The sequence below is a fragment of the Variovorax sp. GW531-E2 genome (assembly GCF_059423125.1).
In genome coordinates, this window is sequence record NZ_JBWKXQ010000002.1 from 110,699 (window position 1) to 166,252 (window position 55,554).

Here is a 55,554-nt window from a genome sequence, read left to right on the forward strand (position 1 = left end):
TCCAGGCGTTGCAGCGCGGTGATGCCCTCGACCTGCGCGTCGGCAAAGCGCACCGGCATGCCGAAGGCGTTGGCGGCCAGCAGCGCGGTCTTGTGGGCGGCGTCGACGCCCTCGATGTCGAAGGCCGGGTCGGCCTCGGCATAGCCCAGCGCCTGGGCCTGCACGAGCGCGTCGCCGAAGTCCAGGCCCTCGTCGCGCATCTTGCTCAGGATGAAGTTGGTGGTGCCGTTGACGATGCCCGCCACCCACTCGATGCGGTTGGCCGTGAGGCCCTCGCGCAGCGCTTTCACGATGGGGATGCTCACCGCCACCGCGCCCTCGTACATCACGGCCACGCCATGCGCGCTGGCGGCGGCGAAGATCTCGGGGCCGTGCACGGCCAGCAGCGCCTTGTTGGCCGTGACCACGTGCTTGCCGTGCGCAATGGCCGCCAGCACCCAGTCGCGCGCCGGGCCGGTGCCGCCGGCCACCTCGACCACCACATCGACATCGGGGTCGGTGGCGACCTGCATCGGATCGGCCGTGAGCGCCACGCCCTCGCCCACGATGCCCTGGGCCCGCGCGAGGTTGCGCGCCGCCACCACCGTCACCTCGATGCCGCGCCCGGCACGGGCGGCGATAAGGTCCTGGTTGCGGGCCAGCACGCGGAAGGTGCCCGCGCCCACGGTGCCGATGCCGATCATGCCGACGCGCAGGGGGCGAATGGCCGCAGGATGGCTGGGCTGGGGCAGGAAGGACGAGACGGGATCGCGGTACATGGGCTTCTCCAAACAACGAACGAACAGGACAAAAACAAAAAAACCCAGCTGCCAGCTGGGTTTCGTTCATTCGGGAGAAGAGACACCAGGTGGCTGCCGGAGCGGCCACCCTGCGCGTGCTCAGGGGGCCGCGGCGGTCATGGTGGTAATCATTCGTGCATTCACTGCGTCGCTCGTTCGCGCGCAGGCGGCGAACGGCATCGTGCGGCCGACAACGGCGGCGCTGGATGCTGCAACGGGGGAAAGTGAAAGGCACGACATGAGCCGGCGAGTGTACACGCGGTGCTTGCGGCACGCCCCGATCCGGGCAAACTAGGGCATGGACAAGCATTTCCTGACCCCCCTGTTCGCCCCGGCGTCGATCGTGGCCTTCGTCGGCCAGCCCAGCGATCCGGGGGGCCAGACCGCCCTGGGCCGCACGCTGCGCGAAGCCTTCCGGGCCGACCGCTTCGACGGCACGCTGCGCTTTCTGGACGTGCGCACCCAGGGCACGCTCGAAGAGCTGGCGCAGACGCATGCCGACCTGGCGCTGATCGCGCTGGCGCCGCACGACGTGGCGGCCGCCCTCGAGATCGCGGGCCGCATCGGCTGCAAGGCCGCGGTGGTCATCTCCACCGGCATCGCCGCCGAGCAGGCCGCGCAGTGGCGCAAGATCGCGCGCCGCGAAGGCGTGCACCTGCTGGGCCCGAATTCGCTGGGCTTCCAGCGCCCGCCGCTGCACCTGAACGCCAGCGTGGCCGGCCCGCTCGCGCGCACCGGGCCGCTGGCGCTGGTGTCGCAGTCGGGCGCGCTCACGGCCTCGATGCTCGACTGGGCGCGGCAGAACGGCGTGGGCTTTTCGAGCGTGGTGTCGCTCGGGCCGCACACCTCGGTCGACATTCCGCAGGTGCTCGACTTCCTGGCCAACGATTCGAGCACGCACAGCATCATCGTGTACCTCGAAGGCATTGCCGACGCGCGCCGCTTCATGAGCGCGCTGCGCTCGGCCTCGCACGCCAAGCCGGTGGTGGTGCTCAAGGCCGGCCGCAAGCCGGCCGGCAACGAGGCCGCGCAGACGCACAGCGCGGCCATCGTGGGCAGCGACGACGTGTTCGATGCCGCCCTGCGCCGCGCGGGCGCGGTGCGGGTGCGCTCCTTCGTCGAGCTGTTCTCGGCCGCCAAGTGCCTGGCCTCGCGCTACCGACCGGTGGGCAAGCGGCTGGCCGTGGTCACCAACGGCGGCGGCCCCGGCGTGCTCGCGGCCGACTGGATCAACGAGATCGGCCTGGACCTGGGCCGCCTCTCGGCACCCGCGCAGCGGTCGCTGCAGCCCTCGCTGCCGGCGTTGGCTTCGCTCACCGACCTCATCGACCTGTCGGAAGACGCCACGCCCGCGCACTTTCGCGCCGCCATCGACACCGCCTCGGCCGACAGCCAGATCGACGGCGTGCTCGCCATCTTCTCGCCCAAGGCCGGCGTCGACGCGGCCGCCACGGCGCGCGCGCTGGCCGACATTCCGCGCCCCATGCCCAAGCCGCTCTTGTCGTGCTGGATGGGCGACGCCTCGGTGGGCAATGCGCGGGCCGTGCTGGCCGAGGCCACCATCCCGAGCTTTCGCACGCCCGAGGCGGCCGTGGGCGCCTTCGGCAACATCGCGGCCTTCTACCAGAACCAGCAGCTGCTGCAGCAGACGCCGCCGCCGCTGTCGGCGCTGGCCAAGCCCGACATCGACGGCGCGCGCCTGCTCATCGAAAGCGTGCTGGCCGAGCGGCGCAAGGTGCTGACCGAGATGGAGTCGAAGTCGCTGCTGTCGTGCTTCCACATCCCGATCACGCGCACCCTGCTCGCGCGCAGCGCCAACGAAGCCATGATGATCGCCACGCAGCTGGGCTTTCCGGTGGCGCTGAAGATCGACTCGCCCGACATCTCGCACAAGTCCGACGTCGAGGGCGTGGCGCTGAACGTGATGAACGGCACCAGCGCGCGCGACACCTACCTGGAGATGATGGAGCGCGTGGCGCGCCTGGCGCCCGACGCCCGCATCAACGGCGTGACCGTGCAGAAGATGGTGCGCGCGCGGCGCGGGCGCGAAATCTACGTGGGCCTGGTCACCGACCAGCCCTTCGGCCCGGTGATCGTCTTCGGCGCGGGCGGCACCATGATCGAGCTCATGAACGACCGCGCGATGGAGCTGCCGCCGCTGAACCAGTTCCTGGCGCGCCACCTCATCGAGCGCTCGCGCGTGGCCGAGACGCTGGGCGAATGGCGCGGCGCCAACGCCGTGAACATGGAAGCCATCGAAGACGTGCTGCTGCGCGTGTCCGAAATGGTGTGCGAACTGCCCGAGCTGCGCGAGATGGACATCAACCCCATCATCGTGGACGAGCACGGCGCGGTGTCGGTCGATGCGCGCATCGTGGTCGACAGCAGCACGCAGGCCGTGGCGGGCCCGGTGGGCAACGGCTACCAGCACCTGGCCATCATGCCGTACCCCGCGCGCTACCGGCGCGAATGGCCGCTGCCCGGTGGCGGCGCGTACGTGGTGCGGCCGGTGCATCCGAACGACGCGCAGATGCTGCAGGCGCTGGTGCAGGGCCTGTCGCCCGAGAGCCGGTGGTTCCGCTTCGTCTCGCGCTTCCACGAGCTGCCGCCGTCGATGCTGTCGCGCTTCACGCTCATCGACTACGACCGCGAGATGGCGCTGGTCGCCACCGTGATGGAGCGCAGCACCGCGCCGGACGGCAGCATCCTCGAGAGCGAGCGCATCGTGGGCGTGTCGCGCTACATCACCAACCCCGACCAGACCAGCTGCGAGTTCTCGCTCGTGGTGGCCGACGAGTTCAGCGGCAAGGGCATCGGCTCGCGCCTCATGGAAAGCATCATCGACGTGGCGCGCGACCGCGGCCTCTCGGAAATGGACGGGCTGGTGCTGGCCGGCAACCCCGACATGCTCAAGCTGGTGCGGCGGCTGGGCTTCTCGGTGAAGTCCTTCCCCGAGGACCCGGACTTCAAGCTGGTGACCTACCCGCTGTAGCCCGACGGCGGCGGCTGCAACTCGACGAGAATCGGCCGCCCTCCACCTCCGCGTTTCTTCATGCTCCGAATCCTCCTGCGCTCCCTCGGCCGTCTGCTGGTGAGCTTCGCCGTGCTGCTGTCGGCCGCCTGGGCCTGTGCGGCCCTCTGGTATCAGCTGCCTGCGACGCTGCCGGTCAAGGTCGGCGCGATGGTGCTGTGGGGCCTCTTCGGCCTGGCGGCGATCGTGCTGCTGTGGCGCGGCAAGGCCGGCCGCTCGCTGCTGGCCTACGCCATCGGCTTCGTCGTGCTGCTCGAGTGGTGGGGCACCATCGCGCCCTCCCAGCATCGCGAATGGGCCGACGACGTGGCGCGCTACCTGACGCCGCGCGGCGAGGGCAACGTGGTCACGATGGAGAACGTGCGCAACTTCGACTGGCGCAGCGACACCGACTACACCGTGCGCTGGGACACGCGCCGTTACGACCTGGACCGCCTGCGCTCGGTCGACGTGTCGCTGTCGTACTGGACCGGCCCGGCCATCGCCCACACGCTGGTGTCCTTCGGCTTCGACGACGGCCAGTTCGTCACTTTTTCCATCGAGATCCGCAAGGAGCGCGGCGAAAGTTTCTCCTCCGTGGGCGGTTTCTTCAAGCAGTTCGAGAACAGCCTCGTGGCCGCCGACGAGCACGACATCCTGCGCGTGCGCACCAACGTGCGCGGCGAAGACGTCTACATGTACCGCGTGCACCTGCCGCAGGCCGAGATGCGTTCGCTGTTCCTGGGCTACGTGGGCGAGGCCAATGCGCTGGCGCGTGCGCCGAGCTTCTACAACACGCTCACCGCCAACTGCACGACCATCGTCTACAGCCTGGCCAGGCACGTCGTGCCCGGCCTGCCGATGGACTACCGCCTGCTGGCCTCGGGCTACCTGCCCGAGTACCTGCACGACGTGGGCGGCCTGACGCCCGGCCTGAGCATGGAGGCGCTGCGCGCCGGCGGCCGCATCACCGACCGGGCCATCGCCACCGACCAGCAGCCCGGCGTGAACTTCTCGCAGGCGATCCGCAACGGCCTGCCGGGCGTGGCGCCATGAGGCGCATCGGCTTCCCCGCGCTGCTGCTGGCGCTGTCGCTGCTCACCGGCTGCGCCGGCGTCACCGTCGGCACCATCTCGCCGGCCGACTACCTGGCGCAGCGGCGCGGCGACGTGCTCACCACCGGCCAGCTCAGCAGCTCCGCGCAAGAGGTGCTGCGCGTCATCGGCTCCGACGCCGACCAGTGCCGCAAGGACGGCCGCGCCTGCCGCCAGAACCTCGCCACCTCCGCCGGCCTGAGCGACGAGCAACGCATGTCGGCGCTGTCCGAGGTGTGGCTGCAGCTCGCGCTGGCGGGCGGCGACGGCGGCTCGGCTGCGCAGCCCATGGCGCCCGAGGCCATCGAGGCCTGGCTGGAAACCGCGCGCCACGCCTACGCCTACCTGTTCTACACGGCGCGCAAGCCGCGCGACCGCGCCTTCGAAGACCGCCAGACGCAGGTGCGCGACTACTACAACTACGCGGTGCAGCGCGCCATCACCGGCCTGTTCAGTCGCTACCGCAAGAGCGACACATCGGTGGCCGCCATTCCGCAGGTGAGCGGCTGGCGCATCGACGCCGACCTGTCGGCGCTGCAGCTCGCGCCCGACGCGCCCCCGCCGAAAGAGCTGATTCCCGCCGCCTCGCTGACCTTCTCGGGCCTGCGCAACATCTACCGCCGCGACGGCTTCGGTGCCGAGCTGGTCGCCGCGGGCGACGACCGTCCGACCGCGGCGCAGGCCGACGAAGACGCTCCGCCCTTCAGCGAGACGCCCTTCCCCGCCCTCACCGCGCTGCTGCAGTTCGACGGCGCCACCCTGCAGGACGTGCTGGCCACGCGCACGCTGCGCATCGCCGTGTTCGACCCCTACCGCACCAGCACGATCCAGCTGGCCGGCGAAGAGATTCCGCTGGCCGCCAACTTCACCTCGGGCTACGGCCTGTGGCTGGCCCGCTCCGACTTCGCGCTGCAGGCGCTGCGCAGCCTGTTCGGCGGCGCCGAGGGCCTGACCCGGCCGCACATCTACCTGATGCAGCCCTACGACCCGAAGCGGCGCACCATCGTCATGCTGCACGGCCTGGCCAGCAGCCCCGAGGCCTGGATCAACGTCGCGAACGAAGTGCTCGGCGACGAGACGCTGCGCCGCCGCTACCAGATCTGGCAGGTGTACTACCCCACCAACGCGCCGCTGCCGCTGAACAACCTCGCCATCCGCGAAGCCATCACGCAGACCCTGGCGCACTTCGATCCGCAGGGCCGCGCCGAGGCTTCGCGCAACGTCACGCTCATCGGCCACAGCATGGGCGGCGTGCTGTCGCGCCTGCTGGTGTCGTCGTCGGGCGACGTGCTGTGGGACGCGCTGCGCGAGGGCTACCCCATGCCGGCCGCCCAGCGCCGCCGCATCGAGGAAGGGCTGGGGCCCTACCTGCGCTTCGAGCCGCTGCCCCAGGTCAGCGACGCCATCTTCATCGCCTCGCCGCACCGCGGCACCTCGTTCGCCAACAAGCGCATCTCGCGCTGGGTGGCCAACCTCATCACGCTGCCGGTGGCCATGCTGGGCCAGCTCAACGACATCTCGCGCGAGCTGATGCGTGTGGCGCCAAGCTCGCAGGACATGGGCCCGCTGCGCATTCCCAACAGCATCGACAACCTCAGCGACCGCGACGCCTTCGTGCGCCTGTCGTCCGGGTTGCCGCTGAGCCCGAAGGTGCGCTACCACTCGATCATCGGCAACGACACGCCCGGCCTGCCGCTGGCCGAAACGAGCGACGGCATCGTGCCCTACACCAGCGCGCACCTCGACGGCGCGGTGTCGGAGCTGGTGATTCCGTCGGCGCACAGCGTGCAGGAGCACCCGCTGGCGATCCTGGAAATCCGGCGCATCCTGCGCGAGCAGCTGCAGCGCGTGCCCTGAGGGCGCTTCAGGCCGTGGCGAGCACGGCCGCGGCCGGTGCATGCCGCATGTCCGGCACCGCCGCCATCAACGCCCGCGTGTACGCGTGCTTCGGCGCATCGAGCACCTCGCCCGCGCTCCCCTGCTCCACCAGCCGCCCACGCTGCATCACGCCCACGTCGTCGCACATGTGGCGGATCACGGCGAGGTTGTGGCTGATCAGCAGGTAGGTCAGGCCGAACTCGTCCTGCAGGTCGCGCATGAGGTTCAGCACCTGGGCCTGTACCGACACGTCAAGCGACGAGGTCGGTTCGTCGCAGACGATGAACTCGGGCTGGCTGGCCAGCGCTCGCGCGATGGCGATGCGCTGGCGCTGGCCGCCCGAGAACTGGTGCGGATAGCGCCGCCCGTCGTCGGGCGACATGCGCACGCGGCGCAGCGCCTGGGCGACGCGCTCGGCGGTTTCGTCGGCGCTGGCGGCCAGGCCCAGCACTTCCACCGGCTCGGCGATGAGCCGGTCCACGCGCCAGCGCGGGTTGAGGCTGGCATGCGGGTCCTGGAAGATCATCTGGAAGCGCCGGCGTAGCGCGGCCGTCTGCGCGGCGTCGCCCCAGCGGTCGATGCCGTCGAAATGCACGCTGCCGGCCGTGGGCCGCGTGAGGCCGGCGATCATGCGCGCCACGGTCGACTTGCCCGAGCCCGACTCGCCGACCAGGCCGAAGGTGCGGCCGCGCGCGATGTCGAAGCTCACGCCGTCGACCGCGTGCAGCACTTTCTTCGGCTGGCGCGCGAGCGTGCGCACGAGCCAGCCGGCCGAGAGATCGAACTCGCGCGACAGACCCTGCACGCGGATCAGCGGCGGGCTGTCGGCCGGTGCCGGCGGCGCCACGGTCTCGGCCTGCGCGGGCGGCAGCGCGGCAGCCGCGGCGATGTCCGCGCCGATCTCCGGCACCGGCAGCCGATGCAGCCTGTCGTGCACCGAGGGAATCGCGGCCATCAGTGCGCGCGTGTACGGCTCGCGCGGGTGGTCGAGCACCTGGCGCACCGGGCCGGTCTCGAGCACGCGGCCCTGGTACATCACCATCACGCGGTCGGCCGCCTCGGCGATCACGCCCATGTCGTGCGTGATGAGCATCGCGGCCGTGCCGCGCTCGCGGCAGACGCGCCGGAACACACGGATCACCTGCGCCTGCACCGACACGTCGAGCGCGGTGGTGGGCTCGTCGGCAATCAGCAGCTGCGGCTCGGCGCACAGCGCGAGTGCAATTGCCACGCGCTGGCGCATGCCGCCCGAGAACTGGTGCGGGTACTGGTCGATGCGGCTTTCGGGGTCGGGAATCTCCACGTCGGCCAGCAGCGCCAGCGCGCGCCGGCGCGCCTCGGGCTCGCTCACGGGCAGGTGCGTGCGGATGGTCTCGATGAGGTGCCTACCGATCGGGTAGACCGGGTTCAGGCTGGTCAGCGGGTCCTGGAACACGCTGCCGATGCGGCGCCCGCGCACGCGGCGCATGTCTTCGCCGCGCAGCGTGTCGATGCGCTCGCCGTGCAGCTCGACCGTGCCGCCCGCGATGCGCCCCGGCGGCGGCACCAGGCCGATGACGGCCGCGCCGACCATCGACTTGCCCGCGCCCGACTCGCCGACCACGCCCAGGATTTCGCCCGGTGCGATCTCGAACGAGACGCCATCGAGCACCTGCACCGTGCCCCGGTGCGTGTCGAAGGCCACGTCCAGCCCGCGCACCCGCAGCACGGGCGTTTCGCCGCTGGGTGACGGCCATGGCGAGGGGTCGCGCGCGCTCATTGCAGCCTCGGGTTCAGGGCGTCGCGCAGCCAGTCGCCCGCCAGGTTGACCGACAGCGCCAGCGCCAGCAGCACCAGCGCGGGAAACAGCAGGATCCACCACTCGCCCGAGAACAGGAAGCCCTGCCCGATGCGGATCAGCGTGCCCAGCGACGGCTGCGTGGGCGGCAGGCCCACGCCCAGGTACGACAGCGTCGACTCCGCCACGATGGCCAGCGCGAAGCTGATGGTTGCAATCACCAGCACCGGCGCCAGCAGGTTCGGCAGGATGTGCCGCACCAGGATGCCGGTGCGCGAGCGGCCGATGATCTGCGCGGCGGCCACGTAGTCCTTGTGCTTCTCGAGCATCACCGCCCCGCGCACCGTGCGCGCGTACTGCACCCATTCCGACAGCCCGATGGCCGCCACGATCACGTACACCGCCATGTCGTCGCGGTAGCCCTCGGGCAGCAGGCCGCGCGCAATGCCGAAGATCAAGAGCGCCACCAGCAGCACCGGAAAGGTCAGCTGCACATCGGCCACGCGCATCACCAGCGTGTCGAACCAGCCGCCCGCATAGCCGGCCGCCAGCCCGAGTGGCACGCCGATGACCAGCGACAGCCCCACCGCGCTCACGCCCACCAGCAGCGACATGCGCAGCCCGTAGAGGATGGCCGAGAACACGTCGCGCCCCTGGTCGTCGGCGCCCAGCGGGTAGAAGGCGCCCGAGGCGCCCTGCTGCCCCGGCGGCGTGAAGGCGTCGATCAGGTCGAGCACGGCCGGATCGAAGGGGTCTTGCCGCGCGATCCACGGCGCGAACAACGAGGCCAGCGCGACCAGCAGCAGCACGAAGGCCGCCAGCTGCACGGTGCGCGAGCGTGCGAAGGCGCGCAGCACGGGCGACTCGGCGTTACGCCAGCGGCGCGGCGCGGGGGCGCCGGTCGGAGAAGGAAGCGTCATTCGGAAAAAAAAGCAGGAAGGAGTCAGGCGCGTCGCAGGCGCGGATCGACCAGCACGTAGAGCAGGTCGACGATGAAATTGATCGCCACGTACAGCAGCGCAATCAGCAGCAGGTAGGCCGCCACCACCGGCACGTCCACCCCCTGGATAGAGGTGATGAACAGCAGCCCCACGCCCGGCCACTGGAACACCGTCTCGGTGACGATGGCAAAGGCCACCAGCGAGCCGATCTGCAGCCCGGTGATGGTGATGACCGGGATCAGCGTGTTGCGCAGCGCATGGCCGTAGTTCAGGTCGCGCTCGCGCAGCCCGCGCGCGCGGCCGAAGCGGATGTAGTCGGCGCGCAGCACCTCCAGCATCTCGGCGCGCACCAGCCGCATGATCAGCGTCAGCTTGTACAGGCCCAGCGTCAGCGCAGGCATCAGCAGCGAGGCCCAGCCCGAGGCCGTGAGCAGCCCGGTGCTCCAGCCGCCCAGCTGCACCGTGTCGCCACGCCCGAACGAGGGCAACCAGCGCAGCTCGACCGCGAACAGGTAGATGAGCCCGATGCCGATCAGGAAGGTCGGCAGCGACACACCGACCAGCGACACCGCCATGACCGCGCGGCTGGCCACGCTGTCGCGCCGGATCGCGGTGTACACGCCCAGCGCCACGCCGCCCGCCACCGCCAGCACGGCCGCCACCAGCGCCAGCTCCAGCGTGGCCGGCAACCGCTCGGCGATGAGCTCGACCACCGGCCGCTTCAGCCGGTACGACACGCCCAGGTCGCCCTGCAGCGCGTGGCCCACGTAGCGCAGGTACTGCACCGGCACCGGGCGGTCGAAACCCAGCTCGGCCGTCAGCGCGGCGCGCTCTTCGATCGTGGCGTCTTCGCCGAGCAGGCTGATGGTCGGGTCGCCGATGTGGCGGAACACCAGGAAGGACACGAACGACACCGCCAGCAGCACCAGCACGGACTGGCCGAGCCGGCGCAAGAGATGAACCCACATGGTGTGCTCAGGGCTTCGCCACCTTCACGTTCTTGAAGAACACGCTGCCGTCGGGGCTGACCGGAATGTCCAGCTTCGGGGTCGAGGCGAAGTTGAGCACCTGGTCGTGCAGCGCGATGTAGATGCGCTCCTTCTGCACGGTCTGCCAGATGCTTTTGATGGTGGCGTCGCGTTTCGCCTTGTCGCTTTCGGCGGCCAGCGATGCGATCTGCGCGTCGACCTCGGCGTTGCTGTAGCCGGTGGCGTTGGTCGGACCGCGGCCGTCCTTGCCGCGCGTGTGCACCAGATAGTCGAAGATGTAGGCCGAGTCGTAGGTCGGCACGCCCCAGCCGAACAGGTAGAAGTCGGTGTCGGCCGAGTTGATGGCCGTGCTGTGCAGCGCGATCGGGCGCGCCGCCACCGTGGTCTTGATGCCGATGCGCCCGAGGAAGCCCGACACCGCCGTGCTGATGGCCTCGTCGTTCACGTAGCGGTCGTTCGGCGTGTGCAGCGTGATCGCAAAGCCGTTCGGGTAGCCGGCCTCGGCCAGCAGCTTCTTCGCCTGCGCCGCGTTGGCCTTCGGGTAGGCCGCGAAAGCCTTCTCGTAGCCGTGCACGAACGGCGGCGCGATGATGCCCGAGGGATTCGACAGCCCACGCATCACCGCCGCCTTGATCGCGTCGCGGTCGATGGCCAGGCCGATGGCCTCGCGCACCTTCGGGTCGGCCAGCGGGTTCTTGCCCTTCACGTCGGCGTACTTGAGCTCCTTCGCGCCCACGTTCAGGCCCAGGAAGATCGAGCGGTTCTCGGGCCCTTCGGTCACGCGCAGGCGCTTGTCGGCCTTGAGCCGGCCCACGTCCTGCGCCGGCAGGTCCTGCACGAAATCGACCTCGCCCGACAGCAGCGCGGCCACGCGCGTCGCGGGCGACTTGATCGGCACGTAGACCAGCTCGGTCACGTCCAGCGGAAACTGGCCGCGGCCCCAGTACTGCGGAAACTGCTTGAGCACCGTGCGCGCATCGACCTCGCGCGAGGCCAGCACGTAGGGGCCGGTGCCGTTCTCGTTGCGGGTGGCGAAGTTCTCGGTCTTGCTGGCCACGTCCTGCGACTGCTCGGCCTTGTTCGCCTTGGCCCAGGCCTCGTTCAGGATGAAGAGGTTCGTGAGGTTGTTCGGGAAGATCAGGTTCGGGCCCTTGGTGCGTACATGCACCGTGAGCGGATCGACCTTCTTCACCTCGGCCACCGACGACAGCAGCGACTTGAGCGCCGAGCTCGGCGCCTGCGCGCGCTGCAGCGAGAACACCACGTCGTCGGCCGTGAGCAGCGCGCCGTCGTGGAACTTGACGCCGGGGCGCAGCTTGAACTCCCACACCGTCGGATCGGCCGTGAGCTTCCACGAGGTGGCCAACGCGGGCTGCAGCTTGCTGTCGGCACCGCGCAGGATCAGCGGCTCGTAGATCTGGTGCAGCAACCCGAAGTTGGTGCCGGTGTTGACCGCATGCGGGTCGAGCGTGGCGGGGTCGGCGCTGCGTGCCCATCGCACGGTTTCGGCGGCGGCAACAGGCGCCTGCAGCAGGCCGGCGGCCAGCAGGGCCGCGGTCAGGAGTGGTCGGAGCATGGAATCCCTCGGGTGTTCTTTGGAAGAGAAGACAGGCGGACGACCGCGCGGGGCGGCGTTGTCCTGTGCCTGTGCGTGAGGGACTGTGCCCTGCCCCGCGTCGTCCCGAAAGAAGGACTCCGCATATGGAAATGCGGTGCCTGCCGCGCGGCGATGAATGGCGGTCACGCCCTCACAGCAAGACGCTTCAATCGCAGCCCGCCCCACACCGCCAGCAGCACGCTCGCACCGAACACCCAGCCCGACAGCGCGCCGGCCATCGTGCCCGACAGCAGGTTGCCGACCGTGCAGCCCAGCCCGGTCATCGCGCCCCACCCCAGCAGCAGACCCCCGCCGAGGCCACGCACCACCTGCCCTCCGGTCGGCCACGCGGGCCTGAACTGCCCGCTCGCGAGCGCCGCGGCCAGTGCGCCCGCCACGAGGCCGCCGACCAGCAGTGCGTTGGGCGTCTGCCAGAGGCTTTCGACCACCGCCGTCACGCAGCCACCGAAGCCGTCGAGCCCGTCCAGCCGCTGCGGCAGCAGGCCGTGCGCGTTGCCGAGGTCGCGCGCGGCGCTGCCGAGCGCGGCCGTCACGCCCAGCGGGCGCAGCCGCAGCACCACGATCACGGCGATCGCACCGACCGCGAGGCCGCCCCACGCATACGGCCAGCGCCCGTGCAGCAGGCGACGCGCGGCGTCGATGAAGCGGCGCGGCGTAGACGACGCCGCCTCGCCCGCCGGCAGCTTCCGCCAGAGACAGGCGGCGAGCGCCGCGAGCACCGCCAGTTGCAGCGCGGCCGAGCCCGCATAGCCCAGGTGATGCGGCAGCCACACGACGGGCGCGGTGGCGATGGTGGCGCTGTAGAGCCAGTTCCAGCTCGTGAATCCCAACAAGAACCCTACGCCGGCACCGAGCAGCGCGAACGGCGCGGTCGGCGAGCCTTCGCCCAGCCGGTACCAGTGCGCGCTGATGCACGAGCCCGAAACGACCATGCCCGCGCCGAAGGCCAGCCCCGCGAGCACCAAGGCGCCGCTGACCGGCCCGATGTGCGCATCGGGCGGCAGTCGCCCCGACTGCGGCACGGGCAGCCAGCCGGTCATGACGACGTGCATGCCCACGGTGCCGACCGCGAGCGCGGCCACGATGGCCAGCAGGCCGCGTGCATCGCCACCCTCGAAGTAGTCGCGCGCATGGCAGTAGAAGCAGAAGCGCGAGCGCTGCAGCACCACGCCGAGCACCGCGCCCAGCCCGAGCGCGAAGGCCAGCGCACGGCCGCCGCTGCGCTCGCCGAGCAGGTGCACGCTGGCGGCGACCAGCAACAACACGACGACCGCAGCGGCCAGGCCCGTGCGAGAAAGCGGCACAGGCGCCGCATGGATTGACGAAGCGGACATGCCCCGGTTCCTCTTTCTTGGGTCCAAAAAAAAGCGAGCCCGAGGGCTCGCCCAATGTCGCTCATCAGAGAGGCCGCGAGGTCCCTCCAACGCCGACTCACCTCGAACTCATCTCACCTCAACTCATTCATTTGGACGCCCACACCGTGCCGGCCGGGTTGTTGACCGGCACGCCGACGGCGTTGCCGTACTCGGTCCACGAGCCGTCGTAGTTGCGCACGTTCTTGTAGCCCAGGATCTTGTGCAGCGCGAACCAGGTGTGGCTCGAGCGCTCGCCGATGCGGCAGTAGGTGATGGCCGGCTTGCTGCCGTCGATGCCGACGGCCGCGTAGATCGCCTTCAGCTCGGCGGCCGACTTGAAGGTGCCGTCTTCGTTCACCGCGCGGCCCCAGGGCACGTTGGCCGCGCCGGGCACGTGGCCCGCGCGCACCGCCAGTTCGGCGGCGCCGGCCGGCGCGAAGATCTTGCCGCTGTACTCGTCGGCCGAGCGGATGTCGACCAGCTTCGCGTCGGAGCGGCCCTCGGCCACCGCCAGCACGTCGGCCAGCCGCGCGCGCAGCTGCGGGTTGGGCTGCGTCACCTTGAAGCGCGTGGCGACGTGCTCGGGCGCGCGGTTGTCGAGCACGCGGTTCTCGGCCTCCCACTTCTTGCGCCCGCCGTCGAGCAGCTTCACGTTCTGCACGCCGTACTGGTCGAACACCCAGGCGCCCCAGGCGGCGAACCAGTTGTTGGTGTCGCCGTAGAGGATCACGGTGGTGTCCTTGTCGACACCGGCTGTCGACAGCAGCTTCTCGAACTCCGCCTGGCTCACGATGTCGCGGCGCACGCGGTCGTTGAGGTCGTTGTGCCACGAGAAGTTCACCGCGCCCGGGATGTGGCCGCGCTCGTACAGGCCCGGGTTCACGCTGACCTCGATCACGCGCAGCTTCGGGTTGCGCAGATTCTTCTCGAGCCAGTCGGTGGAGACCAGCGGGCCGCTGCCGTCGGCCGAGGCCTGCGCGAAGGCCGACGGTGCGGTGGCCAGGAAGGTCAGCGTAGCGAGGGACGCGGCGCGCCACCATCTGCTGAAGATCGACATGCGGGACTCCTTGTGTTGAATGGAAGACATCTGAAACAGATCAGAGCGAACTCTAGGCAGGCAGCACGCGATCACCAACGAAGCGTTTGCGATAAGCGCATGCGCAAAGCGTCTGAGGCTCAGGCGAGCGCGAGCGCTTCATGTGGCAGCTCGGCGCGCACGCGCCAGCCCAGTTCGGGCGCGATGCGCACGGCGATGTCGTCCAGGATCTGCTCGTAAGCCTCGCTGTCGAAGTTGTAGGGCAGCTCCACGCGCAGCTCGCTCACCAGCGGCAGCACGGGGTCGCGGTGCAGGCGCTCCAGGATCTCGTCGGCGCTGCCCACGAGGTCGCCGGCGAACAGCGTGCGGCGTTCGCCCTGCGGCGACAGCGTGCGCTCGACGCGGCCCGCCGCGAACGCGCGGTAGCGGCGCCGCGTGGCGGCATCGGCGCCGTCCAGCGGCACGATCACGCGGCCCAGCGCGATCCGCCCGCGCCGCGCGCCCGGCACTTCGCTGGCGCGGTAGCGTTCGACGAGGCCGGTCTGCGCCTCGAGGAAGTCGTCGGTGGTCTCGCCCGTGAGCACGTTGCCCAGCAGCAGGTGAAAGCCGTTGCGCCCCGCCCATTCGGCCGAGCGCAGCGACCCGCCGCCGTACCAGAGCCGCCCGACGAGGCCGGGCGCATAGGGCTGCACGCGCGGACGCACGCGCCCGCCGGCCGATTCGACCACCGTGTCTTCGTCGCCCAACAGCACGTCTTCGAGGTTCGCGCGCAGCCGCGCCACGCGCTTGTGCGTGAAGTCGACCGTGGCCGGCGGCGCGTCCTGGAAGCGACCGCCCAGCAAGGCGCCGTGCGGCGGCGCGCCCGCGCTCAGGCCCACCTGCAGGCGGCCGCGCGAGAGCACGTCGACGGTGGCCAGGTCTTCGGCGAGCCGGAACGGGTTTTCGTAGCCCATCTGGATCACGGCCGCGCCGAGTTCGATGCGGCGCGTGCGCTGCGTGGCGGCGGCCAGGAAGGTCGGCGCCGACGACACGGCGCGCTCCAGGTGGCGCTGGCGCACCCAGGCGCTGTCGAAGCCGCGCCGCTCGCCGAATTCAAAGAGCCGCAGCGCGGCCTCGAGGCCCGCGTGCGGGTCAGCCTCGTCGTAGTTGCCGGGCGTGAGGAAACCGATGTGATGGATGGTCATGGTCGTGGGGTTCGCAGGGTCAGAACTTCGGCAACCCCGGCGGGTTGACCTCCGATTTCGGCAGCGCCTCTTCGGCGAGGCGCCAGCGCGCGAGCGCCTTGGCGTAGGTGCCGCTGCGGATCAGGTTGTTGGCCGCGGTGGTGAGCGCCACCGCCAGGCCGCTGCCCTTGCGCGTGGCCACGGCCACGTCCGACTTCAGCGGCCAGCCCGCGTTCACGGTGCCGGCCAGCCGCAGCTGCCCGTTCTTCGCGGCCTCGTAGGCCTGCGGTGCGTTGGGGTTGAAGTTGGCATCGACGCGCTTCGTCGTCACGGCCAGCCAGCGCGTCACATCGTCGTCGTAGTACTGGATCGACACCGGCTTCAGGCCCGCGGCCACGTTCTGCCGGTCCCATTCGAGCAGGATGCGTTCCTGGTTGGTGCCGGCGCCGGTCGTGAGCTTCAGGCCCGCCACGTCCTTCGGCTCCTTGATCGACTGGATGGCGCTGTCGGTGCGCACGTAGAAGCCGTGCAGCCCGAGCCGGTAGGTCGAGAAGTCGAACTTCTCCTTGCGCTGCTCGGTCACGCCCACGTTGGAGATCACGGCGTCGTACTTGCCCGAGCTCAGGCCCAGTGGCCAGTCGGCCCAGGCGACGGGCCGCAGCTCCAGCTTCAGGCCCAGCGCCTCGGCGATGAGGTGGGCAAAGTCGGGGTCGAAGCCCACCACCGTCTTCGCGTCGGTGCCATAGGTGGAGATCGGCGGCGCGAACGGCGCGATGGCGATGGTCAGCACGCCCTCCTTCACGAACTTGAAGCTCGGCGGAATGGCGTTGACGGCCTCGGCGTCCTTGCCGGTGTGCAGGCGGCCCTTCTGCTCGGGGCTGAAGTCGAAGGTGTCGGCGGCGTGCGCCGGCGCGAACGCCATCAGCCCGAGGGCGGCCAGCGCCCCCAGTTTTCTCTTGAGCGACATGGTCCCCTCCCCTCAGTTCTTCGGCAGGCCGGGCGGGTTGGTGCGCGCCACCTCGATGGCCTCGGACGCCAGGTTCCAGCGCGACAGCGCCTTGCCGTAGTTGCCGTTCTTGATCTGCGTGTTCAGCGCGAGCGTCACGGCCTCGGCAATGCCCGAGCCCTTGCGCGAGGTGACGGCGATCTCGGCGTTGAGCGGCCAGCCGCCCGACACCAGGCCCGCGAGCCGGGTCTTGCCGTCGCGCGCCTCGTAGGCGGCGATGGCGTTGGGGCCCACGTAGGCGTCGGCGCGGCCCGACTGGATGGCCAGGCGCTGCACCACATCGTCGTCGTAGTACTGGATCTCGATGGGCTTGAGGCCGGCGGCAATGTTCTGCTTGTTCCAGCGCAGCAGGATCTGCTCCTGGTTCGTGCTGGCCGTCACGATGAGCTTCAGGCCCGCGATGTCCTTCGGTTCCTTGATGGGCCCGAGCTTGCTGTCCGACTTCACGTAGATGCCCAGCTGGTCGTTGCGGTAGGTCGAGAAGTCGAACTTCTCCTTGCGCTCCTCGGTCACGGTCACGTTGGACACCACCACGTCGAACTTGCCCGACTGCAGGCCCAGCGGCCAGTCGGCCCAGGCGGTGGACACCAGCTCCAGCTTGCGCCCCAGGCTGTCGGCCACGAGCTGCGCGATGTCGGGCGCGTTGCCCACGGGTGTCTTGGTGTCGGTGGCGTAGGCCGCGAACGGCAGCCGGCCGGTGGTGGTGCCCACGACGAGCACGCCTTCCTTGAGGAACTTGAAGTCCTTCGCGAGCCGCACGGCCTCGTCGATCTTCTGCGCGCGCGGGCGGCCCGGCTGCTCGGGGCTCAGGTCGGGCGCCGGAGCGGTCTGGGCCGTGGCGGCCAGGGGCAGCAAGGCCGCCAGGAGAACGGACAGGAGAAGGCGTCGATGGGTCATGAAAAGCGGTCGGTTGGAAAAAGAGAAAAGACGAAAAAACTCAGAGCACCTTGGCCAGGAACTCGGCCGTGCGCGGATGCCTCGGCGCGTTGAACACCTGCTCGGGCGTGCCGGTCTCGAGGATGCGGCCCTGCTCCATGAAGACCACGGTGTCGGCCACCTCGCGGGCAAAGCCGATCTCGTGCGTCACGATGACCAGCGTGGTGCCGGAGCTCGCGAGTTCCTCGATCACCGCGAGCACCTCGCCCACCAGCTCGGGGTCGAGCGCCGAGGTGGGCTCGTCGAACAGCAGCACCTTGGGCTTGAGCGCCAGCGCCCGCGCGATCGCCACGCGCTGCTGCTGGCCGCCCGAGAGCTGGCGCGGGTAGGCGCCCTTGCGGTCGGCCAGGCCGACACGGGCCAGCAGGTCGGTGGCCAGCGCCTCGGCCTCGGCGCGCGGCAGGCCGCGCACCGACTGCGGCGCCTCGACGATGTTCTCCAGCACCGTGAGGTGCGGGAACAGGTTGAAGTTCTGGAACACCATGCCCACGTCGACGCGGCGCGTGAGGATGTCCTTCTCGTGCAGCTCGTACAGCGTGTCGGCGTCGCGCCGGTAGCCGATGAGCTCGCCGTCGATGGCAATGAAGCCGTCGTCCACGCGCTCCAGGTGGTTGATGGTGCGCAGCAGCGTCGACTTGCCCGAGCCCGAGGGCCCGAGGATCACGGTGACGCTGCCGCGCGGCGCGGTGAAGGTCACGTCGTCGAGCACCTGCAGCGCGCCGAAGCGCTTGGACACGCCGTGGATCGTCACCTCGCCGCCCGGCGCGCGCGAGCCGTTCCAGCGCGGCACCTGCGCGGGGGCCGGCGCCGGTGCCGACACGGGCACCACGGCCGGCGCCCTGCCCCGCGCCCACAGCCCGTGCACCACGCCGCCCAGCCACGAGCGCGGCGCATGGCGCAGGGCCCCGCGCGAGAAATGCCGCTCGATGTAGTGCTGCGCCACCGACAGAACCGTGAGGATCACGAGGTACCACACGGTCGCCACCATGAGCAGCGGAATCACTTCCAGGTTGCGCCGGTAGATGATCTGGATCGTGTAGAACAGCTCGGGCAGCGCCAGGATGTAGAGGTTCGAGGTGCCCTTGGCCAGCCCGATGATGTCGTTGAAGGCCGTCGGCAGGATGCTGCGCATGGCCTGCGGCAGCACGATGCGCGAGGCCTGGCGTCGGCGCGAAAGGCCCAGTGCAGCCGCTGCCTCGAGCTGGCCCTGGTCCACCGACAGGATGCCCCCGCGCACGATCTCCGAAGCGAAGGCCGCCTGGTTCAGCGTGAGTCCCAGCAGCGCCGCCACGAAGGGGCTGATGAGCTGCGTGGTCGGGTACGAGAAGAATGTGAGGTCGGTGAACGGCACGCCCAGCGACACGGTCTCGTACAGGTAGCCCAGGTTGTTGATGATCAAGAGCAGCACGATCACCGGCACCGAACGGAAGAGCCAGGTGAACAACCAGGCCAGCCGCGCCAGCAGCGGCGAGCGCGACACCCGTGCCAGCGCCAGCCCCGTGCCGAAGAAGAAGCCCAGCACCGCGCCCAGTGCCGTGAGCAGCAGCGTGCGGCCCAGCCCGGCCAGCACCGGCTCCGAGAAGAACCACTGCGCGAACACCGGCCAACCCCAGCGCGGGTTGGTCAGCACCGAATGCAGCACGAGGCCGATCACCGCCACCGCGAAGACGGTGCCGACGGTGCGCGCCGGGTAGGTTGCGGGGACGATGCGAAAGTGCGAGTAGTCGCCCTTGGCGGGCGGTGCCGCATCGCTGCGGCGCAGGGGGGCCGTGGGGGTACGAGGCTCCGGGCCGGCGTCGAGCACGGTGGTCGTGTTCATCGCGACACCGCTCCGCTCAGCGCCGCACCCGCGCGGCCTTGCGTGGCCCACTGCGCCAGGTGCTTCTCGAACGGCAGCTTGCGCGGCGTCTCGGGGTCGGCGTCGTCGGTGAAGAGCGCCGTGTAGCCATGGCTGCGGTACAGGCCCACGGCCTCGGGCTGGCGAAAGCCGGTCGTGAGGTAGATGCGCTCGTAGCCCTGGCGCAGCACCTGCGCCTCCAGCTCCGCCAGCACGCGGCTGGCCAGGCCCTGGCGGCGCAGCGCGCCGTGCGTCCACACGCGCTTGAGCTCGGCGGTGCGCTCGTCGTGGCGCATGAAGGCGCCGCCGCCGATCGCCACGCCGTCGCGCAGCAGCAGCACGAAGTTGCCGTGCGGCGGTGCGAACACCTCGGGCGCGTAGCGGTCGATCTCGCGCGGTGCGCCGGGCTCGCGCAGCACGTCGCCGTAGCGGCTGTCGTACTCGAAGGTGAGCCCTTCGATCAACGGCCGGGCCAGCGGGTCCAGCGGCGTGGTGTAGAGAAACTGTTCGCTCATGGGGTGGTTTCCTGGGTGTCGCCGTCGGCGGAAAGAAAACGCTCGGCCAGCCGGGCCCAGTACACGGCCGCGGGCGCTAGGATCGCGTCGTTGAAGTCGTAGCGCGGGCTGTGCAGCGAGGCGCTCTCGCCGTTGCCGAAGAACACGTAGCTGCCGGGACGCGCCTGCAGCATGTAGGCAAAGTCTTCGCTGGCGGTGCGCGGGCGGAAGGCCGGGTCGACCCGTTGCGCGCCGAAGGTGTCGAGTGCCACGGCGCGTGCGAAGGCGGTTTCTTCGACGTGGTTGACCACCGGTGGAAAGCCCGGGCGGTAGTCGACCTCGGCCTGCGCACCGAAGCTCTCGGCCTGTGCCCGCGCCAGCGCGGGGATGCGCTGTGCCAGCAGCGCTCGCACCTCGGGCTTGAACGAACGCGCCGTGAGCTTGAGCTCGACGGTGTTCGGAATCACGTTGGAGGCCTCGCCGCCGTGGATGGAGCCCACCGTGATCACGCCCATGTCCAGCGGATCGACGTTGCGCGCCACCACGGTCTGCAGCGCCGCGATCAGGTGCGCGCTCGCGACCACGGGGTCCACCGTCTCGTGCGGCTGTGCGCCATGGCCGCCCTTGCCGCGCACCGTGATGTGCGCCTGGTCGATGGCCGCCATCGCGGGCCCGGTGACGCAGCCCACGTGCCCTGCCCCCACGCCGGGCCAGTTGTGCAGGCCGAAGACGGCGTCGCACGGGAAGCGCGTGAACAGGCCCTCGTCGATCATCTTCTTGGCGCCCGCACCGAGTTCTTCGGCGGGCTGGAAGATCAGGTGCAGCGTGCCGCGAAAAGTGCCCGCCTCGGCCAGGAAGCGCGCCGCCGCGAGCAGGATCGCCGTGTGGCCGTCGTGGCCGCAGGCGTGCATCACGCCCGCGTTCTCGCTGGCGTACGGCAGGCCCGTGGCCTCGTGGATCGGCAGCGCGTCCATGTCGGCGCGGATGCCGAGGCTGCGCCCCGGCCCGCGCCGCAGCGTGCCCACCACGCCGGTACCGGCCAGGCCGGTCGTGACCTCGTAGCCCCAGGCCGCGAGCCGCTCGGCCACGAGGGCCGAGGTGCGGTGCTCCTTGAACGACAGCTCGGGGTGCTGGTGAATGTCGCGTCGCAGCGCAATGAATTCGTCGCCGTAGCCGGCGATGGTGGATTCGACGCGGTGGATGTCTTTCAGGGCCGGTCGTGGCAGCGCGGCGCCCATCAGGCGGCCTTGCGCTCGGCGGTGGCGCCGCCCTGCGGCGCGGCATGGCGGCTCGCCTTGCGCGGCAGGCCCAGGTGGTCGCGCAGGGTCTGGCCGGGCAGCGTGCGCTGGTAGCGGCCGCGCGCCTCCAGCGCGGGAACCACGAATTCGATGAAATCGTCCAGGCCCTGCCCCAGCACCGGAAAGCCGAGGATGAAGCCGTCGGCCGCGCCCTCGTCCACCCAGCGGATGATCTCGTCGGCGATGCGCTCGCCGGTGCCCACGAACTGCGTGCGCGGCGTGGCGACTTCGAGCGCCACCTCGCGCAGCGTCTGGCCCTTGGCCTTGGCATTGGCCTTGATGCGGTCGGTGGTCGAGCGAAAGCTGTTGCGGCCGATCTCGCCCAGCTCGGGGAACGGCGCATCGAGCGGGTACTGGCTGAAGTCGTGGTGGTCGAAGAAGCGGCCCAGGTAGGCCAGCGCCTCCTCGACCGTCAGCAGCGCGCGGATGGCCAGGTACTTGGCCTCGGCCTCGGCTTCCGTGGCCGCCACCACCGGGCCGATGCCCGGGAAGATCTTCACGTCGCCGGCCTGCCGCCCCTGCGCCACGGCGCTGGCCTTCACCTGCTTGAGGAAGGCGCGCGTGTCTTCGAGCGAGGGCGAATGCGTGAACACCGCGTCGGCGTACTTGCCCGCCAGGCCGATGCCCGCGTCCGACGAGCCGGCCTGGAAGATCACCGGCTGGCCCTGCGGCGAACGCTGGATGTTCAGCGGCCCCGCCACCTGGAAGAAGCGGCCCTTGTGGTCCAGCGTGTGCAGCTTGTCGCGGTCGAAGAAGCGGCCGCTCTCGCGGTCGCGCACGAAGGCGTCGTCGTCCCAGCTGTCCCACAGGCCCTGCGTCACGGCCAGGTACTCGTCGGCGATCTCGTAGCGCAGCGCGTGCTCGGGGTGGGCGCGGCTGTAGTTCTTGGCGCTGCCTTCCAGCGGTGTGGTCACCACGTTCCAGCCCGCGCGCCCGCCGCTGATGAGGTCGAGCGAGGCGAACTGCCGCGCCACCGTGAACGGGTCGCTGTACGAGCTGGAGATGGTGCCCGCCAGGCCGATCTTCGAGGTGACGGCGGCCAGCGCCGAGAGGATGGAAATCGGCTCGAAGCGATTGAGAAAGTGCGGGATCGACTTCTCGTTGATGTAGAGCCCGTCGGCCACGAAGGCGAAGGCGATGCCCGCGGCCTCGGCCTTCTGCGCGCTGCGGATGAAGAAGTCGAGGTTGACGCTGGCATCGGCCGGGCCGCCCGGGTGCTTCCAGGCATTCATGTGGCTGCCGGCCCCTTGCAGCATGACGCCGAACTGGATGTTGCTCATGACGATCGTTCTTGTGATGGGAAAGGAAAGAGGAAGAAGCTCAGGCCAGGGCGGGTTCGCGGGCCTGCGCCAGTAGCTCGACCGCCGTGGCGCGCGCGCCGAAGTCCGCCACCGGGATGTCGATCACGAACTCCTCGATGCCGTGGCGCGCGCTGAGGGCTTCGAGCGCGTCGCGCACCTCGTCGCCGGTGCCGGCGATGACATGCGGGCGCCGCTCCTCGGTGCGGTAGTCGCTGGCGCCGGCCTGCCGCGCGAACTCGGCGGCGGCTTCGAGGCTGGGCAGGTTCACGCTCTGGCCCGTGGGCAAGGTCACGCGGAAGCTGCGCAGTGCGCCCACGCGCTCGGCGGCCTCGTCGTGCGTTTCGGCGGCAAAAGCGAACAGCGCGAGCAGCGGCGCGCGGCCGGTCGCGCCGCGGTAGGCGTCGATCGATTGCCCGATGTTCACGGGGTCGCCGTTGAAGTGGCCCGCATAGACGAATTGCCAGCCCAGCCGCGCCGCGAGCAGCGCGCTCTCGGGGCTGCCGCCCAGCAGCACGCGCTGCGGCGCCACCGGCGGGAACGGCGTGGCCACGGCGCCGGCCAGCGCATGGTCGGCGGGCACGCCGTCGTGCAGGAAGGCATCGAGCTCGCGCAGGCGCGCTTCGAAATCGAGGGCCTTTGCCTTCACCGGGTCGTGCAGCGACTGCAACGCCTTGCTGGTCAGCGGCAGGCCGCCCGGCGCCTTGCCGATGCCCAGGTCGACACGGCCCGGTGCCAGCGAGGCCAGCACCTTGAAGGTCTCCGCGACCTTGAACGGGCTGTAGTGCTGCAGCATGACGCCGCCGGTGCCGATGCGGATGCGCGAGGTCTTGGCGAGCAGGTGCGAGGCCAGCACTTCGGGCGCCGATCCCGCATAGGTGCGGTTGCCGTGGTGCTCGGCCAGCCAGTAGCGGCGGTAGCCCAGCCGTTCGGCGCGCCGGGCCAGCGCGATGGTGTGCTGGAACGCCTGCGCGGCGTCGGCACCTTCGGGGATCAGGCTCTTGTCGAGCAGGGAGAGCAAGTAGGACACGGTGTTCGGCGATGGCGCAGTGGAAGCGGGTGTGCTTCAAATTCTGCGAGCCATCGCACGGGCCGTTTGCGCTGAATTCCTCTATCGATATCTGGAATCTGCGGGGTCGCGCGGCTCACCATGCCTCACCACGCGTAGGGCAACAGTGCCGCCACCGCCGTGGCGTGCAGCCGCCTGCGCACGCGCAACGGCACATGGCCATGCGGTGCGCGGCGTGCCACTTCATGCGGCGACGCCGGCGCGATGCACCAGGCGATGGCGGTCAGCGCGAGGACGTGGCGGGCCTGTGCGGCCGGGGATGAAGAGGCGACGGTGTGCAGTGGCATGGCGGGCGGTTTCCCTGGTTCGATGCCGCCGATTCTGCGAAGCGCACCCGCCGTTGCCAACGACGGATTGCGAATGTCCTGATGCGGTTTGCATCGCATCCACGCGCCCAAAGGTGTTGCCTCGCGCCCCCTGCGATGGCTACGATGGGCACGCAACCACCCAAGGAGCAGCCGCCATGTCGAACCATGTCTACAAGTCGCTCGAGCTGACGGGCTCGTCCAAGACCAGCATCGAGGACGCGGTGCAGACCGCCATCGCGAAGGCGCACGAGACGGTGCGCAACATCCAGTGGTTCACCGTCACCGAGACGCGCGGCCATGTGGTCGACGGCAAGGTCGCGCACTGGCAGGTGACGGTGAAGATCGGCTTCACGCTCGAGTAGCCGCAACGCGGCCTTGACGGGTCAGGCGCGCAGCGCCGAGGTGCCGTCGTAGATAAAGCGGCGCGACCACGGCAGCGTGCTTGCCGCCCTGCCCGCCTTGCGCCCGACGATCTGGTAGATCGCCACGTCGTCGTTCTCGAAGGCGTAGGCGCAGCCCGCGAGGTAGATGCGCCAGATGCGGAACTTCTCTTCGTCGACCAGCGCGCGCGCTTCGTCGGCATGGGCCTCGTAGGCGTCGCTCCAGTGGCGCAGCGTCTGCGCGTAATGGCGACGCAGGTTCTCCACGTCGAAGGCCTCGAGCCCGCCCTGCTGCATGGCCTGCAGCGCCAGGCTGATGTGCGGCAGCTCGCCGTTGGGGAACACGTAGCGGTCGATGAAGTCGCCGCCGCCGTACGACACGCCGCCGCCCTCGGGGTCGGACGAGGTGATGCCGTGGTTCATGACGATGCCGTCGTCGGCCAGCAGCTGTTGCACGCGCTTGAAGTACTCGGGCAGGTTCTTGCGGCCCACATGCTCGAACATGCCGACGCTGGTGATGCGGTCGAACTGGCCCGTCACGTCGCGGTAGTCCTGCAGGCGGATCTCGATGCGGTCTTGCAGGCCGGCGGCCTTCACGCGCTCGGTCGCCAGGTCGAACTGGTTCTGCGACAGCGTGACGCCCACGCAGCGCGCGCCGAACTTCTGCGCCGCACGAATGACCAGTGCGCCCCAACCGCAGCCGATGTCGAGCAGCGTCTGCCCGGGCTGGAGTTCGATCTTGGTGAGGATGTGATCTATTTTCTTCAGCTGCGCGGTGGCCAGGTCTTCGTCGCCGTTCTCGAAGTAGGCGCACGAATAGACCATGTTCGCGTCGAGCCACAGTTGGTAGAACGCGTTCGACACGTCGTAGTGGTACTCGATGGATTTCTTGTCCGACGACTTGGTGTGCGCGAAGTAGCGGGCCATGCTTTGCAGCGCGCCGCCGGGCTTGTCGAGCGAGGTCTTCGCCAGGCCGTAGGCGATGTCGATCACGTCGCTGAGCTTGCCTTCGATGTCGATCTTGCTCTTGACATAGGCCTCGCCCAGGTTGTCGAGCGTGGGCTGCAGCATCAGCGACAGCGCCGCGGGCGATTTCACGTGCAGCGTGACCGCCGGCCCGCTGAAGTCACCGAAGTCGTAGGACTGGCCGTCCCACAAGGTGAGCCGCGCGGGCAGGTTGGCCCGTGCGCGGACCGCGGCGCTCCACTGCGCCAGCTTCTTTTCCCAAAGCATGCATCTCTCCGAGTTGTTGAGTAGTCCCGCCTCCACGGGCGGACGGGTGCTGCAGCGAACAAAACGATAGCGAGAATTTGCGAAACCTGCATTTCCACGACGACGCAAGAAATCGCGGCAGGTGCTATGTTGAAAAACCCCTCGCGCGGGGCCCGGGCGGCCTACGCGGCTTCCATCGAGGTCGCGTCGTTGCCGGCCTCGCCGAGCCAGCGGCGCTTGTCGCGCAGCGGCGGCGCGCCGAACATGCGACCGTACTCGCGCGCGAACTGCGAAGGGCTTTCGTAGCCCACGTTGTGCGCGGCGCTGGCCACGTCGGTGCCGGCGATCAGCATCTGGCGGCGCGCCTCCTGCAGGCGCAGCTGCTTCTGGTACTGCAGCGGGCTCATCGCCGTCACGGCCTTGAAGTGGTGGTGGAACGATGACACGCTCATGTGCACCGCGCGCGCCATGTCTTCCACGCGCAGCGACTGCGCGTAGTTGGTGCGCAGCGCGCTGATGGCTTTGGCGATGCGCTGCGTGTGGCTGTCGTGCAGCGCGATCTGGCGCAGCCGCGCGCCCTCGCCGTTCACCAGCAGGCGGTACATGATCTCGCGCTTGATGAGCGGCGCCATGATCGGAATGTCTTCGGGCGTGTCGAGCAGCCGCAGCAGGCGCAGCACGGGCTCCAGCACCGGCATGGCGATGCGGTTGACGTACATGCCGCGCGAGGCCGGCGCGTTGGCCTTGGCCGGCAGTTTTTCGTCGCCGATGAGGTCGCCGATCTCGTCGAGTGCCAGCTCCAGCCGCACGCCCAGGTAGGGCTCGTTCTCGCTGGTCACGCACACCTGGCCGCACACCGGCAGGTCGACCGAGGTGACGAGGTAGTTCATGGGGTCGTACACGTAGATGTCGTCGCCCACGATGATCCGCTTGGAGCCCTGCGCAATGAGGCCCAGCGCCGGCGTGGCGAAGCCGTGCTTGGGGCCGTCGGGCTTGCTGATGCAGTGCACCTGCAGGCCGGGCACGGCGCATTCGACCGTGCCGTCCTGCCCGCGCGTGATGTGGCGGATGAGCTGGACCAGCTCTTCGCGGGCGGCATCGAGTTCGGGTTCCAGCGGCATCGGCATGGCGAGGACGGTGGCGGTGTCGGGGGTTTCATCAGACATGGGTAGGCCTCTGACAAAGGGGAGCGGCCGCGGTGACGGCCATGGAGGATTGGGCTGCCCGCAGCTTAGCGTCGCATCCTCTCCTTCGCACGGCCTGCGCACGAGGTCTGGAGAAATAGGCAAAGACTTTGCAGAAACGCGCTCGCCCGCCGGGGCGCGCCGGCGGGATACTTTTTCGCAACCGCCGGCATTCCTGACAGCCGGACGGCCCCTCCACCCGCAAAGGACAACTTTCGATGCAATACCGCCAATTCGGCCGCACCGGCCTCCTGGTTTCCGAACTCTGCCTCGGCACGATGACCTTCGGCGGCGCGCCGGGCATCTGGGAGCACATCGGCCAGCTGCAGCAAGGCGAGGCCGAAGGCCTCATCGCCCGCTCGCTCGACGCCGGCATCAACTTCATCGACACGGCCGACGTGTACTCCGAGGGCCTGTCCGAGACCATCACCGGCCAGGCGCTGAAGAACCTGAAGGTGCCGCGCGACCGCGTGGTGGTCGCCACCAAGGTGCTGGGCGAAACCGGCAGCAAGGGCGTGAACTCGGCCGGCGCCTCGCGCTACCACATCATGGACGGCGTGAAGGCCAGCCTGAAGCGGCTGCAGCTGGACCACATCGACCTGTACCAGATCCACGGCATCGACCCGATCACGCCCATCGAGGAAACGGTGCGCGCGCTCGACGACCTCGTGCGCCAGGGCCACGTGCGCTACGTGGGCGTGTCGAACTGGGCCGCGTGGCAGATCGCCAAGGCGCTGGGCATTGCCGAGCGCGACCGGCTCGCGCGCTTCGAGTCCCTGCAGGCCTACTACACCGTGGCCGGGCGCGACCTGGAGCGCGAGCTGGTGCCGATGCTGCGCAGCGAGCAGCTCGGCCTGATGGTCTGGAGCCCGCTGGCCGGCGGCCTGCTCAGCGGCAAGGTCGACCGCCACACCGCCACCGCGCAAGGCAGCCGCCGCGCGAGCTTCGACTTTCCGCCGGTGAACGTGGAGCGCGCCTACGACTGCATCGACCTCATGCGCCAGTTCGCCGAGCCGCGCGGCGTGTCGGTGGCGCAGATCGCGCTGGCCTGGCTGCTGCACCAGCCGGTGGTGACCAGCGTGATCGTCGGCGCCAAGCGCATCGACCAGCTGGACGACAACATCGCCGCCACCGAGGTGCGGCTCACGGCCGACGAACTGGCGGCGATCGACAAGGCCAGCGCGCTGGCGCCCGAGTACCCGGGCTGGATGCTCGCGCGCCAGGGCGGCGTGCGCGCCCAGCGGCTGGCGGATTCAGGCCGTCGCGGCTGACACGAGCGGGGCCTCGGTGCGACGCGCGGCATGGGCCGCGCTGGCCCGCAGCGCGCGCAGGTCGAGGTGTTCGGCGGCACGCGCCGCCGAGGGCGCGGCCAGGTGCGGCACCACGCCCAGCAGCGGCGCGCCGAGCCGGGCGCGCAGCGTCTGCAGGTTGCCTTCGGGCGAGAGCATCTGCGGCTCGACCACGCTCGCGACCCATCCCGCGAGCACCAGCCCGCGCGCGCGGATCGCCTCGGCGGTGAGCAGCGCGTGGTTGAGGCAGCCCAGCCGCAGCCCGACCACGAGGATCACGGGCAGGCCCAGCGCCACCGCGAGGTCGGCCGTGTCCAGGTCGTCGCCCAGCGGCACGCAGAAGCCGCCCACGCCTTCCACCACCACCGCATCGGCCTGCGCCGACAGCCGCTCGAAGGCATCGAGCAGCACGGGCAGCGCGACCTGCACGCCCTCTTCCCGCGCCGCCAGGTGCGGCGACATCGGCGCTTTCAACACGTAAGGACAGCGCCAGGCCTGCGGCGCGTCGACGTTGCCGGCCGCCTGCAGGCGCTCGACGTCTTCGTTGCGCCATTCGCCGTCGATGGCATCGAGCCCCGCCGCCACCGGCTTCATGCCGACCGCGCGCAGGCCCGAGGCGGCCAGCAGCGCGAGCATGGCGCTGCTCACCAGCGTCTTGCCCACGCCGGTGTCGGTGCCGGTGACGAACCAGCGGCGCTGCGCAGCGGCTGCCGTCGTCATGCCGCCTCCGGCCACGGTTCGGCCAGGGCCTCGCCCAGCGCGCCGATGAGCCGCGCCACGTCGGCCTCGGTGTGGCTGGCCGACAACGCGATGCGCAGCCGCGCGGTGCCGGCGGGCACCGTGGGCGGACGGATCGCGCCCACGCGCAGGCCGTGGGCGTCGAGCCGTTCCATCGTCTGCATGGCGCGCGCGTTGTCGCCCACGATGAGCGGCTGGATCGCGGTCGGCGAATCGGCCAGCCAGGCGCTGCCGTCGGCCGGCAGCACCTGCTTCAGGCCGTTGCGCAGCTGGGTGATGCGGGCGCGCAGCTGGGCGCGGCGGCGCATGCCCTCCTCGCCCTCGATGAGCGCCAGGCTGGTGAGCAGCGCATGCGCCACCGCCGGCGGCGCGGCCGTCGTGAAGATGTAGGGCCGCGCGCGCTGCACCAGGAAGTCGATCACCGTGCGGTGCGCCGCCACGAAGGCGCCCGACACGCCGGCCGCCTTGCCCAGCGTGCCGATCAGCACCAGCCGCTCGGAGCGCAGCGCCAGCGCCTGCAGCGCGCCGCGCCCGGTGGCGCCGAGCACGCCGAAGCCGTGCGCGTCGTCGATCACCAGCCAGGCGTCGTGCTGCTCGGCCAGCGCCAGCAGGCCCGCCACCGGGGCGATGTGGCCGTCCATGCTGAAGACGGCGTCGCTCACGATGATCTTGACCGGCGCGTCGCAGGCGGCGAGCTGCGCGTCGAGCGCCTGCAGGTCGCAGTGCGGGTAGCGTTCCACGCGGGCGCGGGCCAGCCGTGCGCCGTCGATCAGCGAGGCGTGGTTCAGCGTCTCCGAGAAGATCACCGCCTCGCCGTCGCCCAGCGCCGACAGCACCGCCAGGTTGGCCATGTAGCCGGTGCAGAAGAACAGGCTGCGCGCCTGCGGAATGTGCGGCGCCATCCATTCACCCAGCCGCTCCTCGAGCTGCGCATGGGCGCGCGAGTGGCCCAGGATGAGGTGCGAGCCGCCGCTGCCCGTGCCGTAGCGCGCCGCGCCTTCGGCCAGCGCCTCGGCCAGCGCGGGGTGCGCGGCCAGGCCCAGGTAGTCGTTGCTGCTGAAGCCGAGCATGGTGCGCGGCGCGGCGGCGCCGGCCAGCGTGAGGATCTGCTCGGGCGCGCAGGCGGTCTCGGCGATCTGCCGGCGGCGGCGCAGCGAGCGCGCGTCGAGCGCGGTGATCTCGTCCTGCAGGCGTTCAAGCAAGCGCAGCATCGCGGGCTCCTTCGTCGGCGCGGGCGCCGGGTGCGTGGGTGACGGCCTGGAGCGTGGCGAGCGTGCCGTCCACGAGCTGGTCGATTTCGTGGTCGGCGATGGCGTACGGTGGCATCAGGTACACGGTCGCACCAATGGGCCGCATCAGCAGGCCGTGGTCGCGCGCCGCGAGGTGGAAGCGCTCGGCAAAGCGCGCGCCGGGCTCGCGCACGTCGAAGGCCGTGATCATTCCGCGCTGGCGCAGGTGGTCGACCGCCTGGCCGGCCAGCCCTTCGCGCAGCCGCGCCAGCAGGCGCGCGGACCGCGAGAGGTTGCGGTTCAGCGCGTCTTCCTGCTCGAACAGATCGAGCGTGGCGAGCGCCGCGCGGCAGGCCAGTGCGTTGCCGGTGTAGGAATGCGAATGCAGGAAGCTGCGCGCGGCATCGTCGTCGACGAAGCCCTGGTAGATGGCCTCGCGCGTCATCACCAGCGCCAGCGGCAGGTAGCCGCCGCTGATGCCCTTCGACAGGCACAGGAAGTCGGGCCAGATGCCGGCCTGCTCGCAGGCGAAGAAGGTGCCGGTGCGCCCGCAGCCGACCGCGATCTCGTCGGCGATGAGGTGCACGCCGAAGCAGTCGCACAGCGCGCGCACGCGGCGCAGGTAGGCCGGATCGTGCATCGCCATGCCGGTGGCGCACTGCACCAGCGGCTCGACGATCACGGCGGCGATGCTGTCGTGCTGCGCAGCCAGCAGCGCCTCGAGCTCGTCGGCGGCGCGGTTCGCGACAGCGGCGGCGTCTTCACCGGGCCGCGCGGCGCGCGCATCGGGCGAGGCCACGAGGTGCGCGCTGGCGAGCAGCGGCGCGTAGGCGTCGCGGAACACGGGCACGTCGGTGACGTGCAGCGCGCCCAGCGTCTCGCCGTGGTAGCCGCCGCGCAGCGCGACGAAGCGGCGCTTGCCGGCGCGGCCCGCATTGCGCCAGGCGTGGAAGCTCATCTTGAGCGCGATCTCCACGGCCGAGGCGCCGTCGGAGGCATAGAAGCAATGGCCCAGCGCATGGCCCGTGAGCGCCGCCAGCCGCTCGGCCAGCTCGACCGCCGGCGCGTGCGTGCAGCCGGCGAGCATCACGTGCGGCAGCGTGTCCAGCTGCGCCTTCAGCGCGGCATTGATCGCCGGGTGCGCGTGGCCGAACAGGTTGACCCACCACGAACTGGTGGCGTCGAGGTAGCGCCGGCCTTCGTGGTCGGTCAGCCAGACGCCCTCGCCGCGCGCGATGGGCAGCGGCGGCGCCACGTCGAGGCGGATGCTCTGGGTGCAGGGGTGCCAGACATGGCGGCGGCTGCGCTGTTGCCAGTCGGCGTTGGCATTGGCGGCATCGGCACCTGCGGCGGCTGGCGCGGTCGTGGGGGAGAAAACGTTCGAGGGAGGCACCCGCGCGTTCCTTTCTGGAGGGCAAGGCGGCGGATCGTATCGACGCGAACGCGCCCCGGCAAACGCCCGGAACGCGTGCGAAAAGAAGGCGGAATGACCGAGGTTGGGCGGTGTAGCGCGTGCGTTCAGGCCAACGTCGCGCAAGCTGGCGACTTCGTGCGGGGCCGCGCCGGCGCAGGGCCGACGCAAGTTGTCCGGCTGCCGTCACAGATGGCGAAGGAATGTCCGCTTTTCAGGGTGTGCGGTGGGTGGACTCCGATTTTCGGACAGAAGATATGGCTGATATTCGCAACCGGCTTCAGCCGCGCTTCTCGGCGTTGCGCTTGCGCGTGGCGGCGCCCTTCCTCGCGGAGGCCGAGCGTTCGGCGGCGGTGCGGTTCGCCGCGGCGGCGCCACCGAGGCGCCCGCCCTTGCGCGAGGGCCCGTGGTTCTCGGCCTTGCCGCGGCCCGCACCGCTCTTCTTGCCACCGCCGGTCTCGGCATTCACCGTGGCCCAGGCACGACGCTCGGCCTCGCCCTTGGCCACGCCGCGGTGCTCGTAGCCTGCCTCGATGTGCTCGGCCTTGCGCTTCTGCTTGTCCGTGTAGGACGACTTGTCGCCTCGTGGCATGTCTGCGCTCCTTCAATCAAATGGGATGAAAGAAGCCTTCATGCTGGCCGCCTGTGAGCCGCCATGGGTCGGAAGAGGCAGGCGCTGCGCGTCAGCGCAGTCTGTCGTGCGCGCTCAGGCCGACAACACGTTCGCGAGGTCGGCCTTCAGGGCCGTGGCCCGTTCCGGCGCCCGCGCGAGCCCCGCCTCGACCAGCGCCTGTGCCCGTGCGCGGTCGCCCAGGTGCATCGCGATCCGTGCGAAGTGCAAGGCGGTGCGCGCATGGATCTGGTGCGGGTCGGTCTCGCGCAGCATCTGTTCGAAGCTCTGCGGATAGCTGCCATGCCGTGCGAAGAAAGTACGCCCCGGCCCTTCCCACTCGCTCACGATGAATTCGACGTTTTCCTCGGCCTGTTCTTTCGTCTCGCCATAGGCCCATCCGAACGCGGCGCCGGGCGGGGGGTCCAGGCGGTCGCGGAACACGCAGTGCGATTCTTCGAGCGCCTCGGGCGCCACCGGCGTTCCGCCCTCGGGCGGCAAGAAGTCCAGGTGCGCGCCGAGGTTCAGGTAGCAGGCCTTGCCGCCGCTGGCGCCCTGCACGTTGAACACGTGGATCACCGGCCCGTCGATGCGCCGCAGTGTCTGGCCCGAACCCTGGAAGCCTTCGGCCTTCAGCACGGGAAAGAGGTGGTGCGTGAGCAGCTTGAGGAAGGTGGTGCGGTTCATGGCGCGCGGGGTCTCCGGGTACGCAAGGTGATCGAATAACGCAGGCCCTCGGTCGGGGCGATGGCATGTTGCCATGCCCAGCGCGCCGGTCCGCGCAGCAGGTACACGGAGCGCGGCTCGATGAGGAATTCGAGCGCGGCCGGCCCCGACGCGGGCGCGCTGGGCACGTAGGACCTGAACTGCATCACCGCATCGCCGTGCAGCGAGACGCCGACGATGTCCTCGAAGTCGGGCACGTCGCGGTGCCAGCCCAGCGGCGTGCCGGGGCGGTACTCGGCGATCAGCACGTGGGTGAGGTCTTCGGGCGCCAGGCCGGCCCAGGCGGCGGCCTTCGCGCGCAGCGGGTGCAGCGCCTCGGGCAGCGGCGCGCCGGGCTTGAGGCGGTTGGTGTCGAAGTCGTAGCTGCCGCCGAAGCTGGTGCCGCGCCGGCGGGCCGTGTATTCCTTGTAGCGCATTTCCTTCAGCGGCAGGCCCTGCACGATGCGCAGCAGGCCGGCCTCTTCGTCGCGCGACAGGAACCCGGCTTCGTAGCGCAGGCCCTCGATGGCCGCGACGGGCGCCTCGCCGAACAGGTCGGGCTGGCCGGCGTGCTCAAGGCGTCGGGTGGCGCGCATCGTTTTCCCCGGCCTGCCCGGCCTCCCCGGCCAGCTGCACATGCCACCAGCGCGGCAGCAATTCGCGGATCTCGGCGCGCGCAAAGCGGTCGTCGAGCAGGTGCAGCACGCCCGTGTCGGCCTCGGTACGGATCACGCGGCCGGCGGCCTGCACCACCTTCTGCAGGCCGGGGTACAGGTAGGTGTACTCGTAGCCCTTGCCGAACCGCGACTGCATGCGCTCGCGCGTGATCTCGTTGAGTTCGTTGTATTGGGGCAGCCCCAGGCTCGCGACGAAGGCGCCGATGAGCCGGCTGCCCGGCAGGTCGATGCCTTCGCCGAAAGCGCCGCCGAGCACGGCAAAACCGATGCCCTGCCCGCCTTCTTCGAAGCGCGCGACGAAATCGTGGCGGTCGGTTTCGCGCATGCCGCGCGTCTGCGTCCACACGGGCACGCCGGGGTGGCGCAGCGAGAACGCGGCGCAGGCCTTGTCCAGGTAATCGAAGCTGCTGAAGAAAGCCAGGTAGTTGCCGGGCAGGCGTTCGAACTGCGCGCCGATGATGTCCGTCACATGGCGCAGCGAGCCGGCGCGGTCGCGAAAGCGTGTGGAGACGCCGGTCGCCACCTCGACGCGCAGCTGCTGGCCGCGAAACGGCGATTCGACGTCGAGCAGCGCCGTGTCTTCGGGCAGGCCGAGCGCGTCGCGGTAGAACGCGAACGGCGCGAGCGTGCCCGAGAAGCAGGTGACCGACACCGCGTCGGCGAAGCGGCCTTCGAGGAAGGGCCCGGGCACGAGGTTGCGGATGGCCAGGCCGCGCTGTTCCTGCGTGGCGCCCAGCGTGCGCTCGAACACCGAGTGGTCGTCGAAGACCTCGGCCAGCCGCGCGAAGTGCAGCGCGTCGAAGAAGAAGCGCTGCAGCGGCCCCTGCGCCGCGTCGGGCGTGGCGGCGAAGTGCTCGGCCATCGCGGTGTTGGCGGCCTGCAGCGTGCGCAGGAAGCGCTCGGGGATCTCGTCGGCGGTGTCGTAGTCGGCCGTTTGCGCCTGCTGCAACGTGTCCCATTCGCGGAACAGCCGCGCCAGCGGGCCGCGCACGGCGGCGGGTGCGGCGCGGTGCGCTTCTTCGAGCGCCGCGCCTTCGAGCTTCGCGGTGTGCATGCCGCGTGCGCGCTCCAGCAGGTTGTGCGCCTCGTCGACCAGCACGGCGACGCGCCAGCCGGCGTCCTTCATGCTGGCGAACAGGAACGCGCTGCTGTCGAAGTAGTAGTTGTAGTCGCCCACGACGACGTCGCTCCAGTGCGTCATTTCCTGCGCCAGGAAATAGGGGCAGACCTCGTGCGCGAGCGCGACCCGCCGCAGCGCCTCGCGGTCGAGCCAGCCCACCTGCGCGGCCTCGGCGCGCGCGGCCGGCAGGCGGTCGTAGAAGCCGCGCGCCAGCGGGCAGGCCTCGCCGTGGCAGGCGCGGTCGGGGTACTCGCAGACCTTCTCGCGGGCCGCGAGTTCGAGCACGCGCGGCCGGTGCGCGCCGCCCTGCCCCAGCACGCGCAAGGCGTCGAGCGCCACGGGCCGCCCGGAGGTCTTGGCGGTAAGGAAGAACACCTTGTCGAGCTTGTGCGCCGCGCGCGCCTTGAGCAGCGGAAAGAGCGTGGCCAGCGTCTTGCCGATGCCCGTGGGCGCCTGCGCCAGCAGGCAGCGCCCGCCCACGGCGGCGCGGTAGACCGCCTCGGCCAGTTCGCGCTGGCCGGTGCGGAAGTCGGCGTGGGGAAACTCGAGTTGCGTCAGTGCGTCGTCGAGCGCGCCGCGGTGCGCGGCCTCGCGCTGCGCCCAGTCGCTGTAGCAGGCGCACAGGGTTTCGAAATGCGTGCGCAGCGTGTCGCGCGTGTGCTGCTCTTCCAGCACGGTCTCGTCGCCGCTGGCCAGGTCGAGGTAGACCAGCGCGACGGTCAGCTGCTCGAGCCCTTCCTGCTCGCACAGCATCCAGCCGTAGCAGCGCACCTGGGCCCAGTGCAGCGCGCGATGGTTGGCGCGGATGGCGTCGAAGTCGCCGCGGAAGGTCTTGATTTCTTCCACCCGCGCCTGCGCCGGGTCGTAGCCGTCGGCCCGGCCGCGCACGCGCAGCGTGCCGCAGGTGGTGGCCAGCGGCACCTCGCTCTGGTAGTCGCCGCCGCGCCGGGCCTGCACCAGCGCGTGGCCGGCCATGCCTTCGAGCGCACTGGGCGCGGGCACGAAGCGCAGGTCGAGATCGCCCGCCTTCGCGCCGAAGGCGCACAGGGCCTTGACGGACACGACGTGCGCCGCCAAAACGGCGGCTGACGGAGCGGAATGGAGGTCGGAAGGCATGCTGCCGATACTGGATGAAATTACAGTATAGCGAGCGCCGAATGCGGCAATACGTCACACAAATCGGTATCGAGGCCTTCTCCGACAGGTCAAATGATCTTTTTCGGCAAGACTTGACAAGTTTTGCTTACAAATGCATTCATGAAAACTCCCTCCGCGATCGACCCCGTCGAATTCGACCGCCTGCTCAGCCGCAACCTCAAGCTGCCGCTGCTGGGCGGACTGATCGGCGCCGTGGCGTTCGTCGCGCTGATCCTGTATCTGCTGACGAGCCTGAGCTGGGTCGAGCACACCGACCAGGTCACGCGCGCCGCCAGCGAACTGCAACGCCGCTCCATCGACATGGAAACGGGCATGCGCGGCTTCCTGATCACCGGCGAGGAGAGTTTTCTCGAGCCCTACCAGTCCGCCCTGCCGCGCCTGAAGGCCGACACCGACGCGCTGCGCCGCCAGGTGTCGGACAACCGCCAGCAGGTGGAGCGCGTCGACCGCATCGTCGGCCTGCAGGAGTCGTGGCTGACCTTCGCGCGGGAAATGATCGAGGCGCGGCGCAACGGCATCAATCCGCAGGCCACCGTTCGGCTGGGCCGCGGCAAGCGCCTGACCGACGACCTGCGCGCCGAGTTCACGGCCTTCATGGACACCGAGCAGACGCTGCGCTTCCAGCGCAACACCGAAGCCAACCGCACGAGCTGGTGGGTGGTCGGGCTGTTCCTTCTGTTCACGCTGGTGTACTCCGGCCTGGTGGCGTTCTTCGGGCGCCGGCAGCTGATGCGCCTGTCCGACAGCTACGACGTGGTGCTGGGCGAACAGGCGGCGCACGCCGAGCGCCTGTCGCAGGAGGCCTGGTTGCGCAACGCTCAGACCGAGCTGGTGGGCGAGCTGGTCGGCGAACTCAGCGCGCCGGACATGGGCCGCAAGATCCTGGCGTTCTTCTCGCGCCACCTCGGCAGCTCGGTCGGCGCGCTCTATGTGCGCGAGCGCCACGGCCCGCTGCGCCGCGCCGCGAGCTACGGTTTTTCGAGCGAGGCCGAAGCCTCGCCGCAGGTGTTCTCCCCCACTGAGAGCCTGATCGGCCAGGCGGCGGCCGAGCAGCGCCGCATGCTGATCGACCCGGTGCAGGCCGATTACCTGAAGGTCAACTCCGGCCTGGGCGAGATGGCGCCCAAGGCCGTGCTGCTGCTGCCGGTGGCGGCCGACGGCGCCGTCAACGGCGTGCTCGAACTCGGCCTGCCGGGCACGCCCGACGCGCGCAGCGAGCAACTGTTCGACCTCGTGGCCGACGACATCGGGACCTCGCTGGCGGCGGCGCGCTACCGCGAGCAATTGCAGGACGTGCTGGCTGAAACGCAGCAGCTCAACGAAGAACTGCAGGTGCAGCAGGAAGAGCTGCGCACCGCCAACGAAGAGCTCGAAGAACAGTCGCGCGCCCTGCGCGCCTCGCAGGCCATGTTGGAGAACCAGCAGGCCGAGCTGGAGCAGACCAACAGCCAGCTGTCGGAACGCACCGAAGCACTCGACCAGCGCAACACCGCGCTGCGCCGCGTGCAGCGCGACCTGGAAGACCGCGCCGACGAGCTGCAGCGCGCCAGCCGCTACAAGTCGGAGTTCCTGGCGAACATGTCGCACGAGCTGCGCACGCCGCTGAACAGCGCGCTCATCCTGGCCAAGCTGCTGGGCGACAACCCGCAGGGCAACCTGTCGCTGGAGCAGGTGAAGTTCGCGGAATCGATCTACGCCTCGGGCAACGACCTGCTGGTGCTGATCAACGACATCCTGGACATCGCCAAGGTCGAGGCCGGCAAGCTCGAACTGGTGCCCGAAGAGGTGCCGCTCGACAAGCTGGCCCAGAGCCTGGAAAGCACCTTCCGCCCGCTCGCGACCGACAAGAACCTGGAGTTCCGCCTGGAGCTGCGGCCCGACGCGCCCGCCCTGCTGGTCACCGACCGCCAGCGCGTGGAGCAGATCCTGAAGAACCTGCTGTCGAACGCGATCAAGTTCACCGAGCGCGGCGAGGTGGCGCTCACGGTGTCGGCCACGGCCGATGGCGGCGCCGCCTTTGCGGTGCACGACTCGGGCATCGGCATCGACCCGCAGCAGCACGAGCTGATCTTCGAGGCCTTCCGCCAGGCCGACGGCACCACCAGCCGGCGCTACGGCGGCACGGGGCTGGGCCTGTCGATCTCGCGCGATCTCACGCAGCTGCTGGGCGGCTCGCTGACGGTGAAGAGCGAAGCCGGCCAGGGCAGCACCTTCACGCTGCAGCTGCCGCCGCGCGCGCCGCAGACCTCGCCCGCGCCGGCCACGCCCGTGGGCACGCTGCGTTCGGTGTCGACGTCTTCGCATGCGCCCGCCGTGCTGTCGCCGCCGCCGCTCGCGCCCCCTGCCCCGGCGCCCGTGGTGCCGGCCCCGCGCTTCGCGGACGACCGATCGATTCCGCGCGACCAGGTGCGCCGCGTGCTGGTCATCGAGGACGAGCCGCAGTTCGCCCACATCCTGTACGACCTGGCGCACGAGCTGGGCTACCGCTGCCTGGTGGCGCACGGCGCGGCCGACGGCTTCGAGCTGGCCACGCAGTTCGTGCCCGACGCGATCCTGCTGGACATGCGCCTGCCCGACAGCACCGGCCTGGATGTGCTGCAAAAGCTCAAGGACTCGCCGCACACGCGCCACATCCCGATCCACGTGGTCTCGGCCGCCGACAACGCGCAGGCCGCCGCGCTGCACATGGGCGCCATCGGCTTCGCGCTGAAGCCGGCCACGCGCGAGGAGCTGACCAAGGTGTTCGGCCGGCTGGAAGAAAAGCTCACGCAGAAGGTCAAGGTCGTGCTGCTGGTGGAAGACGACGCCTTGCAGCGCGAGAGCGTGATCCGGCTGATCGGCGACGACGACATCGAGATCGTCGCGGTCGGCTCCGGCGAGGAGGCGCTGGCGCTGCTGCGCACGCGCGTGTTCGACTGCATGATCACCGACCTGCGGCTGCCCGACATGCAGGGCAGCGAGCTGCTCAAGGCCATGGCGGCGGAAGAGATCGTGTCGTTCCCGCCGGTCATCGTCTACACCGGACGCAACCTCACGCGCGACGAGGAGACGGAGCTGCAGCGCTACTCGCGCTCGATCATCATCAAGGGCGCGCGCTCGCCCGAGCGGCTGCTCGACGAAGTGACGCTGTTCCTGCACAAGGTGGAGGCCTCGCTGTCCAGCGAACGCCAGGGCATGCTGAAGACGGCGCGCGGGCGCGACCGCATCTTCGAGGGCCGCACCATCCTGCTGGTGGACGACGACGTGCGCAACATCTTCGCGCTCACCAGCGCGCTGGAGCAGCGCGGCGCCACGGTCGAGATCGGGCGCAACGGCCGCGAGGCGCTGGAGCGCCTGGACCAGGTCAGCGAGATCGACCTCGTGCTGATGGACGTGATGATGCCGGAGATGGACGGCCTGGAAGCCACGCGCCACCTGCGCGCCGACCCGCGCTTCGCGAAGATGCCGGTGATCGCCATCACCGCCAAGGCCATGAAGGACGACCGCGACCAGTGCCTGGCCGCCGGCGCCAGCGACTACCTGGCCAAGCCGGTCGACCTGGAGCGCCTGTTCTCGCTGCTGCGCGTGTGGATGCCGAAGATGGAGCGCCTGTGACCCGCAAGCCCCTCCCCGCCGCGCTGCAGGACCCGGCCACCGCCCCCATGCAGCCTCAGCCGCTGAGCGACACCGAGATCGAGCTGCGCCTGCTGATGGAGGCCATCTACCTCAAGTACAGCTACGACTTCCGCAACTACACCACGGCCTCGCAGAAGCGCCGCGTGCTGTATGCGCTGGAGCAGCTCGAGCTGCCCAGCATCTCGGCGCTGCAGGACCGCGTGCTGCGCGACGCGGCGCTGTTCGGCCAGTTGCTGCAGTTCCTGACCATTCCCGTGAGCGAGATGTTCCGCGACCCGGCCTACTTCCTGGCGCTGCGCCGGCATGTGGTGCCGATCCTGCACACCTACCCGTCGGTGAAGGTGTGGGTGGCGGGCTGCAGCACGGGCGAAGAGGTGTTTTCGCTGGCCATCCTGCTGCGCGAGGAAGGCCTGCTGGAGCGCACGCAGATCTACGCCACCGACATCAACCCGGCCTCGCTCGAGAAGGCGCGCCAGGGCATCTTTCCGCTCGAGGCGATCCGCGGCTACACGGCCAACTACCAGCGCGCGGGTGGCCTGAGCGCGTTCTCCGACTACTACACCGCCGCCTACGAGGCCGCGCGCTTCGACCCGTCGCTGTGCGCCGACGTGATCTTTGCCGACCACAGCCTGGCCACCGACAGCGTGTTCGCCGAGACGCAGCTGGTGTCGTGCCGCAACGTGCTGATCTACTTCAACCGCCAGCTGCAGGACCGCGCGCTCGGGCTGTTCCACGAGTCGCTGTCGCACCGCGGTTTTCTCGGGCTGGGTTCGAAGGAGAGCATCGACTTCTCGGGCTACGCCGACCGCTTCGACGCCCACGCGCGCGCCGAGCGCATCTACCGCAAGGTCGCATGAAGCGCGGCGGCACGCAGCACCGTCCGTTCCCGGTTCGCCGCGTCGAGGCCGTGGTGCTCGGCGCCTCGGCCGGCGGCATCGACGCGCTCAGTGCGGTGCTCGACGGCCTGCCGGCCAACTGGCGCATTCCGATGGCGGTGGTGCTGCACCTGCCCGAATCGCACGAGAGCCACCTAGCCGAGATCTTTGCGCAGCGCCTGCCAATTCCCGTGCACGAGGCGCTCGACAAGATGCCGCTGGTGGATGGCTGCCTGTACTTCGCGCCGCCGGGCTACCACCTGTCGATCGAGCGCGGGCGCCGCTTTTCATTGAGCTGCGAGCCGCCCGTGCTGTTCTCGCGCCCGTCCATCGACGTGCTCATGGCCTCGGCCGCCGACGCCTACGGGCCCTCGGTGGCCGGCTTTCTCATGACCGGCGCCAACGAGGACGGCGCCGAAGGCCTGCTGCGCATCCACCGCGCCGGCGGACTCACCGCCGTGCAAGACCCGAAAGAAGCCCTGGTTCCCACCATGCCCCTCGCCGCCATTGCGCGCCACGCCCCCGACCACGTGCTTCGGCTGCGCGACCTGCGCATCCTGCTGCAGCTACTGGAGCCCGCCCATGCCCATTGAGGTCGAAAGCAAGCTGCTGATCGTCGACGACCTGCCCGAGAACCTGCTGGCGCTCGAGGCGCTGATCCGCGCGCCCGGGCGGCTGGTGTACCGCGCCGGTTCTGCCGAGGCCGCGCTGGCACTGCTGCTGGAGCACGAATTCGCGCTCGCCATCGTCGACGTGCAGATGCCCGGCATGAACGGCTTCGAGCTGGCCGAGCTGATGCGCGGCACCGAGCGCACGCGGCACATCCCGATCATCTTCGTGAGCGCCGCCGGGCGCGAGATGAACTACGCCTTCCAGGGCTACGAAAGCGGCGCGGTCGACTTCCTGCACAAGCCGCTCGATCCGCACGCGGTGGTCAGCAAGGTGAGCGTGTTCGTCGACCTGCACCAGCACCGCAAGGCGCTGCGCCACGAAATGGAATCGCTGGCCGCCGCGCACCGCAAGCAGGAAGAGCTGGTGCAGCAGCTGCAGCACACGCAGCGCGAGCTGGAGCGCGCGGTGCGCATGCGCGACGACTTCATGTCGATGGTGTCGCACGAGCTGCGCACGCCGCTGAACACGCTCTACCTGGAGGCGCAGCTGCGGCAGCTGCATCTGTCCAAAGGCAAGCTCGACACCTTCTCGCCCGAGAAGCTGCCCACCATGATCGAGCGCGACCAGCGCCAGATCCGCAACATGGTGCGGCTCATCGACGACATGCTCGACGTGACGCGGCTGCGCCGCGACGCGCTGTCGATCCAGACCAAGCCGGTCGACCTGGCCGAGCTGGCCCGCGCCGTGGTCGACAACCTGCGCCACCAGGCCGAGGCCGCGGGCTGCAGCATCAGCCTGGACGCGCCCCCGGCGCTGCGCGGCGTGTGGGACGAGTTCCGCATCGAACAGGTGCTGACCAACCTCTTGACCAACGCGCTGCGCTACGGCGGCGGCAAGCCGGTCGAGATGACGGTGCGCCAGGACGGCGAGCACGCGGTCGTGAGCGTGCGCGACCAGGGCATCGGCATCTCGCCCGAGGACCACCAGCGCATCTTCGAGCAGTTCGAGCGCACCGACGTCAGCCGCAAGCACGCGGCCGGCCTGGGCCTGGGCCTGTACATCACGCACAAGATCGTCAGCCTGCATGCGGGCCGCATCGGCGTGGAGAGCACGCCGGGCCACGGCGCGCGCTTTTTCGTCGAGCTGCCGCTGCAGCCGCCGCCTGCCACGGCCGACGCCGGGAAGTAACAAACAAGGCCTCTGTTACGGATTCCGGTAGGCACAGCGTCGATACTGCGGGATCGCAATCAATGGATGCCGAGAGAAAACAACTGTGAATGTGCTGATCGTCGACGACAACGAGGCCGCGGCCGACCTGCTGCGGGAGCTGCTGACGCTGCAGGATCACACCGCCCGCTGCACCTACACGGCGCAACAGGCGCTGGACGCGGCGGCCGGCGAGCGCTTCGATGCGGCGCTGATCGATCTCACCCTGCCCGACTTTCCGGGCACCGAGGTGGCGCGCCGGCTGCGTGCCACGGCCGCCGAAGGCACGCCGCGGCTGCTGGTGGCGATTTCCGGTTTTTCGGAACGGGACGCGGCGAATGCGGCGCCGGGCGAGGTGCTGTTCGACCACCACCTGCAAAAGCCCATCGACATCGGGGCGCTCGAGCGCATCCTCGCGCCGGGCTGATTCGGCTCCCCTCGCCTTTCAGCGCATCGCGCGGTAGCGGTAGAGGCGAAAACCTTCCTTCTGGATGAAGCCGCTGGGCTCCCAGCCGCGTGCGAGCGCACGGTCGGTGATCTGCGCCATCTGCAGGCCGATGCTGTCCTGGAGGTTGTCCCCCACGGCCAGCTCGAACTTACGGAGTTCGCCGTCCAGGGCCTCCACCGCCGCAATGGCGGCCTCGACATCGGTGAAAGGCCGAACGCTGGTCTGCATTTTTTGTCGCTCCTTCGGCACTCTGCGCGCCTGTTGAACGATGCAAGGCAAGTGTCATGCCCCAGGCCCGAACCCTCCCGCAGGCATGAAATGAATTCTTTGATCTTACAAATGTGACTGAATGTGACGTTTTCGTCAGAGTTCACGCCAAGAATTGGCATGCCTGCAAGCTTGCGGATCGCCGGTCAATCGCGGTCGTCATCGTCGTCGTCATCGTTCGGCGCACGGTAGGGATAGCCGGGGCCGTAGTACAGGCGCCCGCGCGGCGGGACGTAGATCGGGGCCGGCCGGTAGTACACGGGCGGCGGCGGACGGTAGTAGGCCCGCGGCGGTGGCGGTTCGTAGTAGATCGGGGCCGGGTACGCATAGACGGGCGGCGGCACGTAGTACGGCGGTGCATAGACCGCACCGGGCGTGCCGATCTGCACCGACCAGCTCGTGCGCGCGCTGGCAGCGCCCGTGGCGAGCAGCGCGCCGGCGGCGATCGCGGCGACGGCGGCCCATCTGAAAACAGAAGAATCACTTGGGGAATGCATGGTGGCTCCAGGCCTGGCGCGAACGGCGCCGGCGTGGTCCTGCAACGCCACATGTCCCTGCGTGGTGCACCTCGAAGCGCACCAGCTGGTTGCCAAACGTGAACGGGATTCCCAGTCGGCCTTCAGTTCACGATGGCCCGGCGCGACAGCATCACGTCGTCGCCCGTCGTGTTGAAGGCGATGGTCGGCGCGCTGAAATCGCTCAGCGGCGCGCCCAGGCCGATCTCGCCGCGGCCGTGCAGCACGCACTCGTCGCGCCGCAGCGCGATCTCGTGGCTCGGCCCGCCGTTGCCGTGGAAGCGCACCCAGGTGCCGTAGGTGCTGACGTCGATCAGCACGCAACTGCCCTGCCGCTCCTCGATGCGCGCATGCAGCCGCGACACGCGCGGGTCGTTGACCACGAACTGCGCGTCGCCCACGCGACCCAGGTGAATGGGCAGCTGGTCGATGCGGAACATGGAGCGCACGTCGAGCCACGCGAGTTCGATGCGGCCGAAGGTGGAATCGGGCAGCCGCGCCGGCAGCAGCGCGGCCGGCACGGTGAGGAAGCTGGTCAGGTCTTCCTGCCAGTCGATGCGGTGAACGATCGACATCTCGGTGCGCCCGCGGATGCTGATGGGCCCGAGGTCGCGGTGCTGCACCGCGCCTTCGTGCAGTTGCTGGATCACCGCCTCGGTGACCCAGATCTGGCCGGGGCCGGCCAGGTCGCTCAGGCGCGAGGCCAGGTTGACGGCATCGCCGAAGCAGTCGCCCTCCACCTCGACCACATCGCCGCTGGCCACGCCGATCTGCAGCGCCATGCGCAGCGGCACGGGCCAGCCGGCCAGGCGTTTCTGGTGGTAGCGCTGCAACTCGATGACCGCGTGCGTGGCGGCAGCGCCGCTGGTGAAGATGGCGAACACGCCGTCGCCGAGCGATTTCACGACCCGGCCGCCGTGGGCCTCGCACACGCGTCCGATCCATTGGGTCAGCCGCGTCACGGTCTCGGTGGCACGTGCATTCCCCATGGCCTCGAAGACCCTGGTACTTCCGGTCAAGTCCGCGAAAACGACTGTGGAATTGACACCCATACTGTTTTTTCTTGGCGGCAAGCGCTGGTTATGTTGCTCTGGACCTTTCGCCGCTCCTGCGAGAAGTTTCCCCGACATGCGCCTTCACATGCAAGGAACGATCCGCAGAAGCTTCTTGTTGACGCTGCAGCGACAGGGCCAGCTTGGCGCATCGTGCAGATGAATGCCAAAGTTTTTTAATACTTTTGCGCTCAAAATTCAAATGACAACAAAAGAGACCGCTAAAGCTTGTTGTTTGCAAACAAGAAACGGTGTTTCACATCTTGTGTCCCGGCGAACTGAGGCTTAAGGTAGCGACCGTCTCAGCTCCCGGCAATACGCTTTTCGTGACATGCTGCTCTTTCGCCGCCTTTTTCAGCTCCTGAACGTACCCGGCCTGGGCTCGCGGCAGGTTGCGGAAAGTCAGCTCGGGCGCATCCGCACGGCGATGCTGTCGGTGCTCCAGGGCCGCGGTGGCCAATCGATCCAGCGTGTCAGCCAACGCGTGCGCTTTGCGGTCGATGTCGAGACCCTCTGGTACCTGCGTCAGGACGTGATGGTGGCGCTGAGCGCCATCGACGGCGAATCGGCCGCGCGGCGCCAGATGAAAGAAATCAACAGCATGTTCAAGGGCGGCCTGCCCGGCTCGATGGGCCCGCGCGTCCATCAGCGTTTCACCAACCAGTGATGTCCTGATCGGCCGGCATCGCAGCGGCACCGGTGGCCGCCTGCGTGCTGGCTCAATGGTCGTGGCCGTGATGGTCGTGACCGTGGTGAGCATGGTCATGGTGGCCGTGCCGATGGCCCCACACCAGGAACACGTCGCGCCCCTCGGCGGCCAGCGCCACCTTCGCGCCCACCGGCAGCAGCACCTTGGTCTGCACATGCCCGAACGGCAGGCCGGCAATCACCTGCACCTTCTTCAGGCTGGCGCGCAGCCGTTCGATCACCGTGTTCATGCCGAAGCCGCGGTCGTAGCCGGCGATGTTGCGCACGCCCGTGAACTGGCCGAACACGACGGCCTTCTGGCGCGCCAGCACGCCCGCGAGCTTCAGCTGGTCGAGCATGCGTTCGATGCGGTACGGGTGTTCGTTGGTGTCTTCGATGAAGAGCACGCCCTTGTCGACCACCGGGAAGTACGGCGTGCCCAGCAGGCTGGTCAGCACGCAGAGGTTGCCGCCCCAGAGCACGGCGTCTTCGACCGGCTTGACCTTGAGCTCGGCGTCGCGTGCCGGCATGCGCCAGCCGGTGCCTTCGCCCTGCCCGCTCAACAGGTCGTCGAAGCAGGCTTCCATGATGTCGTCGGCACCGCCTTCGGCGCCGAAGTCTTCGCCGACCGCGGGGCCCGACCAGGTGACGGCGCCATTCTTGGCCAGCAGTGCGTTCTGCAGGGCCGTGAAGTCGCTGCAGCCGACGAACTCGGTGCCCTTGTCGATGGCCTTGGCCAGCGCCTTGTACGGCAACGCATCGAGGATGCGCGTGAGGCCGTAGCCGCCGCGCGCGATCAGCGCCACATCGGCGCCGCTGGCGGCCGCGCGCGAAATGGCGGCGAGCCGGGTGGCGTCGTCGCCCGCGAAACGCTGGTGCGCCGAGAGCGCGGCTTCATCGACTTCGACTTCATGGCCCAGGGCCTTCAGCCGCGCCACGCCGCGCCGGAAGGCGGCCTTGTCGCGGATGGCACTGGAGGGGGAATAGATGTAGATATGTTTGGACGTCACGTCGTCGAGTATCCCATTGCGTCCCGGATCTGCCGGGCCAGGGGGGCGGCCTGCGCGGCCGTGGGACCGCCCGATGCGGCACGCGGACCCAGCGCGCGCAGCGCAGCTTCGTAGCCGCGGTCGGGGAACGGCGCGCGCCAGGCGTCCTTGGCGCGCACGCCACTGTCGGGTGCGGCGAGCATTGCGGTGAAGCGGCCCGGTGCCGCCGTTTGCAGCAGCGTTGCCAGTTCATCGCCCGCCTCGCTGTGCACCAGCGCGAGCGGTTCGGGATGCACCTGCTCGAGCCACGCCAGCAGCACGTCGCGGTGCCATTCGAGCTGGTGCGTGGCTTCGCGCTTGGGCTTGTCGCTCTTGCCGAAGCCGATCAGGTCGGGCACCAGCGTACGCACGCCGGGCGCGCCGACGAGGTGGCGGAAGAAGTAGCCCCACTCGCCCGGGCCATGCAGGCACAGGACGTCCGCCACGCGGCCGTCGCTGCCGGCCGGGCCGGCTTCGTCGATCCAGTGCAGGCGCCAGCCCTGCAAGATTGGCAGGTCCTGGGCGTGATGCGGCGCGAAGCCGAAATCGGTGAGCGCGGCAAAGCGTTCGGCGGGCGTGCGCAAGGCATCGTCGCGCAGCGGCTCGGCCTGCGCGCGCGCGGCGCTGCGGCGTTGCTGGAAGAAGCGCTGCAGCAGCGCAGTGCAGTCGTCGGCCAGCACGCCGCCCTGCACGCGGGTGTGATGGTTCAGCTTCGGCTCGGCGAAGAGATCGAGCACCGAGCCCGCGGCGCCCGTCTTGGGGTCGGCGGCGCCGAACACCACGCGCGCCAGCCGCGAATGCAGCATCGCGCCCGCGCACATCGCGCAGGGCTCGAGCGTGACGAACAGCTCGCAGCCGTCGAGCCGGTAGTTGCCGAGCGCGGCGGCGCCGGCGCGCAGGGCGTTGATCTCGGCGTGCGCGCTCGGGTCGTGCTGCGCCACGGGCGTGTTGCGGCCGGTCGCGATGACCTGGCCGTCCTTCACCAGCACCGCACCCACCGGCACCTCGCCCGCGTCGGCCGCGCGCTGCGCTTCCTGCAGCGCGAGCGCCATCCAGTGCGCGTCCGATGTCGATGCGGCCGGCTCAGTTGTCATCGGGCATCTTGCGGGCCTGGGCCGCGGCGTCGAGGGCGTCCTTGACCTGTTGCTGGACCTGCTGCGCCTGCGTGCGTGCATCGACCGCCGCAGGAGCCGACACGCCGGGCGCTGCCGGTTGTTTGGCGATGGCGGTGCGCGACAGCTGCTGCTTCGCCAGCAGGCCGACGACCACCAGCGCGAGCACGAGGCCGATCAAACCGAACATCCGCATCTCAGCGCGCCTCCGGTGCGACGGCCATGCCGAGCCGGTCCATCCACAGGGCCAGCGCCTGCTCGTCGGCCGAGCCGGCGCGGTAGACCTCGCGCATCGCCGCATGCGATTCGGGCCGGTGCTGGTTGAGCTTGATCTTGCATTGCAGCGCCGTCACGTGCAGCTCGAAGCCCATGATGCCGGCCAGCATCTTGCGCTGGAACTCCTCGCCGAGGTCCTTCCACTGCTGGGCGTAGGCCGGCTCGTGGTCGCCGATGAGCTTCTTGAGCAACGCGTCCTTGGCCTCGGGCGTCTCGACGAGCCGGGCTTCGACGGTGCAATGGACCGCGAGGTAGTTCCATGTCGGCACCCGCGCCAGGTCGGGATAGACCGAAGGCGACAGGTAGGCGTGCGGCCCCTGGAACACCACCACCGCGCGCGGCCGCGCCTGCAGGTAGCGCCAGTGCGGGTTGGGCTTGGCGCAATGCCCCAGCAGCACGAGCGCATCGCCCTCTCGCGGCTCGGCCACGATGGGCAGATGGGTGACGAAGGGCAAGCCCTCGTCGTCATTCGAGATCAGGTTGGCAAAGGGATGCGCGCGCATCAGGCCCAGCGCGACGGCCGGGTCCTTGGCGTTGAACTGCGGAGGCATGTACATGGGGCGGTTCCTCGTGGGGAGGTCCGATTGTCCCCGAGTCGCCCCCGGCTTGCGGTGCGGCAGGCTACTTGGCGCGTGCCGCTTCGAGCTGCTTCACCATCGCGGTGTAGCCGCGCGCCTTTGCGAGCTGCAGCGGCGTGAGGCCCTGGCGGTCGGCCAGTTGCAGGTTGGCACCGCCGGCGATCAGCGCGGCCAGCGTGCGCTGGTGGCGAGCACCACCGTCGCCGAGCACGATCGACTCGATCACCGCCGTCCAGTGCAGGTTGTTCACGTGGTCCAGCGGCGCACCGGCCGCGACCAGCCGGCGCACGACCTCGTCGTGCCCCAGGTGCGCGGCAGCAATCAATGCGGTGCCGTCGTAGCGGCTGGTGACCTGCCCGGGCTTGGCGCCCAGTTGCAGCAGCAGCGTGAGCGTGGTCACGTCGTCGGCCACGGACGCGATGGTCACGGCGTCGTAGCGGTCGTCCTCGAGCAGGTCGATGTTCGCGCCTGCCTTGGCGAGCAGCGTCACGGCGTCGCGCTGGCGCGCATAGGTGGCGACCTGCAGCGGCGTGCGGCCGCGCGCGTCGCGCACATCGAGGCTGGCGCCGGAGGCGATCAGGCTCTTGAGCTTGGGCAGGTCGCCGTGCCAGGCGGCGCGGTGCAGGCCTTCATAGGCCAGCACTTCGGCAGCCAGCGGCGGCACCTGGGCCGCCGCGCCGGGCGCGGCGCTCCAGCCGATCGCGGCGGCGAGCACCGCCGACCAGAGACCGCGCGCCGTCATCAGAGCTGGCCCTTGACCTTCTCGAGCGCGGCGTTGGCGCACTGCTCGTCGAGGTGGCCGCCAGGCGCACCGCCCACGCCCACGGCACCGATCACTTCGTTGCCCGACTTGATCGGCACGCCGCCGCCCAGCAGCAGGAAGCCCGGCAGGTACACGAGGTTGGCGGCGCCGGGGTTCTTCTGGGCGCCTTCCATCATGGCTTGCGTGGGGCTCTTGGCCGAAGCCGAGGTCCAGGCCTTGCGTTCGCTCGACGACAGCGTGTGCGGGCCGGCGTTGTCGGCGCGCTGCACGGCGCGCACGGTGCCGGCGCGGTCGACCACGGTGGCGGCCACGTTGTAGCCGTTGGCGGCGCAGGCGGCCACGGTTTCTGCGGCGATCTGGTTGGCCAGCGCGAGCGAGATGTTCTTCTCGGTGCGAACAGCGGGGGCCGGCGTCTGGGCCTGGGCGACGGAAGCAGCGAGCAGAACGGCGAGGCCGCCAACGCGGATGATCGATTGCATGTGTTGTTTCTCCAGTGATGAGAGGGTTCGTGCCGGCCTGTGCCGACCACGGTGTCACTGTAAAAAATACGGTCCGCTGCAACCATTCGTACGGCTACGCCCGGCACTCCGTAGAACTACGGAGCGCCCTCTTCTCCCGCGTCCGACGCCAGCACGGCGTAGCGCCGGATCAGCTGCGCCAGCGAGTCGCAGTCGAGCTTGGCGAACAGGTTGGCACGGTGGGTCTCGACGGTGCGCGGCGACAGCGCCAGCACGCGCGCGATCTCCTTGTTGGTGAGCCCCTGCACGATGAAGGCCAGCACCTCGCGCTCGCGCTCCGACAGCTGCGCCACCCGCTCGCGCGCGGCGTTGTCGGCCTGCGATCGCTCGCGCGTGCGCACGTGCTGGCGCACGGCCTGCTGCAGGGCTTCGAGCAGCTGCTCGTCGTCCACCGGCTTCTCGAGGAACTCGGCCGCGCCGGCCTTGAAGGCGCGGCGGCACATCTCGACCGTGCCGTGGCCGGTCAGCATGATCACGGGCTGGTCGACGCCCTGCGCCACCAGCCGGTCCAGCACCGTGAGGCCGCTAATGCCGGGCATGCGCACGTCCAGCACGATGGCGCCGACGCTCGCGCGGTCGAAGCCGTCGATGAAGGCCTGTGGATCGGCCCAGCCCTGCACGCGCAGGCCGACGGTGCCGATCAGCAGCGACAGGCTGTCGCGCACGGCCTGGTCGTCGTCGATCAGGTGGATCAGGGGCGATTGGGGCTGGTCGGCGGTCAACGTGTTCATGTCGAAGGTGCCACCAGTGGCAGCAGCAAGGTGAAGCGCGCACCGCGCGGCGAGGCATTGGCGGCGCTCAGGCTGCCGCCCATGCCGCTGGCCAGCGTTTCGCTCAGGCTCAGGCCGAGGCCCAGGCCGCCTTCGCGCGTGCTGAAGAAGGGTTCGAACAGGCGAGGCAGCGCCTCGGGCGCGATGCCGCGGCCGTTGTCGGTGACGGTCAGCACGCCCTCCTCGCCGTTGCGGCCGACCGAGACCACGAGGCGCCGTTCGGCGGCGGGCACGAGGTCCAACGCCTGCATCGCGTTCATCAGCAGGTTGTGCACGATCTGCTCCAGCGCCACGGCCTCGGCCTGCACGCGCACGGGCGCCTGCGCGCTGGCATCGAACTGGGCCGCCACGCCGTGGCGCGCGAACTCGGGCGCCAGCAGGTGCATGGCGCTGCGCACCACCTCCTGCAGCACCAGCGGCTTCACGTCGCCACCGGCTTCGGGGCGTTCGATCACGCGGCGCAGGCGGCCGACCACGCCGGAGGCACGGCGGGCCTGCTCGACGGCCTGCCCCATCGCGTCGCGCGCGGTGGCGAGGTCGGGCGGGTCGTCGTCGAGCAGGCGGCGCGCGGCCTGGGCGTTGGCCAGCACGGCCGTGAGCGGCTGGTTGAGCTCGTGCGCCAGCCCGGCCGACAGCTCGCCCAGCGCATTGAGGCGCGCCACCTGCCCCAGGCGCAGCAACTCCTCCGCGCGGCGCCGCGCGATGCGCTGGCGCTGCGCGGCCCACAGGCCCGCCAGCAACAGCGCCATCGCCACCGCCCAGCCGCCGATGGTGCGCCACGGCAGCTCGGCCCAGCCGACCTCGCGCTCGGCCACCAGCTCGAACGGCTGGCTCGGCGATGCCAGTTCCTTGCTCAGGCTGTAGCGCCAGCCATGCGCGGCCGACTGGCCGTGTTGCAGCACCAGTTGCTGGCCGTCGCGCTGCAGGACCAGGCGCACGGGACTGCGCTGCGGGTTCATCGGCCAGTCGCGCCAGGGCACCGAGCCGACGAGGTCGATCTCGAGCGCATAGCTCAGCGGCTCCGAGCCGATCACGAGCTGGTAGCGGCCGTGCGCCAGGTCGAGCACGGCCAGGTCGGCGCGGCGCTCGGCGCGCGAGCGGGCCTCGGCGGCGGCCAGCGCGTCGGCGTGCTCGGCATCGGGCCAGGACTCCTCGGCCGCGCGCCGCTGCACGCGCAGGATCGACGAGTACACCGACGGCAGGCGCCGCTCCGGGTAGTCGGCGCCGGCGTTGGGCTCCAGCAGCGCGAGCGTGGCCAGCACGGCGTCGTACTGCACCACCTGCTGGCTCATGAGGCGGTGCGCAATGCGCGCGTCGGTCTCGAAATCCTGCTGGAGCCGGGTCAGCTCGGCGCGCGCGAACCACACGGCGCCGGCGGCCGTGAGCACCACCCAAGCCAGCCACCAACCGCCCCGCGTACGCAACCACTGTGTCATGGCGCGGATTGTGCCCGGCGCCGACGGGCCTCCCCGCTTGGCCGAAAATGCGGACCCAGACATGGCTGACGTGCAGGACTCCCTCTTTTCCGACCTCCCCGAACTTCCGCGCCCGGTTGAAGCGGCCGAGGCGCCGGCGCCTTCGCCGAAGAAGCCGCGCGGCGCCACCGTGAAGCCGGTGGCACCCGACGCGGCCCTGGTCGCCCTCGCCGCCGAGTTGCCGCCGCAGCTGCGCCTGGGCACCTCGTCGTGGAGCTACCCGGGCTGGGCCGGCCTGGTCTGGGATGGCGACTACGCCGAGACCGTGCTCTCGAAGAACGGCCTGTCGGCGCTCGCCCAGCACCCGCTGCTGCGCACCGTGAGCCTGGACCGCAACTTCTACCGCGCCCTCACCGCCAGCCAGTACGCGCGCTACGCGGCCATGGTGCCGGACGACTTCCGTTTCGTCGTGAAGGCCCCGAGCCTCGTGACCGACGCCACCGTGCGCGACGAAAGCGGCCGCGGCACGCAGGCCAACCCGGTGTTCCTGAGCCACGAGATCGCGCTACAGGAGTTCGTGCAGCCAGCGCTCGACGGGCTGGGCCAGCGCATCGGCGCGCTGGTGTTCCAGCTGAGCCCGATCCCCGCGCACCTGCTGGCCGACCAGCCCGCGCTGATCGCCCGCATCGGCGCCATGCTGGCGGCGATGCCCGACCTGAAACCGACCGCACCCGACGCCGTGCTCGCCGTCGAGGTGCGCGACCCGCAGTTGCTGTGCCCCTCCTTCGCCGACATGCTGCGCAGCGTGGGCGCAACCTTCTGCATGGGCCTGCACGCGAAGATGCCGCCCATCGAAGACCAGCTGCCGATGCTGCGCGCCCTGTGGCCCGGGCCGCTGGTGTGCCGCTGGAACCTGCACCGCCGCCACGGCCGCTTCGGCTATGAAGATGCCGAAAAACTCTACGGCCCCTTCGACAAAGTGCTCGACCCCGACCCCGAAACCCGCGCCGCGCTGGCCAAGGTGATCGCCGGCACCACGGGCGCCGGGCAGAACGCCTTCGTCACCGTGAGCAACAACGCCGAAGGCTGCGCGCCGCTGACCATCGCCTCGCTGGCGCAGGACATCGTCGACCGGATCTGCCGCTAGGACGCCCGCCATGCCTTCGATCTCGTTCCGGCCCCTGCAATCCACGGATTTCGCGATGCTCCACGAGTGGCTGTGCCGCCCGCATGTGGCCGAATGGTGGACGCCCGTGCCGACGCTCGCCGAGGTCGAGGCCGACTTCACGCCGATGCTGGCGCCTGACTCGCCCGACCGCGGCTACATCGCGCTGTACGACGGGCAGCCTTTGGGATTCATCCAGTCGTACGTCGTGATGGGCTCGGGCGACGGCTGGTGGGAAGACGAGCGCGATCCGGGTGCGCGCGGCATCGACCAGTTCCTGGCTCAGGCGGACCAATTGAATCGCGGACTCGGCAGCGCGATGGTCCGCGCCTTCACGAACCAGCTGTTCGCCGACCCGGCGGTGACGCGCATCCAGACAGATCCTTCGCCGCACAACGCCCGCGCGATCCGCAGCTATGCCAAGGCCGGCTTCCACGCGCTCGGCGAAGTGACCACGCCCGACGGGCCCGCGTTGCTGATGGTGCGCGAGCGCGGCGACTAAGCCGCAGGCGGCGCAGCGTCGAGGTCGCACCACATGTGGACCTTCGACGAGAACACGCCATCGAGCACGGTGGCCATCGGCTCGACGCCGAAGACCTGGAAGCCGCAGCGCTCGTACAGCGCCTGCGCCGGGCGATTGCCGTCGGTCACCGTCAGTTGCACCACGCGCACGCCGCCGAGCGTGCGTGCATGCGCGAGCAAGGCCCGCACGAGTTGTCGCCCGGCGCCCGCGCGCCGTGCCGATTCCGCCACCACCATGCCGAACAAGGTCGCCTTGTGGCGCGTGCGCTGCCGCGATTCGCGACCCAGCCCTGCCGCACCGACCAGCGCGCCGGCGGCATCGAAGGCGCCGTACACCACCTCGGCGGCATCGGCGTCCGTGCGCAGGCGCGTCTCCCACCACGTCGGCGGCAGGCTGGCACGCTCTTCGACCGTGGAGGTGAAGGCTTCGGGGTGCCGCGCGTAGGCGTCGAGCATCAGCGCGCGGTAGGCCGGCGCGTCGGCGGGAACCAGACGGCGAACGGTAGGAGCGGCTTCAGAAACGGGCACAGACGGACTGCCTTTCCTGCAACACGGCCTCTTGCGCGAAGCGCTGGCGGTAGGTATCGATCAACGCGGCGATGGTCGCGTCGGTCTTCGCGTCGCGCGGGTGCAGCAGCACGACCAGCTTCGAGGGCTCGCGCACCACCTGCCCCGACGCGCCGCGCCACTGGCCGGCGGCGTCGAGCACGGTGAAGCCTTGCGGAAAGGCCGGCGTGACACGGGTGTCGAGAAAGTTGGCCCAGTCGGCGTCGGACACCTGACCACCCGTGGGGATGGCGCGGCCGAAATAGAGGGTGTCGCGCTCGAAGGCTTCGAAGCCCGTGGCGCAGTGGCCGGACGGCCGTGCGGCGCAACCTGCAAGCACCGCGGTGGCCAGCGCGCCCGCCACGCCTGCGCGAAACAGCCGGTGGCGTGCGACGTTGCTCATGCCGGCCCCTCGGTCTTGGTTCAGGCCTCGGGCGCAATCGACTCGGCGTACTCGTACAGCGCGCCCAGGATTTCCTCGCCGCGCTCGTCGGCGTTCTCGGACAGCGCATCGACTTCGCTGAACAGCGCCTCGATGGTGCGGGCCCCGCCCTCGCCCTTGAACAGGCGCGCCACGCGCAGCGCTTCCCAGCGCTCGGCTTCTTCCTCGTTCAACGACTCGGGCCAGTTGCGTGCGCGGTAGCGAAAGAGGATTTCTTCGAGCCGCCCGTCGTCGAAGGCCACGCGCTCCTTGGCGAGCCCCTCGGGCGACAGCCCGCGCAGCTGGTTCAGGCGTCGGCGGTCACCGTTACCGACAAAGCCGCCATAGAGGTCTTCATCGACATCGGGCGTCGCCTCCTTCGGACGGGAAAAAACCTGCGACCAGATGGCGCTCATGTCGGGCAGGTCGCGCGCGATGGCGGCGTGGCGCATGGCGGTGTCCATGTCGACACCCCAGCGCTCGGCCATGGCCGGTGCCAGCGTGCGCAGGTTGCCGACCACCATCGGCGACTTGTTCAGGTGCACGCTCTTCATCGGCAGTCGCGTCATGCCTTCGGGCAGATCGGCGGTGCGCGTGAACAAGCGCAGGCGCAGCGTCTCGGCGTCGAGGTCGCGCAGCTCGCTCGGGTCTTGCGACAGGTCCCAGGCCAGCAGCTCGTTCTTGTTGGTCGGGTGGCTGGCCAACGGCCACATCACGGCCAGGCAGCCGCGCTCGACCGGGAACATGCCCGACACGTGCAGGAAGGGCTTGGCGGTCTCGCGCATCGCGGGCAGGCCGAGTTCCATCGCCACGCGGTCCTTCTTGTGCAGGCCGAAGGCGAAGTCGAACAGCTTGGGTTGCTTGTCGCGGATGAGCCGCGCCAGCGCGATGGTGGCGCGCACGTCGGACAGCGCATCGTGCGCCGACTCGTGCAGCAGGCCGTTGGCGCGCGCCAGGTCTTCGAGCTTGAAGCTGGGCTTGCCGTCTTCCTTCTTCGGCCACTCGATGCCGTCGGGGCGCAACGCGTAGGTCAGGCGCACCACGTCGAGCAGGTCCCAGCGGCCGCAGTCGTTCTGCCATTCGCGCGCATAGGGGTCGATGAGGTTGCGCCAGAACAGGAAGCGCGTGACCTCGTCGTCGAAGCGGATGGTGTTGTAGCCCACGCCGATGGTGCCGGGCTGCGAGAAGGCCTGCTCGATGTGCGCCGCGAACTCGTGCTCGGGAATGCCGCGCTCCAGGCAGACCTGCGGCGTGATGCCGGTGATCAGGCAGGCCTCGGGGCTGGGCAGGTAGTCCGGCGCGGGCTTGCAGTAGATCATCAGCGGTTCGCCGACCTCGTTGAGCTCGGCGTCGGTGCGGATGGCCGCGAACTGCGAGGGACGGTCGCGGCGCGGCACGGCGCCGAAGGTTTCGTAGTCGTGCCAGAGAAAGGTGTGGTTCATTCAGAGCAAGGGAGAAAACAGTCGCGCAATGGCATCGCCGAGGCGGCGCCAGAAAGTCTGCGGGCGGTGGGCGCGCACCGCGCCGGAGCTGTGCAGGTCGGTTTCGAATTGCGCCGCCAGCG

Annotated in this window: 53 protein-coding genes (2 of these 53 only partly in view); 13 read left to right on the forward strand and 40 right to left on the reverse strand. The window is 69.9% G+C overall.

Annotated features, from left to right (window positions below):
- On the reverse strand, positions 1–758 hold the 5' portion of the coding sequence (locus AC07XP_RS01985) for a homoserine dehydrogenase (RefSeq protein ID WP_495263648.1). It extends 604 nt beyond the left edge of the window; the window shows 758 of its 1,362 coding nt (coding positions 1–758); its start codon is at positions 756–758; its stop codon lies off the left edge, out of view.
- A gap of 319 nt (positions 759–1,077) precedes the next feature.
- Here AC07XP_RS01985 and AC07XP_RS01990 point away from each other — a divergent pair, with 319 nt between their 5' ends.
- From AC07XP_RS01990 to AC07XP_RS02000, 3 genes are read left to right on the forward strand one after another with little or no spacing between them, the layout of a single operon-like run.
- Entirely contained in the window at positions 1,078–3,771 is a 2,694-nt protein-coding gene (locus tag AC07XP_RS01990; protein WP_062472839.1) for a bifunctional acetate--CoA ligase family protein/GNAT family N-acetyltransferase, read from the forward strand.
- Between the two features lie 60 nt (positions 3,772–3,831).
- Positions 3,832–4,845: an Lnb N-terminal periplasmic domain-containing protein gene (locus tag AC07XP_RS01995; RefSeq protein ID WP_495263649.1), complete on the forward strand. Its 1,014-nt coding sequence runs from the start codon at positions 3,832–3,834 to the stop codon at positions 4,843–4,845.
- Entirely contained in the window at positions 4,842–6,740 is a 1,899-nt protein-coding gene (locus tag AC07XP_RS02000; RefSeq protein WP_495263650.1) for an esterase/lipase family protein, read from the forward strand. Before AC07XP_RS01995 ends, AC07XP_RS02000 begins: the two co-directional genes overlap by 4 nt.
- 7 nt (positions 6,741–6,747) lie before the next feature.
- Here the strand turns inward: AC07XP_RS02000 and AC07XP_RS02005 are convergent, their stop codons facing one another.
- The 15 genes from AC07XP_RS02005 to AC07XP_RS02075 form a co-directional block, all read right to left on the reverse strand.
- Positions 6,748–8,520, reverse strand: coding sequence for a dipeptide ABC transporter ATP-binding protein (locus tag AC07XP_RS02005; protein ID WP_495263651.1), 1,773 nt, complete (start codon positions 8,518–8,520; stop codon positions 6,748–6,750).
- Entirely contained in the window at positions 8,517–9,458 is a 942-nt protein-coding gene (locus AC07XP_RS02010; protein WP_354346998.1) for an ABC transporter permease, read from the reverse strand. Before AC07XP_RS02010 ends, AC07XP_RS02005 begins: the two co-directional genes overlap by 4 nt.
- Before the next feature lie 23 nt (positions 9,459–9,481).
- Positions 9,482–10,447, reverse strand: a complete 966-nt coding sequence (locus tag AC07XP_RS02015; RefSeq protein ID WP_101491495.1) for an ABC transporter permease — start codon at positions 10,445–10,447, stop codon at positions 9,482–9,484.
- Positions 10,448–10,454: 7 nt separating this feature from the next.
- On the reverse strand, positions 10,455–12,044 hold the full coding sequence (locus AC07XP_RS02020; protein WP_495263652.1) for an ABC transporter substrate-binding protein: 1,590 nt from the start codon (positions 12,042–12,044) through the stop codon (positions 10,455–10,457).
- Positions 12,045–12,208: 164 nt separating this feature from the next.
- Positions 12,209–13,420, reverse strand: coding sequence for a YeeE/YedE family protein (locus AC07XP_RS02025; RefSeq protein WP_495263653.1), 1,212 nt, complete (start codon positions 13,418–13,420; stop codon positions 12,209–12,211).
- Positions 13,421–13,547: 127 nt separating this feature from the next.
- On the reverse strand, positions 13,548–14,498 hold the full coding sequence (locus AC07XP_RS02030; protein ID WP_095947672.1) for a sulfurtransferase: 951 nt from the start codon (positions 14,496–14,498) through the stop codon (positions 13,548–13,550).
- Between the two features lie 119 nt (positions 14,499–14,617).
- The gene (locus AC07XP_RS02035) at positions 14,618–15,661 is read right to left on the reverse strand and encodes an LLM class flavin-dependent oxidoreductase (RefSeq protein WP_492685630.1); all 1,044 of its coding nucleotides are present in this window, start codon (positions 15,659–15,661) and stop codon (positions 14,618–14,620) included.
- Positions 15,662–15,680: 19 nt separating this feature from the next.
- Positions 15,681–16,607 (reverse strand): ABC transporter substrate-binding protein, encoded by a 927-nt coding sequence (locus AC07XP_RS02040; protein WP_495263654.1) that lies wholly within the window; start codon positions 16,605–16,607, stop codon positions 15,681–15,683.
- Positions 16,608–16,619: 12 nt separating this feature from the next.
- Complete coding sequence (locus tag AC07XP_RS02045; RefSeq protein ID WP_495263655.1) at positions 16,620–17,543, reverse strand: ABC transporter substrate-binding protein; 924 nt, start codon at positions 17,541–17,543, stop codon at positions 16,620–16,622.
- 40 nt (positions 17,544–17,583) lie between these two features.
- On the reverse strand, positions 17,584–19,401 hold the full coding sequence (locus AC07XP_RS02050; RefSeq protein ID WP_495263656.1) for an amino acid ABC transporter permease/ATP-binding protein: 1,818 nt from the start codon (positions 19,399–19,401) through the stop codon (positions 17,584–17,586).
- Positions 19,398–19,934: a GNAT family N-acetyltransferase gene (locus tag AC07XP_RS02055; RefSeq protein ID WP_159277042.1), complete on the reverse strand. Its 537-nt coding sequence runs from the start codon at positions 19,932–19,934 to the stop codon at positions 19,398–19,400. Before AC07XP_RS02055 ends, AC07XP_RS02050 begins: the two co-directional genes overlap by 4 nt.
- The gene (locus AC07XP_RS02060; protein WP_495263657.1) at positions 19,931–21,151 is read right to left on the reverse strand and encodes a M20 aminoacylase family protein; all 1,221 of its coding nucleotides are present in this window, start codon (positions 21,149–21,151) and stop codon (positions 19,931–19,933) included. The genes AC07XP_RS02055 and AC07XP_RS02060 overlap by 4 nt, the downstream gene beginning before the upstream one ends.
- A complete protein-coding gene (locus AC07XP_RS02065; protein ID WP_495263658.1) occupies positions 21,151–22,491 on the reverse strand; it encodes an LLM class flavin-dependent oxidoreductase in 1,341 nt (446 codons plus the stop codon). The genes AC07XP_RS02060 and AC07XP_RS02065 overlap by 1 nt, the downstream gene beginning before the upstream one ends.
- A 40-nt stretch (positions 22,492–22,531) precedes the next feature.
- Positions 22,532–23,539 (reverse strand): LLM class flavin-dependent oxidoreductase, encoded by a 1,008-nt coding sequence (locus AC07XP_RS02070; RefSeq protein ID WP_495263659.1) that lies wholly within the window; start codon positions 23,537–23,539, stop codon positions 22,532–22,534.
- Positions 23,540–23,664: 125 nt separating this feature from the next.
- Positions 23,665–23,865 (reverse strand): hypothetical protein, encoded by a 201-nt coding sequence (locus AC07XP_RS02075; protein ID WP_062482175.1) that lies wholly within the window; start codon positions 23,863–23,865, stop codon positions 23,665–23,667.
- A gap of 176 nt (positions 23,866–24,041) precedes the next feature.
- Between AC07XP_RS02075 and AC07XP_RS02080 the strand changes: the two genes are divergently transcribed.
- Positions 24,042–24,248, forward strand: a complete 207-nt coding sequence (locus tag AC07XP_RS02080; protein WP_062482179.1) for a dodecin — start codon at positions 24,042–24,044, stop codon at positions 24,246–24,248.
- 21 nt (positions 24,249–24,269) lie between these two features.
- Here AC07XP_RS02080 and AC07XP_RS02085 read toward each other — a convergent pair whose 3' ends face one another.
- Complete coding sequence (locus AC07XP_RS02085; RefSeq protein ID WP_495263660.1) at positions 24,270–25,499, reverse strand: class I SAM-dependent methyltransferase; 1,230 nt, start codon at positions 25,497–25,499, stop codon at positions 24,270–24,272.
- A gap of 161 nt (positions 25,500–25,660) precedes the next feature.
- The gene (locus AC07XP_RS02090) at positions 25,661–26,644 is read right to left on the reverse strand and encodes an AraC family transcriptional regulator (RefSeq protein ID WP_062482185.1); all 984 of its coding nucleotides are present in this window, start codon (positions 26,642–26,644) and stop codon (positions 25,661–25,663) included.
- 236 nt (positions 26,645–26,880) lie between these two features.
- Here AC07XP_RS02090 and AC07XP_RS02095 point away from each other — a divergent pair, with 236 nt between their 5' ends.
- Complete coding sequence (locus tag AC07XP_RS02095) at positions 26,881–27,933, forward strand: aldo/keto reductase (protein ID WP_495263661.1); 1,053 nt, start codon at positions 26,881–26,883, stop codon at positions 27,931–27,933.
- On the opposite strand, the gene bioD is transcribed toward AC07XP_RS02095, so the two are convergent.
- The 7 genes from bioD to AC07XP_RS02130 form a co-directional block, all read right to left on the reverse strand.
- Positions 27,916–28,671 (reverse strand): dethiobiotin synthase, encoded by a 756-nt coding sequence (gene bioD, locus AC07XP_RS02100; protein ID WP_495263662.1) that lies wholly within the window; start codon positions 28,669–28,671, stop codon positions 27,916–27,918. The genes AC07XP_RS02095 and bioD overlap by 18 nt on opposite strands.
- Positions 28,668–29,900 carry an 8-amino-7-oxononanoate synthase gene (bioF, locus tag AC07XP_RS02105; RefSeq protein ID WP_495263663.1) on the reverse strand — a complete coding sequence of 411 codons (1,233 nt, stop codon included), beginning with the start codon at positions 29,898–29,900 and terminating at the stop codon, positions 28,668–28,670. Before bioF ends, bioD begins: the two co-directional genes overlap by 4 nt.
- A complete protein-coding gene (locus AC07XP_RS02110; RefSeq protein ID WP_495263664.1) occupies positions 29,884–31,311 on the reverse strand; it encodes an adenosylmethionine--8-amino-7-oxononanoate transaminase in 1,428 nt (475 codons plus the stop codon). The genes bioF and AC07XP_RS02110 overlap by 17 nt, the downstream gene beginning before the upstream one ends.
- Positions 31,312–31,609: 298 nt before the next feature.
- The gene (locus AC07XP_RS02115; RefSeq protein WP_062480036.1) at positions 31,610–31,921 is read right to left on the reverse strand and encodes a hypothetical protein; all 312 of its coding nucleotides are present in this window, start codon (positions 31,919–31,921) and stop codon (positions 31,610–31,612) included.
- 114 nt (positions 31,922–32,035) lie between these two features.
- Positions 32,036–32,626, reverse strand: coding sequence for a DUF4304 domain-containing protein (locus AC07XP_RS02120; RefSeq protein WP_062480038.1), 591 nt, complete (start codon positions 32,624–32,626; stop codon positions 32,036–32,038).
- Positions 32,623–33,240 (reverse strand): alpha-ketoglutarate-dependent dioxygenase AlkB, encoded by a 618-nt coding sequence (locus AC07XP_RS02125; protein WP_307638270.1) that lies wholly within the window; start codon positions 33,238–33,240, stop codon positions 32,623–32,625. The genes AC07XP_RS02120 and AC07XP_RS02125 overlap by 4 nt, the downstream gene beginning before the upstream one ends.
- Positions 33,218–35,557, reverse strand: coding sequence for an ATP-dependent DNA helicase (locus AC07XP_RS02130; protein WP_495263665.1), 2,340 nt, complete (start codon positions 35,555–35,557; stop codon positions 33,218–33,220). Before AC07XP_RS02130 ends, AC07XP_RS02125 begins: the two co-directional genes overlap by 23 nt.
- Before the next feature lie 141 nt (positions 35,558–35,698).
- Here AC07XP_RS02130 and AC07XP_RS02135 point away from each other — a divergent pair, with 141 nt between their 5' ends.
- From AC07XP_RS02135 to AC07XP_RS02155, 5 genes are all read left to right on the forward strand, one after another.
- Positions 35,699–39,193, forward strand: coding sequence for a response regulator (locus AC07XP_RS02135; protein ID WP_495263666.1), 3,495 nt, complete (start codon positions 35,699–35,701; stop codon positions 39,191–39,193).
- A gap of 47 nt (positions 39,194–39,240) precedes the next feature.
- The gene (locus AC07XP_RS02140) at positions 39,241–40,071 is read left to right on the forward strand and encodes a CheR family methyltransferase (RefSeq protein ID WP_062480071.1); all 831 of its coding nucleotides are present in this window, start codon (positions 39,241–39,243) and stop codon (positions 40,069–40,071) included.
- Positions 40,068–40,682 carry a chemotaxis protein CheB gene (locus AC07XP_RS02145; RefSeq protein WP_095947690.1) on the forward strand — a complete coding sequence of 205 codons (615 nt, stop codon included), beginning with the start codon at positions 40,068–40,070 and terminating at the stop codon, positions 40,680–40,682. The genes AC07XP_RS02140 and AC07XP_RS02145 overlap by 4 nt, the downstream gene beginning before the upstream one ends.
- Positions 40,672–41,889 carry a hybrid sensor histidine kinase/response regulator gene (locus tag AC07XP_RS02150; RefSeq protein ID WP_495263667.1) on the forward strand — a complete coding sequence of 406 codons (1,218 nt, stop codon included), beginning with the start codon at positions 40,672–40,674 and terminating at the stop codon, positions 41,887–41,889. The genes AC07XP_RS02145 and AC07XP_RS02150 overlap by 11 nt, the downstream gene beginning before the upstream one ends.
- A gap of 85 nt (positions 41,890–41,974) precedes the next feature.
- Positions 41,975–42,334 (forward strand): response regulator, encoded by a 360-nt coding sequence (locus tag AC07XP_RS02155; RefSeq protein ID WP_070060569.1) that lies wholly within the window; start codon positions 41,975–41,977, stop codon positions 42,332–42,334.
- An 18-nt stretch (positions 42,335–42,352) separates the two neighbouring features.
- On the opposite strand, the gene AC07XP_RS02160 is transcribed toward AC07XP_RS02155, so the two are convergent.
- From AC07XP_RS02160 to AC07XP_RS02170, 3 genes are all read right to left on the reverse strand, one after another.
- The gene (locus AC07XP_RS02160; protein WP_070060568.1) at positions 42,353–42,583 is read right to left on the reverse strand and encodes a hypothetical protein; all 231 of its coding nucleotides are present in this window, start codon (positions 42,581–42,583) and stop codon (positions 42,353–42,355) included.
- Between the two features lie 185 nt (positions 42,584–42,768).
- Positions 42,769–43,119 (reverse strand): hypothetical protein, encoded by a 351-nt coding sequence (locus tag AC07XP_RS02165; protein WP_307583582.1) that lies wholly within the window; start codon positions 43,117–43,119, stop codon positions 42,769–42,771.
- Positions 43,120–43,241: 122 nt separating this feature from the next.
- Entirely contained in the window at positions 43,242–44,189 is a 948-nt protein-coding gene (locus AC07XP_RS02170; protein WP_062480056.1) for an adenylate/guanylate cyclase domain-containing protein, read from the reverse strand.
- 331 nt (positions 44,190–44,520) lie between these two features.
- Here AC07XP_RS02170 and AC07XP_RS02175 point away from each other — a divergent pair, with 331 nt between their 5' ends.
- Positions 44,521–44,856: a hypothetical protein gene (locus AC07XP_RS02175; RefSeq protein WP_062480058.1), complete on the forward strand. Its 336-nt coding sequence runs from the start codon at positions 44,521–44,523 to the stop codon at positions 44,854–44,856.
- A 52-nt stretch (positions 44,857–44,908) separates the two neighbouring features.
- On the opposite strand, the gene AC07XP_RS02180 is transcribed toward AC07XP_RS02175, so the two are convergent.
- From AC07XP_RS02180 to AC07XP_RS02215, 8 genes are all read right to left on the reverse strand, one after another.
- Positions 44,909–45,886, reverse strand: coding sequence for an LD-carboxypeptidase (locus AC07XP_RS02180; RefSeq protein WP_495263668.1), 978 nt, complete (start codon positions 45,884–45,886; stop codon positions 44,909–44,911).
- Positions 45,883–46,998 (reverse strand): tRNA adenosine(34) deaminase TadA, encoded by a 1,116-nt coding sequence (gene tadA, locus AC07XP_RS02185; protein ID WP_495263669.1) that lies wholly within the window; start codon positions 46,996–46,998, stop codon positions 45,883–45,885. Before tadA ends, AC07XP_RS02180 begins: the two co-directional genes overlap by 4 nt.
- A complete protein-coding gene (locus tag AC07XP_RS02190; RefSeq protein WP_493192396.1) occupies positions 46,988–47,206 on the reverse strand; it encodes a hypothetical protein in 219 nt (72 codons plus the stop codon). Before AC07XP_RS02190 ends, tadA begins: the two co-directional genes overlap by 11 nt.
- 7 nt (positions 47,207–47,213) lie before the next feature.
- Positions 47,214–47,849: an FMN-binding negative transcriptional regulator gene (locus AC07XP_RS02195; protein WP_495263670.1), complete on the reverse strand. Its 636-nt coding sequence runs from the start codon at positions 47,847–47,849 to the stop codon at positions 47,214–47,216.
- A gap of 64 nt (positions 47,850–47,913) precedes the next feature.
- On the reverse strand, positions 47,914–48,612 hold the full coding sequence (locus AC07XP_RS02200; RefSeq protein WP_070060562.1) for an ankyrin repeat domain-containing protein: 699 nt from the start codon (positions 48,610–48,612) through the stop codon (positions 47,914–47,916).
- On the reverse strand, positions 48,612–49,112 hold the full coding sequence (locus tag AC07XP_RS02205; RefSeq protein ID WP_056581174.1) for a GlcG/HbpS family heme-binding protein: 501 nt from the start codon (positions 49,110–49,112) through the stop codon (positions 48,612–48,614). Before AC07XP_RS02205 ends, AC07XP_RS02200 begins: the two co-directional genes overlap by 1 nt.
- Before the next feature lie 116 nt (positions 49,113–49,228).
- Complete coding sequence (locus AC07XP_RS02210; protein ID WP_062480069.1) at positions 49,229–49,882, reverse strand: response regulator transcription factor; 654 nt, start codon at positions 49,880–49,882, stop codon at positions 49,229–49,231.
- Complete coding sequence (locus tag AC07XP_RS02215; RefSeq protein WP_495263671.1) at positions 49,879–51,357, reverse strand: sensor histidine kinase; 1,479 nt, start codon at positions 51,355–51,357, stop codon at positions 49,879–49,881. Before AC07XP_RS02215 ends, AC07XP_RS02210 begins: the two co-directional genes overlap by 4 nt.
- A 61-nt stretch (positions 51,358–51,418) precedes the next feature.
- On the opposite strand from AC07XP_RS02215, the gene AC07XP_RS02220 reads away from it, so the two are divergent.
- Positions 51,419–52,483 carry a DUF72 domain-containing protein gene (locus AC07XP_RS02220; protein ID WP_495263672.1) on the forward strand — a complete coding sequence of 355 codons (1,065 nt, stop codon included), beginning with the start codon at positions 51,419–51,421 and terminating at the stop codon, positions 52,481–52,483.
- Positions 52,484–52,493: 10 nt separating this feature from the next.
- Positions 52,494–53,003: a GNAT family N-acetyltransferase gene (locus AC07XP_RS02225; RefSeq protein WP_495263673.1), complete on the forward strand. Its 510-nt coding sequence runs from the start codon at positions 52,494–52,496 to the stop codon at positions 53,001–53,003.
- Here AC07XP_RS02225 and AC07XP_RS02230 read toward each other — a convergent pair.
- The 4 genes in view from AC07XP_RS02230 to cls are tightly spaced (at most 20 nt apart) and all read right to left on the reverse strand, a layout consistent with a single transcriptional unit that may run on beyond the window.
- Positions 53,000–53,551 carry a GNAT family N-acetyltransferase gene (locus AC07XP_RS02230; RefSeq protein ID WP_495263674.1) on the reverse strand — a complete coding sequence of 184 codons (552 nt, stop codon included), beginning with the start codon at positions 53,549–53,551 and terminating at the stop codon, positions 53,000–53,002. The genes AC07XP_RS02225 and AC07XP_RS02230 overlap by 4 nt on opposite strands.
- Positions 53,538–53,972, reverse strand: a complete 435-nt coding sequence (locus tag AC07XP_RS02235; protein ID WP_495263675.1) for a DUF3574 domain-containing protein — start codon at positions 53,970–53,972, stop codon at positions 53,538–53,540. Before AC07XP_RS02235 ends, AC07XP_RS02230 begins: the two co-directional genes overlap by 14 nt.
- A 20-nt stretch (positions 53,973–53,992) precedes the next feature.
- Positions 53,993–55,432 carry an exodeoxyribonuclease I gene (gene sbcB / locus AC07XP_RS02240; RefSeq protein WP_095745215.1) on the reverse strand — a complete coding sequence of 480 codons (1,440 nt, stop codon included), beginning with the start codon at positions 55,430–55,432 and terminating at the stop codon, positions 53,993–53,995.
- Positions 55,433–55,554 carry the end of a cardiolipin synthase gene (gene cls / locus AC07XP_RS02245; protein ID WP_062471451.1) on the reverse strand. 1,327 nt of this gene lie beyond the right edge of the window, so the window shows 122 of its 1,449 coding nt (coding positions 1,328–1,449); its start codon lies beyond the right edge, outside the window; it ends in the stop codon at positions 55,433–55,435.

Bases quoted from the DNA above. Each gene is read 5' to 3' on its own strand.
- AC07XP_RS01990 (WP_062472839.1), top strand. From the start codon at position 1,078: ATGGACAAGCATTTCCTGACCCCCCTGTTCGCCCCGGCGTCGATCGTG.
- AC07XP_RS01995 (WP_495263649.1), top strand. From the start codon at position 3,832: ATGCTCCGAATCCTCCTGCGCTCCCTCGGCCGTCTGCTGGTGAGCTTC.
- AC07XP_RS02000 (WP_495263650.1), top strand. From the start codon at position 4,842: ATGAGGCGCATCGGCTTCCCCGCGCTGCTGCTGGCGCTGTCGCTGCTC.
- AC07XP_RS02005 (WP_495263651.1), bottom strand. From the start codon at position 8,520: ATGAGCGCGCGCGACCCCTCGCCATGGCCGTCACCCAGCGGCGAAACG.
- AC07XP_RS02010 (WP_354346998.1), bottom strand. From the start codon at position 9,458: ATGACGCTTCCTTCTCCGACCGGCGCCCCCGCGCCGCGCCGCTGGCGT.
- AC07XP_RS02015 (WP_101491495.1), bottom strand. From the start codon at position 10,447: ATGTGGGTTCATCTCTTGCGCCGGCTCGGCCAGTCCGTGCTGGTGCTG.
- AC07XP_RS02020 (WP_495263652.1), bottom strand. From the start codon at position 12,044: ATGCTCCGACCACTCCTGACCGCGGCCCTGCTGGCCGCCGGCCTGCTG.
- AC07XP_RS02025 (WP_495263653.1), bottom strand. From the start codon at position 13,420: ATGTCCGCTTCGTCAATCCATGCGGCGCCTGTGCCGCTTTCTCGCACG.
- AC07XP_RS02030 (WP_095947672.1), bottom strand. From the start codon at position 14,498: ATGTCGATCTTCAGCAGATGGTGGCGCGCCGCGTCCCTCGCTACGCTG.
- AC07XP_RS02035 (WP_492685630.1), bottom strand. From the start codon at position 15,661: ATGACCATCCATCACATCGGTTTCCTCACGCCCGGCAACTACGACGAG.
- AC07XP_RS02040 (WP_495263654.1), bottom strand. From the start codon at position 16,607: ATGTCGCTCAAGAGAAAACTGGGGGCGCTGGCCGCCCTCGGGCTGATG.
- AC07XP_RS02045 (WP_495263655.1), bottom strand. From the start codon at position 17,543: ATGACCCATCGACGCCTTCTCCTGTCCGTTCTCCTGGCGGCCTTGCTG.
- AC07XP_RS02050 (WP_495263656.1), bottom strand. From the start codon at position 19,401: ATGAACACGACCACCGTGCTCGACGCCGGCCCGGAGCCTCGTACCCCC.
- AC07XP_RS02055 (WP_159277042.1), bottom strand. From the start codon at position 19,934: ATGAGCGAACAGTTTCTCTACACCACGCCGCTGGACCCGCTGGCCCGG.
- AC07XP_RS02060 (WP_495263657.1), bottom strand. From the start codon at position 21,151: ATGGGCGCCGCGCTGCCACGACCGGCCCTGAAAGACATCCACCGCGTC.
- AC07XP_RS02065 (WP_495263658.1), bottom strand. From the start codon at position 22,491: ATGAGCAACATCCAGTTCGGCGTCATGCTGCAAGGGGCCGGCAGCCAC.
- AC07XP_RS02075 (WP_062482175.1), bottom strand. From the start codon at position 23,865: ATGCCACTGCACACCGTCGCCTCTTCATCCCCGGCCGCACAGGCCCGC.
- AC07XP_RS02080 (WP_062482179.1), top strand. From the start codon at position 24,042: ATGTCGAACCATGTCTACAAGTCGCTCGAGCTGACGGGCTCGTCCAAG.
- AC07XP_RS02085 (WP_495263660.1), bottom strand. From the start codon at position 25,499: ATGCTTTGGGAAAAGAAGCTGGCGCAGTGGAGCGCCGCGGTCCGCGCA.
- AC07XP_RS02090 (WP_062482185.1), bottom strand. From the start codon at position 26,644: ATGTCTGATGAAACCCCCGACACCGCCACCGTCCTCGCCATGCCGATG.
- AC07XP_RS02095 (WP_495263661.1), top strand. From the start codon at position 26,881: ATGCAATACCGCCAATTCGGCCGCACCGGCCTCCTGGTTTCCGAACTC.
- bioD (WP_495263662.1), bottom strand. From the start codon at position 28,671: ATGACGACGGCAGCCGCTGCGCAGCGCCGCTGGTTCGTCACCGGCACC.
- bioF (WP_495263663.1), bottom strand. From the start codon at position 29,900: ATGCTGCGCTTGCTTGAACGCCTGCAGGACGAGATCACCGCGCTCGAC.
- AC07XP_RS02115 (WP_062480036.1), bottom strand. From the start codon at position 31,921: ATGCCACGAGGCGACAAGTCGTCCTACACGGACAAGCAGAAGCGCAAG.
- AC07XP_RS02120 (WP_062480038.1), bottom strand. From the start codon at position 32,626: ATGAACCGCACCACCTTCCTCAAGCTGCTCACGCACCACCTCTTTCCC.
- AC07XP_RS02125 (WP_307638270.1), bottom strand. From the start codon at position 33,240: ATGCGCGCCACCCGACGCCTTGAGCACGCCGGCCAGCCCGACCTGTTC.
- AC07XP_RS02130 (WP_495263665.1), bottom strand. From the start codon at position 35,557: ATGCCTTCCGACCTCCATTCCGCTCCGTCAGCCGCCGTTTTGGCGGCG.
- AC07XP_RS02135 (WP_495263666.1), top strand. From the start codon at position 35,699: ATGAAAACTCCCTCCGCGATCGACCCCGTCGAATTCGACCGCCTGCTC.
- AC07XP_RS02140 (WP_062480071.1), top strand. From the start codon at position 39,241: ATGCAGCCTCAGCCGCTGAGCGACACCGAGATCGAGCTGCGCCTGCTG.
- AC07XP_RS02145 (WP_095947690.1), top strand. From the start codon at position 40,068: ATGAAGCGCGGCGGCACGCAGCACCGTCCGTTCCCGGTTCGCCGCGTC.
- AC07XP_RS02150 (WP_495263667.1), top strand. From the start codon at position 40,672: ATGCCCATTGAGGTCGAAAGCAAGCTGCTGATCGTCGACGACCTGCCC.
- AC07XP_RS02160 (WP_070060568.1), bottom strand. From the start codon at position 42,583: ATGCAGACCAGCGTTCGGCCTTTCACCGATGTCGAGGCCGCCATTGCG.
- AC07XP_RS02165 (WP_307583582.1), bottom strand. From the start codon at position 43,119: ATGCATTCCCCAAGTGATTCTTCTGTTTTCAGATGGGCCGCCGTCGCC.
- AC07XP_RS02170 (WP_062480056.1), bottom strand. From the start codon at position 44,189: ATGGGTGTCAATTCCACAGTCGTTTTCGCGGACTTGACCGGAAGTACC.
- AC07XP_RS02175 (WP_062480058.1), top strand. From the start codon at position 44,521: ATGCTGCTCTTTCGCCGCCTTTTTCAGCTCCTGAACGTACCCGGCCTG.
- tadA (WP_495263669.1), bottom strand. From the start codon at position 46,998: ATGACAACTGAGCCGGCCGCATCGACATCGGACGCGCACTGGATGGCG.
- AC07XP_RS02190 (WP_493192396.1), bottom strand. From the start codon at position 47,206: ATGTTCGGTTTGATCGGCCTCGTGCTCGCGCTGGTGGTCGTCGGCCTG.
- AC07XP_RS02195 (WP_495263670.1), bottom strand. From the start codon at position 47,849: ATGTACATGCCTCCGCAGTTCAACGCCAAGGACCCGGCCGTCGCGCTG.
- AC07XP_RS02200 (WP_070060562.1), bottom strand. From the start codon at position 48,612: ATGACGGCGCGCGGTCTCTGGTCGGCGGTGCTCGCCGCCGCGATCGGC.
- AC07XP_RS02205 (WP_056581174.1), bottom strand. From the start codon at position 49,112: ATGCAATCGATCATCCGCGTTGGCGGCCTCGCCGTTCTGCTCGCTGCT.
- AC07XP_RS02210 (WP_062480069.1), bottom strand. From the start codon at position 49,882: ATGAACACGTTGACCGCCGACCAGCCCCAATCGCCCCTGATCCACCTG.
- AC07XP_RS02215 (WP_495263671.1), bottom strand. From the start codon at position 51,357: ATGACACAGTGGTTGCGTACGCGGGGCGGTTGGTGGCTGGCTTGGGTG.
- AC07XP_RS02220 (WP_495263672.1), top strand. From the start codon at position 51,419: ATGGCTGACGTGCAGGACTCCCTCTTTTCCGACCTCCCCGAACTTCCG.
- AC07XP_RS02225 (WP_495263673.1), top strand. From the start codon at position 52,494: ATGCCTTCGATCTCGTTCCGGCCCCTGCAATCCACGGATTTCGCGATG.
- AC07XP_RS02235 (WP_495263675.1), bottom strand. From the start codon at position 53,972: ATGAGCAACGTCGCACGCCACCGGCTGTTTCGCGCAGGCGTGGCGGGC.
- sbcB (WP_095745215.1), bottom strand. From the start codon at position 55,432: ATGAACCACACCTTTCTCTGGCACGACTACGAAACCTTCGGCGCCGTG.